Source organism: Mesorhizobium sp. M0184 (assembly GCF_040322215.1).
Lineage (GTDB): Bacteria > Pseudomonadota > Alphaproteobacteria > Rhizobiales > Rhizobiaceae > Mesorhizobium.
The window spans coordinates 1-54,696 of record NZ_JAMYSZ010000035.1 but is presented as its reverse complement, the minus strand read 5'-3'; the positions used below and the strand labels follow the sequence as shown (position 1 = coordinate 54,696).

Sequence of the window (54,696 nt, the reverse complement as noted above, 5' to 3'; positions counted from 1 at the left end):
CTCATAGCGCAAAGCAGCCGTCGCGTAGTCGCGATCACCCTCCCGCCAACTTTCCGCAATATCGGCCTCCAGCAGGCTGACGTCCGACACGTCGTTCCTGACGCCCTTTTTGGCATTGTCGGCAAGTTCCTCGGACAGATAGGACACCATCTCGGGTGTCACCAACCGGCGCAATGCAGCATGGTCCTCGCGCCCGAATGCTTCCTGAACTTCCGTCAGCCGGTGCTGGAACGTGTCCAGATCGGTTTGGGTGAGAGTGATCTCATCGGAAGCATTGTCTTGGTTCGTTCCGCCATATCCTGACCCAATGCCTGGAATGGGGAACGCTGTGGTGTTGCTCGGGTCAGGCCGGGCTGCGGCGCTTCGCCCAAAGGTCCCGGTGCCTCGCGAGGCACCGGCCATAGCGGGTGCCGGGTTTTGCGCCGCCTGCGAGCGGAAAAAGCGGATCGCCAGCATGATCGCGCCGCCGAACAGCAGTACTTGGAGCAAAAGACCCAACATGCCGGCCAAGCCGCCGAACCCATGGCCCAGAAGAACGCCGATCAAACCGCCGAGAAGCAGCCCACGCATCATCGATCCGCCGAGGCCGTTGAAGAAGCCCGGGCGCTGGAATGCCTGCGGCTGACGGGCCGCATTGTTCGTGGCCGCATTGGGCGTCATCGAGCGCTCGACCGGTGCGGCCGGTTGCGGCGCAACTCTGGTCGGCGGGACCGGCTGGAAAGTGCGCATGCCGCGACTGCCGAAGCTGCCGCCACGGCGCGCATCGGCGTGATCCACAGCGACCATGGAAAATGCCAGGAACAACCCCGCAAACAAAACTGCAAACCGTCCCCAACGCGAAATCAGCATAGGCAAGTCCTCAAGTGACACTCTTTCCGCTCATATGGGGTGCGTCGATCGAAATATCAGTGAACCGTCCGGCGAGATATTTTCGGGCGGCATGGGCGGCCGCCCGCCGGTTCACGACGAGAATGTCTGCCCTACCCAAGCGCGATGATCGCTGTTCGACCACGCAGGCTCCCGCACCCGGCCGACCGGAATCGGTCGCGTCAACAGCATCGGTCATGCAAGCCTCTGGTCATCGATGTCCCCGGTGATGATGCCGAGGGTCTCCCGGCGAAGACTCGATTGACATACAGCTTTCCTATGTACTATCAACATATCTGGAAAACCTGCCATACAGGTTTGCCCCTCCTGAACTGGAGATTGCGTGAGCACGGCCGTATCCGCAAAACATTCCGACGCAGCGAGCCTGGTCAGCAATACGATCGGCGAGATCACGCGCCATATCCGCGCGCATGAGCTCGGGCCCGGCGACCAGCTGCCCAGCGAGGCCGCGCTTTCGAGACAATTGAGCGTCTCGCGTACCGTGGTTCGCGAGGCCTTCAGCTCGCTCGCCGCCATGCGGCTTATCGACCTGAGGGCGGGCAGACGGGCTACGGTCGCCGAGCTGGATTATGGCGCCATGTCACTGGTGATCGAGCATGGCGTCCACACCGAGCAGATCACGGTGCAGCAAATCTACGACGTGCGCCGCACGATTGAGACCCGCACCGCCATGCTGGCGGCCTTGCGCAGAACCGCCGACGAAGTGGAAATGATCAGGACGCACGCGCTCGCCATGCGCGAGAATTTCAAACGGCCCGAACAGGTCATGGAGCACGATCTCGCCTTTCACCTCGAAATCGCCAAGGCTGCGAAGAATCCGGTTTTCAGCCTCATCGTCGGCGCGTTCGAGCGCGTATCGCGCCAGACCTGGCCGATCGGCTGGCGGACCCGCCCTTCGGATGCCGAGCAGTTGCAGATGATCCAGATCCATATCGACCTCGCCGAAGCAATCGAGACCGGTGATCCCCAGTCGGCGCGTGACCTGATGGCGAGGCATTTTGACGAGAGCGTCAAGGCCCTGCTGGCGGCCGGCATCGCCTGAGGAGCAGGGGCGCAATGAAGATCACGAAACTGGAAACGCTGCGGCTCAAGGAGCGGCCGAACCTTCTCTGGGTCCTGGTCCACACGGACGAAGGCCTCGTCGGACTCGGCGAGACCTTCTTCATGGCTGAAACCGTCGAGACCTATCTGCACGAATATGTCGCGCCGTGCGTGATCGGGCGCGATCCCTTGCAGATCGACCTGCTTGCTGCCGACCTCGTCGGGTATCTCGGTTTCCGATCGACGGGCGCGGAAGTCAGGGGCAATTCCGCTTTCGACGTCGCGCTTTGGGATCTGTTCGGAAAGGCGACGGGTCAGCCGATCGCACAACTCCTCGGCGGCTTCACTAGGCACGAGATCAGGACCTACAACACCTGTGCCGGAACCGAATACATCAAGAAGGCCACCGGGCAGACGACGGCCAACTACGGGCTCGACAAGGCCGGCGACGCCTATGATGATCTGAACGGCTTCCTTCACCGCGCCGACGAACTGGCGCATTCGTTGTTGGAGGAAGGCATCACGGCCATGAAGATCTGGCCCTTCGACATGGCCGCCGAGAAAACGCGCGGCCAGTATATATCGCAGCCCGACTTGAATTCCGCGCTGGTGCCATTCGAGAAAATCCGCAACGCGGTCGGCGACAAGATGGACATCATGGTTGAATTCCATTCAATGTGGCAGCTGCTGCCGGCCATGCAGATCGCTCGCGAGCTCGCCCCCTACAACACCTTCTGGCACGAAGATCCGATCAGGATGGACAGCCTGTCCAGCCTGAAACGCTATGCCGAGGCTTCGCTGGCGCCGATATCGGCTTCGGAGACGCTCGGTTCCCGGTGGGCTTTCCGTGACCTTCTCGAGACCGGAGCGGCCGGGGTCATTATGCTCGATATCAGCTGGTGCGGCGGGCTCTCGGAGGCGCGCAAGATCGCTGCCATGGCTGAGGCATGGCACCTGCCGGTCGCGCCACACGACTGCACCGGTCCAGTGGTGCTGGGCGCATCGACCCATCTGTCGCTGAATGCGCCGAACGCACTTATCCAGGAGAGTGTCAGGGCCTTTTACAAGACCTGGTACCGCGATCTTGTGACCGCATTGCCGGAGGTGAAGAACGGCATGATCACCGTGCCTCCCGGACCGGGCCTCGGCATGGAACTGAACCCGGAGATCGATCGCGCCTTCACGGCGCTTCGACGGGTGAGCGACGCATCTACTCTCTGAAAATGAACCTGAAGCAGCTTTCTACGGAGGAGGAGAACCATGAAGAAGCTACTTATCTCGGCAGCCTTGGGAGCAGTACTGGCTGGAGGCTCGGCAATCGGCTCACGCGCACAGGAGCCGATGAACATCGTCTTCACGCACCATTCGTCGGCGTCGAACCCGTTCTGGCAGGCGGTTAAGAAGGGGTTTGACGACGCCTGCGCCAAGATCCAGGCCAATTGCCAGATGGTCTTCACCCAGACCGAAGGCTCGATCGAGCAACAATCGGCCAACATGCAGGCGGCACTCGCGGCAAAACCGGACGCGCTGATCACCTCGATCGTCGACAACAATGCCTTCGACCAGATCATCGCCGACGCCCGCGCTGCCGGCGTCACGGTCATCGCGTCCAACGTCGACGACACCGAGGGTGCAGCCGGCAATGCCCGCCAGGCTTTCATCGGACAAGGCTTCATTCCCGCCGGCTACGAACTCGGCAAGAAGATATCCGAGTTCTTCCCCAAGGAAGGCAAGATCAGGGCGCTCGTCGGCGTCTCCGCGCCCGGTCAGAACTGGTCTGAACAGCGCGCTGCCGGCGTCATGAAATTCCTTGAGGAATACAAGGCCGCGAATGCCGGACGCGAAGTGGTCATCGAACGGCTCGACACCGGCACAGATGGCGCCGTCGTCGCCGATCGTGTTGGCGCCTATCTGTCTGCGCACCCGGACACCACGGTGTATTTCGACACCGGCCTTTGGCATGCCTACGTGGCCCAGGTCCTGATCGATCGCGGCATCGAGCCGGGCAAGGTGCTGATGGGCGGCTTCGACATCGTCTCGGAAGTCCTGCAACAGATGGAAGCGGGTTACATCCAGGTCCAGGTCGACCAGCAGCCCTACATGCAGGGCTTCATGCCGGTGATGGAAGCCTATCTCGCCAAGAACGTCGGTCTGCTGCCGGCAGACATCGACACCGGCAAGGGCATCATCGTCAAGGAAGACGTGCCAAAGCTCAAGGAACTGGCCGCACAAGGCGTGCGGTAGGCGCGAAGCCGGCGTCCTCTCCTCGTTCTTTACGCGGAGAGGGCAAGGGCGAGGGCCAGGGAGCAAGGCCTTGGGCGTCGGCTCCGTCCCACCTCCAACGGCATCTCCCTTGTCAAGGGCGGTAGAAGACAGACTGCCGCCATGCCCTTGCCGATGCGACAAGCCAGCGCAAACAATCCCAAGCCGGAGCGAATGATGAAGCGCTTGATGAAGATTTATCTGGAGAAGCCGGAGCTTGCGGCGGTCGTGTTCCTGCTCCTCCTCCTCCTCGTCTTTCAGATTCGCTCGAACGGCGTATTTCTGAACACACAGAACGTGCGTGGAATGCTTGGGCTGCTGCCCGAAATGGGGCTGGTCGCGATCGGCGTGACCCTGCTGATGATATGCGGCGAGTTTGATCTTTCGGTAGGCTCGGTATTTGCTCTGACCCCGATGACCATGGCGGTGATGCTGGCGGCAGGCGTGCCGTTCGCGCCGGCTTTTGCCGCCGGGCTCGCGATCGCCGCCCTGATTGGCTTCTTCAACGGGTTCATAACGATTCGTTTCGCGATACCAAGTTTCATCACCACGCTTGGCATGCTGTTCATCGCGCGTTCGCTGACGGTGGTAATCTCCGGTGGCTTCCCTCCTGTCATCCCAGCCAACGCTCTGCCCAAATGGCTGTTTACGATCTATGTGGGGCCGGGCGACCTCTTTCGCATGTCGTTCTTCTGGTTTCTCGCCGTGGCAATCCTGGTGACGGTGCTCCTGTCGCGCACGAATTTCGGCAACTGGGTGCGCGCCACCGGCGGCTTTCTGCCCGCCGCGCAATCGATGGGCATCCCGACGGCCCGGGTGAAGGTCGCCTGCTTCATGATCTGTTCGGTGCTCGCCGGCTTTGCCGGCACCATTCAGGTGATGCGGCTCGGCGCGCCGCTGCCCTCGATCGGCGAGGGGCTGGAGTTGCAAGCCGTGTCGGCTGCCGTCATCGGTGGCGCCTCGCTGGCTGGCGGCATCGGCACCATCTTCGGCGGCATCATCGGGGCTGCCCTTATCCGCGTCATCGACAACGGACTGGTGCTGAGCCAGGTTGACGCCAACTGGTTCAAGATGGCAATCGGCTTCCTGACTATCTTCGCGGTCGTCGTGAACGCCTGGCTTCGAAAGCGGGGCAGGGCAATGAAGGTGGAGACCTGATCATGGCGGTACCCATCATCGCGATCAAGGGACTCCAGAAATGGTATTCCGGCGTCCACGCCTTGAAGAACGTCACTCTGGACATTTATCCAGACGAGGCGCTGGGCCTCGTCGGCGACAACGGCGCCGGCAAAACGACGCTGATCAACATCTTGTCAGGCATCCAAAAGCCCGATGGCGGCGAGATCAGGATCGACGGTGAACCGGTCCGCTTCTCGAACCCGCGCGACGCCATGGATCGCGGCATCGAGACGATCTACCAGTACAATTCGATGGTCCCGACCATGACCATCGCCCGCAACGTTTTCATCGGACGCGAGCCGGTGAAGGGCTCGGTTTTCGGCATCGGCATCCTGGACCAGAAGCGCATGCGTGACGAAAGCGTCAAGGCGATCGCCGACGTCGATCTGCATCTAAGATCACCCGACGCGCTGGTCGGCGAACTGTCGGGCGGCCAGCGCCAAGGCGTGGCGATCGCCCGGGCCATGCACTTCAAGTCGAAAGTCATGATCCTCGACGAGCCGACCAATCATCTCTCGGTGAAGGAGACGCGAAAGGTGATCGGCTTCGTTCGCGCCCTCAAGGCCCAGAACATCACCAGCGTCTTCATCAGCCACAACATGCATCATGTTTTCGAATGCTGTGACCGGGTCGTGGCCATGGCGCGCGGCGAGATCGTTCTCGACAAGCGGATCGGCGAGACTTCGATCGAGGAAATCCACGAGGTTTTGTGACGCGAAGAAGCGATCACTCGCGAGCCGCTCTGCTGGTAGAGGTCAGTCTGCGCTACGGCTTTTCCGCAAGGATCGCCTCAGCGGTTTTCTCGTCGGTGATCAGCACATCGACGACTCCCAGACGCAACACGGCGCGCAGCACCGGAACCTTGTCGAGGCCGCCGGAGGGCAGGATCACAGTGTCGACGTCGCGCAGGTGTTCGGGGGCGAGGCCGATGACACGGCTGTTTAGCGGGTGATCGACGAGTTGTCCGTCGGCGCCGATCCAGTGGCCGCAAATATCGCCGACGGCTCCGGCTTCGCGCAGCGATCTGAGATCATCGTCTCCTACCAGTCCGATCCGAAAGATGGTGGCGTCCTTGTGCACCGCGCCCACCGAAACGAAAGCGGCGTCAACGTCGCGGGCATGGGTGAAGGCGTCTTCCAGAATGGACTGGCGCATAAGCAGATCGCGCGTGGCCTCCGTATCCGTGAAAACGGGTGCTGCGATGTAGAAGCATTCCGCATCGAAAAGCGCCGCGAGCCGCGAGGCGATTTCATAGATGTTGATCGCCGATCCACGCGTGAGCCCGCCAAGCAGGGAAACGACCGACATCCCTCTGACGGGGCGTACGGTCACTGAGCGCAGACTAAGCTGGAGCGTCCGTCCCCATCCCACGCCCACCGATATCCCGTCACGGATTCTATGCGACAGGGCCTCACCGGCAGCGGCTGCGATCACCTGTGGCACCAGGGCGGGATCGGGCGGTGTCGGAACCACGATTGGGTCGGAAGCGCCATAGGCGTCCCGCAGCCGGTGCTCCAGCTCGATGCAGTTCGCCACCTTGGAATTGATGCGAATCTGAACGATCCCCCGCTGACGGGCATGCGCCAGCATCCGGTTGACGCGAAGGCGGGTCAGGCCAAGAGACTTGGCGATTTGCGCCTGCGTCAGGTCACCGACATAAGCAAGCCAGGCGGCGCGTACGAGCAGCCCTTCCTCGCGATCGGCCGTGACGGAACTCGTTACGGCTTGGCGGCCGTCGCGTTTTTTTCGTGCTGGTTTCTCCATCAGATCATCCTGTCCACTCCGCGGCAGCGGGTCCCGAGCGGGCTCGGCGGAGCCATGTGCTCATCGATATGAGGCATCAATCGAGTTTCCCGGCTCCGCTAGCCTCGATGATAGCGGTCGAAGGACAAGACCAGCGGAGCATCATGGCAAATTGCGTCGATGATGGCTCTCGTCAGCGGTAGGCGATCGTGGGGAAGTACACCCCGGGCCATCATATTCTTCAAAGTCGGACCAAGGTCCAGCGCCAGTTGCGCGCCCTCGACCGTGTCCGAACTCATATGTTCGCGCTTCGCCACGGAATAGGGCAGGCCGCGGCCGAGCAGGCGCCCCATGCGACCGTTACGGCCCGCCTGGCAGGTCACATAAAGATCGCCGGAGCCGGCCAGCCCCAGCACTGTTTCGACCTTTCCACCCAGGGCTTCGACCAGAATCGCCATCTCGGCGAGGGACTGCGAGAAAAGTGACGAGGCTAGGTTGTGCATGAGTGCGCCATTGGGCGCCTTGCCGTCGCGCTCGAGCAGCCCGACGGGAGCTCCAACGGCGAGTGTGTAGAAATTCTTGAAAGCGGCGCAGATCTCGACGCCGACGAGATCGGATGACGATCGCGCATGATAGAAAGGCGCGTGCAGAATGCGGGACGCCGCGGCGACCTGGTCGGGATCATGCCCGGCCACGATCACAGAGGTGTCGCGCTGCGCCGCCAGTTCGCCGGCAATGCACGGTCCGCCGACGGCCATCGCCGGGACCGACAAGCCAGTGCGTTGCTCGATCTCGCGGGCAAGCAGATGTGGCAGGATTTCCACGCCTTCGTCGCTTGCCGCAAGCCCTTTCGTAATCATCAGTATCGGCACGGGCGACTTGATGCTTTCTGCAATGCGGTCGATCGCCCAAGGAATGCCGGCCGACGAAACGCCGAGTACAAGCAGATCGGGTCCATCGTTCATCGCCGCCCCGAATTCGGTCCAGGAACAGGCGGTTACCACATCAGGCAGAGTGATGTTGAGGCGTGGATGATGACTTGTGCTAGCCACCGAGCCGACGATCTCCTCATCGAGATGGGTCCCGACAAGAGTGATGCGGTTACCAGCGTGAGCGGCCGGAAGCGTCATGGCAGAGCCCATGACGCCGGCGCCGAGGATGATGATCCGCGCCATTCAGCTTCTTCCCTTGTCCAGCCGCTCGCCGCTGCCTTGGTCGAACAGGTGGATTCGCTCAGGCGCCGGCTCCAGATGGATCACAGCTCCAGGAGAGAGCTCCATGCGATCATGCAGCACCGAGCAGATCGCGGTGTTGCCCATGCTGGCAAAGATGTGGATTTCGGGGCCAGTCGGCTCGACAACCGTAATCTTCGCCGGAATACCGCGCCCGTCGGCCACTGGTCGAAGATGTTCGGGGCGAATGCCGTAGATCACCTTTTGGCCGGGCCGAACCGCAGCCCCTGGCGGCAGCGGGAGCGATAGCTCGTCGGTCCGCACCACCCAGGCGTCGCGCTCGGAAGCCACCTCGCCATGGAACATGTTCATTGCGGGCGAGCCGATGAAGGAGGCGACGAAGAGGTTTGCCGGCCGATCATAGACATCGAGCGGGCGCCCGATCTGCTCGATATGGCCGTCGCGCATGATGACGATGACATCGGCCATGGTCATGGCCTCGATCTGGTCATGCGTGACATAGACGGTGGTGGTCTTCAGCCGCTGGTGGAGCTCCTTGATTTCGGTGCGCATCTGCACGCGCAGCTTGGCATCGAGATTGGACAGCGGCTCGTCGAACAGGAACACAGTTGGATCCCGCACGATGGCGCGACCCATGGCGACGCGCTGCCGCTGGCCGCCCGAAAGCTGGCGAGGGTACCGTTCCAGATAGGGGGTCAGGTTGAGGATCGATGCCGCCCATCCGACCTTCTGTTTGATTTCTTCGGTTGGGCGTTTCTTCAACTGCATGGAAAAGGCCATGTTGTCGAAGACGGTCATGTGCGCGTAAAGAGCGTAGTTCTGGAAGACCATCGCGATGTTGCGGTCTTTGGGGTGGAGCGTGTTGACGACCCTGTCGCCTATGGCGATCTCACCGGATGTGATGGGCTCGAGACCGGCTATCATGCGCAACAGCGTGGACTTGCCGCAGCCGGACGGCCCCAGCAGAACGACGAACTGGCCATCCTCGATCGAGAGATCGAGTCCATCGATAATAGAGAGGGCGCCATAGTCCTTCTTTATGTTGCTGATGGTGACAGACGCCATAAATTGCTACCCTTCGATTGCCCTTGCCGGTTGGATCCCATTTTCGCCATGCGAGCCATTGGCGATCGGATGCGCTCTCACCGTTCGCTCTCCAGAAACTCTTCCAAGAGTCCTGCATCGCCGGCCAGATTGATGAAGGACCATCGACCGCGGATTTCCCGCGAATAGCGAACGGCATCGTGCCAAAGCGCGCGCGGCAGGCCTAGTTCCGCGCCGGTGACCGGCCCCCCGGCAGCCTTGAGTGCTGCCTCCATGCCGGCGACCGGCATTGCCATGGGCCGAACCTCCTGGCGCAGGGCTGGCCAGATTTCCGCAAGCCTGCGGTTGAAGGTTTCCGCCTGGCTGGCGTCGAGTGCCGTCTTCTTCGTCTCGGCAATGCAAAGTGGTCCAAGCTGCGCGCCATAGCGGGCCAGCATCGCCGCTTCGTCGATGGCGGTCGGCTTCACCCGCGGCGGCTCTTTCATGTCCAGCAGCCGCGCTTGCAGACGCGCCATGACCAGCGAGGCAACCCCCACCTGCTGGCCGTGCGTGGTGCCGGGATGACGCTCTCCCGCGAACATGTCGACCCAATGGGAAATCTGGTGCTCTCCCATGGACCCGGGATGGGAAACGCCGGCAAAGCACACGCCCATCGAGCACAGCGTCAGGACGCGCTGGAGATGTCCGACAGCGGTGACGTCATGCCTGGCAAGGCCAGGCGCATGGGCCAGCATCGGCTCCTCATCGCCCGCCTGCAGCAGGTAAGGCACCTCGGAATAGTAAGTGTCGAACAGCCGATGCGAAGCCCACCAGTCGATCTGGGCGGTGGAGCGGCAGAGGCTGTCACCAAGCCCGGCGGCGCTGAGCCAGGCGGGCGCTGCGGCCGACACGCCAAGGTCCAGGAAGATGCCCCGGGGCGCGTGTGAGGGCAGCGAGATCTTGAGCCCGGAGGCCAAGGTCACTGACGCTGTCGAGGCGCCGTAGCCATTCATCGAGGCTGCCGTGCCGAAGACGGCATAGGGCCGCTCGTCGAGGAAGGTTGCATGCTTGCAGCTGTCGTTGAGGACACCGGATCCGACGGCCACGACCCCGTCGGCGTGACGCGTCTTCTCCCTGACCATCTGGATCATTGCCTCATCGCAGTCGAGGCCGTCAGGCAGCACGATTTCATCGATGTCAGCGATAGCACGCAGCGCCTTCGCGACGCGCCTGCCCATCACCTCGACGGTGTTGATATCCGACACAACAGCGATGCGGCTGCCTAGCTTCAGCGGCGCAACGAGATCCGCCTCGCGGCCTTCCGTCGTCTCGAGCAATTCGATCGTCTGGAACGGCAGGACCGCGGCCGCGCCGGTCTTGGGATCTGTCCAGCGTCCCGCGACAACGTCCTCGATCAACGCGTTCCAGTTGGTCGTTTCAGCCATGATCGGCCTCCATGAAGGCCGCGAGGCGCTGGTTCCAGGCTGAAAGCGTTGGCCAAAGATCGGCATGGATCGCAAGAAGTTCGGCGTAGAGCGCGGCCCGTTTCGTGTCCGGTTCGAAGGTTTTGGCCGGCTCGCTGGCCATTGCGAGCGACGCTTCGGCGATGGTGGAAAACCAGCCCACCCCCTTTGCCGCCGCCATCGCCGCGCCAAGCGAGGAGGCTTCCACCGTCGTCGAACGTTTTACGGGGCGGCCGAGTGCATCCGCCAGAATCTGCATCCACAGGTCGGACTTCGCTCCTCCGCCGATGGCTATGAACTGGTCGATAGTCTGGGCGGCAGCCGCAGCCGCCCGCTGACTTGTCGCGGCCTGATGCAGCGCTATGCCTTCCAGCACGGCGCGATAGATGTCGCCGCGGCGGCTGGAGCCGGAGAGCCCGGCAATCACACCACGGGCCGCACTATCCCAGTGTGGGTCCATGACGCCCTGCCAGTAGGGCAGGAGCATTATGCCGCCTGCGCCGATCGGGCTGGCAGCGGCTTCGGCCTCGAGCGCCTCCAGGGCATCGCTTGCGCCATGCAGATCGACGCCAAGCATTTCGCGCGCCATCCAGTCGACAAGAAAAGTGCCGGCGCGAAGGCACGTCTCATAGATATAGCCATTGTCGGCGACCGCCATTTCGGTGCGGAAGGCCTGGTCGTGGACGTAGTCCGTGCCGAAACTGCCGGAGACGACCGCCGTGCCGAGGTTGATGTAAGCGCATCGCGCCTGCAACACACCAGCGCCCGTGCCGGCGCATTGACCATCGCCGCCGCCGGCGACGATCGGCGTGCCCTCGCGCAGGCCCGTCGAAATGGCCGCTTCCGAAGTCAGTTGGCCCAGAACGGTGCCGGGCCGCGCCAGGTCCGGCATCATGCGCCGGGCGACGCCCGCTGCCTCCAGTATATCGTTCGACCAGTCCATAGCTCGCATATCGAGTATGCCCATCGGGTCCGCGGATGCGGTGGACGTCACCCACCGGCCGCTCAAGCGAAAGACCAGATAGCCGTGGACTTCGGCCATCCGCTCCACCCGGGCAAAAATCTCGGGCTCTTCCTCGCGAAACCAGATCATGCGGTAAAGGCAAGGAATGACGTCCAGCGGCTTGCCGGATATTGCGTGGACGCGTGCCGCGCCGAAGCTCTCGCCGAAGCGCCGTGCTTTGCCACGGGCGCGCTCATCGAGCCAGAGCGTCGCCGGCCCGACCGCTTCGCCTTGCTCGTCGAAAAGGCCGAAGCTCTCGCGTTGGTTGGCAATCGCAAGGGCGGCAATGCGTGCCGGCGAAACTGTTGCCGCGACCACACGAAGCGCCGTGACCGTCGAGGCCCACCATTCGGCCGGATCCTGCTCGAAATAGCCCGAACGCGGGTTGGACATTGCAAGCGGTGCACGACCTTCGGCCACGGCCAGACCATTGCGGTCCCAGGCGATCGCCTTGGTTGCCGAGGTCGAGGAATCAATGCCGATGACGAGATCAGGAACCATTGCCGCCACGTTGCCAACGGGCGAGGGCGGCCGAAGCCGCCTTCGCCCAAATCACCGACTAGCCGCTAAAGACCGGCGTCCTTGACTTTGCCGTCGACAATGCCGGCAATGGCATCGAGACATGCCTTGGCATCGCCGCCATAGTCTTGGCCCGTAAGCAATTTGCCGAGTTCAACCGGAATGTCGTTGTTCGACAAATCCGCCCAGATCGGCATGTCCGGCTCCGATCCCATCTGATTGTCGATCGTGTATTTGATCGCGTCGAAATGGCGTGTCGTTCCGGGCCCGACAACGGCCTTTGCCTTGACCCGAGGATCTGTAAAAGACGAATTGCGCATCGGCGACGCGCCGCCGCCGAGCGTCGATACCCGCGCCATGACATCCTTCGAGCAGACCCACTGCATGAACAGCCATGCCGCTTCCTTGTTCTTGGAATATTGCGACAGCGAAATCGTCGAGCCGCCCTGGTGACCGACGGCCGGGATCTCATTGAAGCCGCAATCGGCGGCGGCGCGACGACCAGGAACCTCCTTGGGCGCGGGCAGGGCCTCGAACAGGCCTTTGACCTTGGAATCGTTGGCGTCGAAGCCGGGGAAATCTTCGCCCCAGGTGATTGCCATGGCGGCCTGACCCTGTGTCAGTGCCTGTCCCTGCCCGTCCCAGGTCCAAGTCGTCGCCGACGGCGGCGAGTTCTTGACCAGCTCCTGATAGAATTTGAGCCCGGCCACGCCGCGTTCGTCATTGCCGACAAACTTCTTGTCTTTGTTGAAGATCGAACCGCCATGGCCCCACAATGCGAAAGTCCAGTCGCATTCCAGCGAATAGTGGCCGGACTTCGCCTGGCACGCGGTGCCGAAGATGCCGTTGCTTTTTTCTGCCTCTGTGAGCGCCTGGACGGCCTTGAGGTAGGCGTCGAGGTCTGTCGGCAGGGCAATGTTGTGTTTGTCGAAAAGATCCTTGCGGTACATCAGGATGAAGATCGGAATATCGAATGGAATTCCGCACTGTTTGCCGTTGTACATGGCGATGCCGTCGACCAGCGGCTTGGAGAAATCGTCCCAGTCGAAGTTGGGCATCGCCAGTTCTTTGTTCTGGTCGTAATACTCGCGCGGATCGACGACATCCTGGGCAAATGTCGCCATCCAGGACTGGTCGAGATAGTAGACGTCGTAGGTGCCAAGCTGGCCCTGTACGTCTTGCGTCGCCTTGGCGAGAACCTGCTCCAGCGGCACGATCTCGACTTCCACCTCAATGCCGGTTGCCTTGGTGAATTCACCCGCGACAAGCTGGTTGGCAACAATCGTTGGCGGCGTCGCTTCCGAAGTGTAGCGGATTTTGGTGCCGGCATATGGTTTGCCGACGTCGGTCAGCCACTTCAGCATGTCGGCGTCCTGGGCGCGGGCTTCTTCAACCCCGAGGCCCAGCATCCCCCGATTGGTGCGGCCACCACCTAGCATGGCCGATCCGAAGGCGGAAAAGCCGACACCGGCGAGCGCCATCTTCCTCATGAAGTCGCGTTTGGTTATCCGGCGCGCCGTAAAGTCATTGCAGGTATCGGCGACGAATGTCTTCTTGTCGTGTTCACTGAAGCTCATGATCGTTCCTCCATTGCGTTTTTGTCGTCGTTCTTCTCGTCTGCGCCTCACTCCTTCAGCGATCCGAGGGTGAGGCCGCGGACCAGATGCCGTTGAACCAGCAGGATAAAGATGAAGCTGGGTATGATCGCGGACGTGCCGAGCGCTGTGATGTAGCCCCACTCGGTCGCGGTCGATGTGACAAAGGTCGAGATCTTCACCGGCACAGTGCGGATCGACGTTGTCAGGAACAATGAGAGCAGGAACTCGGTCCACGAAAAGATGAAACACAGCACGGCCGTCGCAGCGATGCCGCCCTTGACCATGGGAAGGACCACGCGTCGGAACGTCTGCCAGCGCGTCGCGCCGTCAATCAGCGCCGCTTCATCAACCTCGCGCGGAACATCGTCGAAGAACGACTTCAAAAGCAGAACCGCCAGCGGCAGGTTGATCAAACTGTGAACGAGGACGAGGCCCGTATAGGTATCGCGCAAGCCGAGATCTCGGAACATGAAAACGATTGGAATGACGATCGCGATTGGCGGCATGAAGCGCTGCGAGAGAATCCAGAACAGGAAGGACTGCTGGCCGCTGAACTGCATTCGCGACAGGCAATAGGCGGCCAGCGTGGCCAGCAGCAGCGTCAGCGCCGTCGATCCGATGGCTATGATGGCGCTGTCGAGCAACGACTGGCGGGAATCGTAGGAGCTGGCGCCACCCTTGATCACCCCGGCCGCCTCGCCGCCCTGTTCCATGCCGATGTCGACGCGTGAGACGCCAAGCAACGTCACGCGGTAATTGTCCGGCGTCGGCGTGAAACCGGTGTAGACCGGTCCGCTGCGGTCGAAGATCGCCGAATAGGGTTTGATGGACGACAGCGCCCACCACGCGATCGGGAACATGAAGATCGCCACCACTAGGACGGCGAGGACGTCGCGGGCGATCGTTTGGGCGCGCGACGACTCCATCAGAACCTCACCTTGAACAGCCTGACGAAGAGGTTCGACACGACGATCAAGACGACGAGCACGATCAGCGACAGGGTTGCGGCATAGGGGAAGTCTCCGGTGAAGTAGATACGGCCAGCGTAGAACGAAAGCGTCTCGGTGGCCGTGCCTGGCCCGCCGGCGGTGATGATGTAGACGTAGTCGTAGATGCGAAAGAGATCGACGCCGCGGATCAGTACCGCGACCGCTATCACCTTGCGCAGCATCGGCAATGTGAGCCGCAAGAACGTCTGGATGCCGTTTGCACCGTCGATCGCGGCTGCCTCGAAAGGTTCCTTCGGCAGCGCCCTGAGCCCTGCCAGGATGATGAGCACCATGAACGGCGTCCATTGCCATATGTCTGCCAGCAGGATCGCCGCCAATGCGGTTCCGGGCTGCGTCAGGATCGGCTGTGCCGGCGAGATCAGGTCGAGGGCATAGAGGTAGAACGACAGGACGCCGAAAGAGCCGTCCTGCATCAGCAGGAACATCATTCCGGTCACTGCAGGCGGCACTACCAGCGGCAGTGTCATCAGCGCCCGCAGCACGCCGTAACCTTTGCGATCGGTGTCAAGCAGAAGCGCGATGAGGATGCCGAGCGCAAGCTGAACCGCAAGCGCGACGAAGGTGTAGATCAGCGTGGTTTCCAGCGAATGCCACATACGCGCATCCGAGAAGGCGCGCGTCCATTGGTGGAGCCCGGCGAAGTCGAGCTGCCGGGAGACGACATTGCGTTTGTGAAACGACAGCCAGACTGAATAGGCGAGGGGATAGATGCCGAAAACGAGAAGCATCACCGTGATCGGCGCGAGCCAGGGGAAAGGATGCTCGGCCGTCATGAACCGGGGAAGGGCCCATCTGGGCGCTTCGCGGGTCACGGTCACCGTGCTCACGCGCAAATCTCTGCTCGGTCACACAGACGCATCGGCCTTCTCCCTATCGGCCAGATTGTGCCAACTTGAACTTTTGTAAGTTTGTTGTGCCTTTTGTTAAGAACGTGTCGGACGGCCGCCGAATTGTCAAGTCGGTTCCGTCAGCGCTCCAGGGATTTGCTCGTGGTCCCAGAGGATGCCGTGATCGCCGGGTATGGAGTTGTTTTTGGAGGCAGCGCCGCCGGCAAATGCCGTGTACAGCATCAAAAGCGCTCAGGGCCGCCGTCAGCCAGCCTTGGCTGCCCAAGAACTACGCAACGCATCGAGGAGATCGGGAGGACAACCCGGGGGCTTTTGGAACTCCCCTTAATCCGGCAACAAGATCTGAAGCTTTACGTCCGCGGGCCGGGCTTCGACTGCGCGGTCGAAGGCGGTGATGGAATCTTCGAAGGGGAAGGTCGCCGAAATGAGTGGCTTTAGGTCGACCCGGCCCGACCCCATCAGCGCGATTGCCCGCTCATATTGGTGGGCATATCGGAACACAGTCTCGATGCGGACTTCCTTGGTCGAGGCGGTGGCGACATCGAATGCGATCGGCGCCACCGGCAGGCCGACCACCACTACCGCGCCACCGGGCCGCGGCAGATCGAGCAGGGTCTCCCATGCCTTGGACGAGCCCGAGCATTCAAACACCACGTCGGCGCCCCAGCCATCGGTCAGGCGCTTTAGCTCCGCCGCCAGGTTCTTGTCGCGGACGTTGATCGGGATCACGCCTTGATAGCCGCCGGCGATGTCGAGCTTGGGTTGGGCGAGATCTGCAACAACGGCGCGGGCGCAGCCGCCGGCGAGCGCCGCGATCGCCACCATCGTGCCGATCGGCCCTGCGCCAATCACCACCGCCGTGTCGCCCGGCGCGATCTTTGCTTTGGCAGCCGCCTGCATGCCGACAGCGAAGGGCTCCACCATGGCGCCTTCGGCGAAGCTGACATTGTCGGGCAGTTTGAAAGTGTAGTTGGCGGGGTGGACGACATAGGGCGTCAGCACGCCGTGGATCGGCGGCGTTGCCCAGAACCTGACCGCTGGATCGATGTTGTAGAGGCCGAGCCGGCTCGCCCGCGAATTGGGATCGGGGATACCCGGCTCCATGCAGACGCGGTCGCCGACCTTCAGATGCTCGACGCCTTCCCCCGTTTCGACGACGGTGCCGGCGGCTTCATGGCCCAAGACCATCGGCGCTTCGACCACGAACGGGCCGATGCGGCCATGCGTGTAGTAGTGCACGTCGGAGCCGCAGATGCCCACCGTATGGATCTTGATGCGAACTTCGCCCGGGCCGACGGTCTGTGGCAGATCGATGTCACGCAGCTTGAGTTCGTGCTGGCGTTCAAGGACAAGGGCGCGCACGTTCGTCATCGACGTAGTCTCCTCTAAAACTTATTGTAGGGCCTTCGTGACCTTACTTGCACTGGGCGCGTTCATCATAGCCGCTCGTTCACGGCTTCAAAATCCAGCTCGGAAAACAGGGGTGTTGCCTGATTCCGACTATCCGTACCAACTTCCCGGCCAAAGGACTTTGAAGGCCGGCCATGCCGCTGCCGAATGCCCTCGGCGGAATGAAATAGTCGTTCGCCCCGAGACTCCCCACTCCCCAGCCTCCAAGCCAGCAGGCCGGCATCGGTCAGTCATCAACAGGGGTCCAGCAGGTGCGTGATACCCGACGCTACATGCCATGGAACGCTTGCCCAATCCGCTTCTGGTCGATGCGGCCCACCAGGTGAACGCCAGAAGTTCCCGGTTCGCTTCCCGCCCATAATGCTGCCGGCGGCTATGCGCTTCATTAACGTCATTCTCCATTCGAAGCTCAGGCCGGAAGCTGCCGTGCGTAAGACGCCAGGTCATTGCCCGCCGCGGATAAGTTTGCAGCTGGACAATATTGGCCAGCCGGGCGATCCCGGCATTTGGCGTTGCTTCGGCGAGTCAATACTGAGCCTGCGCTTACGCGCCATCCTTCTCGACAAGACCAACGGCTGGACCCGATCGAGTGCAAACGGGTTCAGTTGGTGCTGGTTGTGGCGGTGAACCCGCACTGCTTCTGTTCCATATCGATCTGCTTCGTGATGCGGACGGCGTTCTGTGCGTAGGCCTCCGTCACGGAGCCACTATTCACAGTCTTGTCCTTCAGCGGGCTCACGCCTGCGCAGAGGTGGAAAACATGCGGCTCGGTGGACTTCGCGGCTCCGTTTTCGGGCGCGATCCAGTAGACGACATCCTGACCGGCGGGGTGGCTCGCGTCCCGCGTCGCCGCCGCCACGGCGGCGGTGTCCGTCGCGATCGCCTGCGCCTGAGCGGCGACATCGGGCGAACAGGCGGTGGTGGGCTGCCCCGACCTGATCTGGGCTGCGCATGCGTTCATATCCTGGGTGTACTGTTCGACCGACGGGGGTTTGAAACTGATCCCCATGACCGTCGCGAGCACGGCCAGCGCGGCGCCGACGCCGCCGGCAACCTTCTTGGTCCGCGGATCCATGTTTTTGTCGGTGAGGATCAGGAAAACCAGCGGGAGGAAGGCAATCAGTGTGATGATTGCGCCGAGCTGGTTTTGGAAGAAGAACCTGGCCGCGTCGGATGCACGAGCCGGATCGTGCCTGTTGGCCGCCTTCCATAGCAAGTTGCCGGCGATTGCGAAAATCGCGATGCCGACCAGAAGGCCGATGACCAGCGGCAGGTGTCCCTGGTCGAACTTGTTCTGGCGAAGCAGCATAATTCCGTAGATCTCGCCGCCAATGGCGACGATCCACGAGAGTACGGCGAAAAGGCGAAGACGCGTGGCGGAGGACTTCTGGCCCTGCGTCGCTTGCCAATCCTTGGTAACGTCTGGCTTGTTGTCGGTCATTGACCAGATCCCCTGATATCGACACTTCTGCGGGCGGCGTTAGACCAGAAGGCCAACCCGCCCTGCGCAGCGTCATTGAACGAGCGTCACCTGCCTTAGCGACACGGCGAAAATGTGAGCGCCACGGCAGGCCTCATCTCCATTCATGATTCATATTGCGCATGAGTGAGTCCGTCCATACCCACGCAGGCAGACGCCTATGCGGCGATGGCTTCGTTCTTATTAATCTCTGGCTCGAACTTGACGCTGCCTTCCCTCGCTTCCCGGCGGCGGTCGCGCCATTCCCGACACCAGCCGAAGCGAAGTGACGAGCCATTTTGAACGAGACAGTTCTAACGAGACAAACATTGCGGCAAGATCGACGCGGATAGCGGCTGTGGTGTTGGCTTGCATGCTGACCTCCAGGTGATGTTTGGCGACTTCACTCTGGCAGAGCGCTGGTCGCGATTCAGTCGCCGCATGGACGCCAAGCTTGGCCCCGACCCATCTGCATTGATAATAATGCAGATTTGCATTGTCTTATCGCGATGAACAGGAATGTTTAACATGACAACGTCGACAGTGACGACAAGGGGACAGGTGACGTTCCGCAAGGACGTGCTGCAACATCTGGGCATCAAACCGGGCGAGAAGATCGAGCTTGATCTGCTGCCCGATGGTCGGGCGGAATTGAGGGCTGCACGGGCAAAGGGGTCGTTCCGGGACCTCCACGGGTTCCTCAGAGGCAAGACGAACGGCCGGGTGCTCAGCATCGAGGAGATCAACGAGGCAATGGCGGAAGCGGGCGCTGTGGCCGGGTCCGGCGAGGAATGTGGGTTACGGCCGACACGAATGTGCTGCTGCGCGCCTATGTCGCCGATGATGAGGGGCAGGCGGCCATTGCCGTCGACCTGCTGGCCAAAGCGGACATCGTGGCCGTGAGCTTGAAGGCCTTGTGCGAGTTCGCCTGGGTTCTGGCCCGGCAGTACCATACAGAGCGCGAAACTTTGCCGCGGCGATCCGGGCTTGCTGAACACCGCGAATGGTTGTCGTCAGCCGGGCGGCAGTTGAGGCAGGGCTGTCAGTCCTCGATGCCGGCGGCGATTTCGCGGACGGCGTGATCGCTTTTGACGGCGGCTGGCTTGGCGGGGAGACTTTCGTCTCGTTTGACCGGAAGGCCGTCAAACTGCTCTCGGCGCAGGGACAATCCGTACAGCTTCTTTTCTAGCACTCGCCTTAACGGCGCTTAGCCTAAAACTTCGACTGCACGCACAGCTTGCGGACTTGCGAAAATCTCGCCTCGGGTCACATTTGGACCAAAGGCAACAGGCGAAAAGATGAACAAAATTGACACTTTGATCCACCGAAGAGCTGACGATCGCCGGAAGACCGCGCAAGCCTGTGTATCGCGTATTCTCCGGAACGCCAAAGCCCGCGGCGTCGATATCTCTGTTGTCGGATCCCTCGCGAAAAACCGTTTCCGCGTCCATTCGGACGTAGATCTGCTGGTGCACGGACGCACTGATCCCGCGCGCCGGGCCATGGTAGAGCGCTTGGTGGCAGACCAGCTTCGGGGAACGAACATTCCTTATGACCTGATCTTTGCCTCAGACGTTTCGTCCGAACGAGTGCAGGAATTGCTTAATGACAGCGTTTAAGCATCCGGCATTCGCAAAACTGTCGTCAAAAATCGACCGCGCTGCGAAGGAACTGCAGCAAATCGAGGAATATCTGGCGGCTCATCGGAGTGAGCTGTCACGCGGCGAATGGGGCGCCGTCGCAGCAGTTTCGCTGGGAGTCCACAATGTCTACACCGGCATCGAGGACATCCTGCTCAGCCTCTCCAACGACATAGACGGCCTCGTTCCCCAAGGACCTACGATGCACCAGGACGTGCTCGATCAGATGTCGGCGGAAATTGCAGGCATCCGGCCGGCTGTGCTCGACCCCGAGCTTTATCGGTCCCTGAGTGCGTTAAAGGGATTCCGTGACCTGGTGAGGCATCGGCACGGTTTTGACCTGAAAACAGCCAAGGTGCAGGAAAGCCTCGACAGGGTAAAGGAGGCATTTCCGTCTTTGGTCGAAGCCATTGTTTACTTGGAAAGCACCCTTACTGAGGAAACACGCACGACAGTGATGGCGGCGGCGACGGCTCAGGCGGCGGGCATCTGGTGGTCCCTGAACCAATGGCTCAGTCGTGCGCGCCTGAAGAGGTTCTGCGGGCGTTGACCCCTGAGAACTGTCGGCTGGTGGCGCTGATCCATCGGTATCGACCGCAAAGCATCACGGAACTGTGCAGGTTGGCGGCGCGTCCGCAGCCGAACGTATCCCGCTCCTTGGCGGCCCTTGAGCGGGCGGGAATTGTCTCAATGGCGGGCTCCAGGCCGAAGAGACCCGAACTCGCCGTGCAACGAGTCACGATCGACCTCGCTGAGCTTTAGAATGGCCGATGCGAGGTCGACGATTCGTGGAGACAAATCGCCGGACCATCATCTTTGCTGCGCGATGGGTGACAGGGGCAAAAGTCGATCAGTGGGTTGCGAAACCGCCGCTGACCAGGTTTGGCAAGTACTGGACGTGAAGCCGCATTTGCGCAGGGCTCGGCGTCCCGGAAGCATCGCGGATGCCTGCGCAGTGACTGCGTCCTTGTTATAGCCGGCATCGCCAACAATCGCCCAGCCTGGCCCGTATGGCTTGCTGGCAACGCTGCGCCAGCGAGCGGCCTCTCGCGCCTTGCTGCGCCAAGACCGTCGGCGAAGGCAGGCCATCCCGGCTCCGATCAAGAGCCCCGCGCGCCAGCCGGCCCACCAAGGTTGCCGCGATCACCCTTGATGTCGTAGAGCCTACGGTCGGCGGTTAAAATTGGTGGAGAAGAATATATGCCAGAGCACCCGAAACTCGTCTCGACTGCCAAGTCGCATGGCGGCGCCCAGCATGTTTACTCTCATCTCTCGACGAGCTGCTCGTGCGAAATGACGTTTGCCATTTTCGTGCCTCCGCAGGCACGGGAAAGCCGTTGCCCCGTGGTGTGGTACCTCTCCGGACTCAGCTGCACCCATGCGAATGTAATGGAAAAAGGCGAATACAGACGTATTGCCGCCGAACTTGGCTTGATCGTTGTCTGTCCCGACACCAGCCCGCGTGGTGCCGACATTCCGGATGAAAAGGACAATTGGCAGTTCGGCAGCGGCGCCGGTTTCTACCTCGACGCGACGCAAGAGCCGTATGCCAAGAACTATCGCATGTATTCCTATATCGTCGAGGAGCTGCCAGCCGTGATCAGGCGCGAATTTCCCGCCGATATGGCGCGCCAGTCGATCTTCGGCCATTCGATGGGCGGGCATGGCGCGCTGACGATCGCACTGAACAATCCCGCGCGTTTCAGAAGTTGCTCGGCCTTTGCGCCGATCGTGCAGCCAAGCACAGCCGGCTGGTCGAAGCCGGCTTTCGAAAAATATCTCGGCCTGGATGAGGCCTCGTGGCGGCGCTACGATGCCACTTCGCTCATCGAGGATGGACACCGTTTCCCGGAATTCCTGGTCGATCAGGGAACGTCAGACGGTTTCCTCCAGGAGGGCCTCAGGCCTTGGCTGCTCGAAGACGCCTGCTCCAAGGCAGGCATTCCGTTGAAATTGCGGATGCAGGACGAATACGATCACTCCTATTTTTTCATTTCGACATTCATGCATGACCATATGACGTGGCATGCCGAACGGCTTTCACGAGGGTAGGCCGTAGGAATAGGTCGGCAGTCAGGCGGGCTCCGTGACGACGCCGATGCGCCGGTAGACGAATGGTTCGTCCTTCGAAGGAACCGTCGCAGCGCGCTGGGCCTCGTCGATCAGCATTGCCATGCGCGCATGGATCGGCGATTTCGCGCAAGCCGGGTCCGCCGCGGCGGCATCGCCGGCGATTGCCATCGCCTGGCAGCGACAGCCGCCCCAGTCGATCTCGCGCCGCTCACAGTTGCGGCAGGGCTCCTGCATCCAGTCCGTGCCTCGAAAGGCATTAAATGCCGGGGAATCGGTCCAGATCGCGGCCAGGCTTCGTGATCCAAAACGCTCGAAGCCGAGCGACGGTATGGTCTGTGCGGCATGGCATGGCAGTACGGTGCCGTCTGGCGTCACCATGAAGGCGTCGCGCGCCCAGCCGCCCATGCACGGCTTGGGATAGATGGCGAAATAATCCGGCGTGACGAAATCGATGTTCATGATGCCGGTGAGGCGTTCGCGCGCCGCCGCGACGATCTCCGCCTGGCGGTCGACGGCAACACGCTCGGGCATCAGTTGATCGCGATTGGTCAGCGCCCAGCCGGCGTACTGCACGTTGGCGATCTCGAGACGCTCCGCACCCAGCGAAAGGGCCAGATCGATGAATTCCGGTACCTCCTCGATATTGTGGCGATGGATCGGCGCGTTGATGGTAAGCGGCAAGCCGGCCGCGCGAGCGCGGCGTGCCGTTTCCAGCTTCTTTTCGTGGCTGCCCCTGTGATTGCCGATGCGCTCGGTGGTCGCCGGCCGTGCACCTTGAAAGCTCAGTTGCAGATGGTCGAGCCCGGCTTCGGCAAATGCCTCGATGCGGCCATCCGCAATGCCGACACCGGCGGTGATCAGGTTGGTGTAGACGTCGCGCGCCGAAAGCCCGGCGATCAATTGCTCGAGATCGCGACGCAGCGTCGGTTCACCGCCGGACAGATGCACCTGGAGAACGCCAAGGTCGGCCGCCTGCGAGAACAGGTCGAGCCAGCTCTGCGTGTCGAGTTCGCGATTGGCCTTCAGCAATTCGAGCGGATTGGAACAATAGGGGCATTGCAGCGGGCAGCGATGCGTCAGTTCCGCCAGCATGCCGATCGGGGGGAGAGGGGGCTCGCTCATAGCTTCACCAGCAGCTTGTCCGACCATTCCTGCAGGAAGGCGACGACATCGGCCGCCACAGCCTCCTGTTCGGCATCATAATCTGCGGCAAGGCCGGCAATGATGTGGCCGACCGTGGACCGTCCGTCGCAGCGGCGCAATATGTCGAGGCTGATCTCGTTTGGCCAGAACACCTTTTCGGGCGACAGCACGGCGAACGCCTGGCGCACGGGGTCATACTGTATGCGCACGTGCTTCGGCAGCGATGGAACCGACTGCAGCGACACCATGACTCTTTCGCGCAGTGCCATCATTGGGCTGCCTCCGGACGGAAGGCGCCGGGCGGGATATTGCCCGGCTCGCCATAGGCGTGTTGAAGCGCGTCGAGCATGGCCCAGAGTATATCGCATTTGAACACCAGTGCATCGATCACCTGCTGCTGGCGTTCCGCCGTGTCGGCATGTTCGAGCACATAGGCGAGCGCGAAGTCGGCGTCGCGCGAGGCCTGTTCGGGCCGTCGGGTGAAATAGGCCAGCGTGTCCTCGGTGATATAATCGTATCTGGCCAGCATCGCGGGTACCCGCTCGCCGATGATGAGCGGCGAGAACATCTCGGTCAGCGACGACGCGACCGCCTCCAGCAGGGTCCGGTTCGTGCAAAAGGAGAGGTAAGCGCCAACCGCAAAACGTGTCGCCGGCAGGGCCAGCCTCTCGCTCTTCACCGCGTCGGCATCGAGACCGAGCGAGGTCGCCAGGTGCAACCAGCGCGCAATACCGCCGCTCCAGCCGTCTTCGCCGTCATGATCCTCGATGCGTTTGCGCCAGGCGGCGCGAAACGCCGGATCCTCGGCATGCGCGAGGATCATGGCATCCTTGCGCGGAATGACAGCCTGATAGCAATAGCGGTTCAGCGCCCAGGCCTGCATCTCGGTCCTCGACAGCGCACCGCTGGTCATCCTGTGATGGAAAGGATGGCGGTTGTGATAGCGCTCGGCACCGACCTGCCGCAGCACGGCTTCGAGCTCGCTTGAGGACAGGCCGTTGCTGGCTGCGTCGTGGAAATCACTCAAAATTCCATCTCCATCCCGTCGCGGGCCACTTCCCAGCCAGCCGCTTTGACTGCTGCCTGCTCGGCAGAATTCTCGTCCAGAACAGGATTGGTGTTGTTGATGTGGACGAAGACACGGCGGCCGATCCTCACATCGGCCAAGCCGGCGATCGACCCCGCGTCTCCCGACATTGCCAGATGCCCCATGCGCGCACCGGTCTTTTGGCCCACGCCGGCAGCAATCATCTCGTCGTCGGTGAAGACCGTGCCGTCGAACAGAAGGCATGCGGCATCGGCTAGACGCGTGCGCAGGGTCGCATCGATGCGGGCGCAGCCGGGGATGTAGAAGGCGGAGCCGCGACTGCCGGCACCGGCGATACGGACGCCGATCGTGTCGCCGGCATCGGAGCTGAAATTGGCATCCGGCTGGCCTCTTTCTTCGAGATAGAGGGCTATCTTCCCGGGCACGGGAAAGCTCTCGACAGCCACCCCGGTGTCGTGGCCGTCTGCGTCGCAGATCGACAGTTCTTGCGCCGGCGGCAAGATGCGTCGCGGCACGAGCGCCGGATCGAGGACATTGAAAATCGAATTCGCCTTCAGCGTCGCCAGAACCTGTGTCGTTGCATAGATAGCGAAAGGCTGCCGCTCACGCAGGCTGAGCAGGCCGGCCACATGATCGACATCGGCATTGGTCAGCACCACCGCGCGAATAGGTGTCGAGCGCAGCGGCGCATCGTGCACGGGCTGCAATTCAGGCGTTGCCGCGATCTGCTGGCGAATGTCGGGCGAGGCGTTGAACAGAACCCAGCCGAGTCCATCCGCCGACGCGGCGACACTCGATTGGGTTCGTGAATGCACGCCAGCTACCCCGGTGCGAGCCGCACGGCTCAGACGATAATTGCAGTTCCATTGCGGAAAGCCGCCGCCGGCCGCCGATCCGATGATTCTCAAACGCATGAAAACGCCCGCCCCGCGGCTTCTCTGACCAGCAGCCAATTTGCAGCCGCAAAAAACGGCCCGCCCGCTTTGCGCACCTCAAACTCTTTCACGAAAATCCCATGCGGCAAGGGGATGCGTGCCCCTGTTGCCAGGGACACGCACCTCTGCGGCCTACTTCTTGGGAGTAATTTCAGCAGGCAGATAGCGCGAAATTTCAAAGCCCGCAGCAACCTGACACATGGTCGGTTTTGTCCAGCTCTTCTTCATAACATTTCTCCTCTTCTACCAGCCCGAAGGGGCCGATCCGGTGGTTAGCCAACCATTGCAGGGCACCGAAGCAATGGCTCGTCCATCACGTTCTCAAAATGGACAAATGAACGCAAGGTTTTGAAAGACCGAAAAACAAAACTATCGAAAGTAGCTGTAGTCTTCTCTTCAATTGTTCATCGCGTAGGTTTTTCCTCCTCCTGACCCATCCCGACTATTGCGTGATCGGATTGTCGTGCTCGTCGATCAGCGGCACGTTGTAACCCAGCAGAAGCTTGGTGATCTCCGCCTGGTTTTCCCTGATCACCCGGTTGAGCGTCCGTTTCCATTCCTGGTCGGACGGACGTACGCCCATGGTGATGCGGTAGGACATGCGCGAGCCGGTTTTTTCCTTCAGCAGCGGAACAATGGTGACATCGGCTCCGAGTTCCCTGGCATAGTAACCTGCCATCGGCCCCCACAGGACCGCCGCGTCAATCTCGCCGGCGAACATGTCCCTGATCATGACCTCCCCCATGGAAGGAGTGACGCGCGTATCCACCGCGAGTGGATAGATCTTGGCGGTCCGCAGAAGCTTGTTGGCGGCCATGTTGGCGGTTGGCGGCGTGCTTTCGACGACGCCGATTCTCTTGCCGGAAAGTTTCGGGTCTTCGAGCGTCTCGATGCCTTCCATGCCGTTGCCTTTGGGGTATACGAGCACATAGGCGGAGCGATAGTAGGCGTTGGTGTTCTGCACCAGTTCATCGCCTTGGGCGTAGCCCATGATGATGTCGCATCGATTGGCCCCCAGCGTATTGCGCACAAAGCCGGTGACAGTGGGAAACCACGTGTAAGCGACTGATTTCCGCCCCGTCTTCTTGGCAACCAGTTCAGCCAGCTTGTTTTCGAAGCCTTGGCCGTTCTTGTCGGTAAAGGGCATGTTCGAGGGATCGGCGCAGACGCGCAGAATGTCGGGATCGACCAGTTCGCCCGCAGCGCCAAGCCCGGCATTTTGCGCCAGAACATTCGACGGCAGCAAGGCGAGCGCGCCGAGGATCGGCAGAACGACGCGCAGCTTCGATGCAGTGCAGCCGGTCATATCATCCACCCATGCAGGATGCTTCGGCATCCTTGGCTGCCTGAGCCTTGTTTTCGTGCTTGGGCGGCCTGCCGCGGGGTGCCGCGCCATCGGCGCGCGCGCGCAGATAGACGTAGAGATCGTCCAGGTAACAATAGACGTTCTTGTTGTCGCCAAAGGCAGGCATGACGTTTTCCTTGCCGCCGCCGACATTCTTGCGGCCCTCGGCGACGATCGACAGGAACGTGGCGTAATCCATGGTTTTCAGACTATTGACCAAGGCAGGCGCATAGCTCGAACCTGTTGCGTCCTGTCCGTGACAGACATGGCAATCGGAGTGATACCGACGGTACCCGCTGAACGTGTACCAATCGACGGTTCCGTTTTCGATCTTGTAGGTCGGATTTCCGTCCGCATCTAAATATTTGCCCCCTTCTTGCTTCACCGCCTTGGCTTTTTCCATGCTGTCTTCGGCCCTTGCCAGACTTGAGCTGGCCAGAGGCAGCAGGACCAGAGCGAGAGCGGAAACTGCAATGCGAACGATCATTCAGACTCTTCCTTCATTTGCCAGGGACACTGGCTGCCGTCGTGCTCGGCATTAATCGGTGTTGGGTGGGCGCGCAATCGAGAGCCCGGTTCCCGGCTTCGGGTGACCCGGGCTCTCGTTTTCGAACCTAGTCGTAAGGCTCTTCCCGGTTATTAGTCCGGGAGGCCGAAGACGGTGAGCTGGCCGCCCAGCGTCGTATAGTCGGCAAGTGCCGCGTAACCGCCGACGGCACCCAGACCAGCGGTTCCAACGACCGCGGTCTCGTCGCCCTGCGCACGGCCCTGATCGACGGCGCCATGCCAGGCAGCGGCGTTATCGGGCGAAAGCAGCCCCCCTGCCAGACCGATACCCGCCCATCCACCGACGCCGGACAGAACGGCGACGTACTGCTTGCCGTCATGCTCGTAGGTCGTGATGTTGCCGATGATGCCGGACGGGGTCTTGAACTTGTAGAGTTCCTTGCCGTCCTTATCGACCGCCTTGATGTAGCCTTCGAGGGTACCGTAGAAGACGACGTCGCCATCTGTCGCCAATGCGCCCGACCACACCGAGAACTGCTCGGGCTTCGACCAGACGATCTCACCCTTGGCTGCATCCCAGGCAATGAAGTTGCCCATGTTACCGTCACCGCCAGGCGCCGCATACATCGACACGGTGGCGCCCACATAGGGCTGACCGGCGGTGTAGCTCACTTTGTAAGGCTCATAGTCCATGCAGACATGGTTGGTCGGCACGTAGAACAACCCGGTCTTCGGCGAGTAGGCGGCCGGCTGCTGGTCCTTGGTTCCAAGCGCGGCCGGGCAGATACCGGTCGAGTTGGTGTCTTCGCCGTTCTGCTGGGTCGAATACTTGGCGACGACCTGCGGGCGGCCATACTGGTCGCTCTTGGGATCCATGTTGACTTCCGTCGCCCAGTTCACTGCCGGATCGTATTTCTTGGCGACGAGAAGTTCGCCGGTGGCTCGATCCATTGTGTAGGCAAAGCCGTTGCGGTCGAAATGCACCAGCACGTCGTGCTTGGCGCCGTTGACCTCCATGCCATCGACGAGAATCATCTCGTTGATGCCGTCATAGTCCCACTCATCATGCGGGGTCATTTGGTAGAGCCATTTGGCAACACCGGTATCCGCATCGCGAGCCATGATTGTCATGGACCAGCGATTGTCGCCTGGGCGCTGGACCGGGTTCCACGTCGAGGGATTGCCGGTGCCGTAATAGACCAGGTTCAGCTTGGGATCATAGGAATACCATCCCCATGTCGTGCCGCCGCCCGTCTTCCACTGTTCGCCTTCCCAGGTGTTCGTGCCGGAATCTTTTCCGACAGGCTTGCCGAGATGGGTGGTCTTCTCGGGATCGAGAAGGGTGTCTGCATCAGGACCTTCCGAATAGGCTTTCCAGGCGAGCTTGCCGTCTTTCAGATTGTAGGCGGCCAGCCAGCCGCGAACACCGAATTCAGCACCGGAGACGCCCACGAGCACCTTGTCCTTGATGACTACGGGTGCCGACGTGCCGGATTCGCCCTTTCCGCCGTCGGTCTGGTCTCCGTTCTTGACAGACCAGACGACCTTGCCGGTCTTGGCATCGAGCGCGACGACGGTGGTGTCGGCCTGGTTGAGAATGATCTTGCCGTCGCCATAGGCAACACCGCGATTGACCGTGTCGCAGCACATGATCGGAATGACGTTCGTGTCCTGCTTGGGCTCGTATTTCCACAGGATCTTGCCGTCATTCTTGAGGTCCAGAGCATAGACGTTGTTTGGGAAAGGCGTGTGGACATACATCACGTCGCCGATGACCAGCGGCCCGCCTTCGTGACCGCGCAGCACGCCGGTGGAAAAGCTCCATTTGACCTGCAGGTTCTTCACATTGTCGGCAGTGATCTGGTTGAGTTTGGAATAGCGGGTGTTGGCGTAGTCACCCGTCTGCATCGCCCAGTTCTTCGCATCCGATGCGAGTTTTGCAAGGTCTTCATTGGCCGAAGCCGTATAGGCAGCGCCGAGCGATAAAAACGCCGCGGTCGTCAGAATGTAAGTAGTTTTCGCAAGTACACGCATCCAAAATCCTCCCGGGTTCGCAGTGAAGAATCGACCGTCAAGCCCCACAAGGGCTTGCCCAAGCAATTCATGTTGGGAAGTTATTTTCCGGCAGCTGTCACGACCTACCCCGAAGCAGAGGGCACCGTTACCGCCCGCCCCCCTTGGTCTTCGAAAGACTGCCGCCGCTCCCTGATGACGGTGGCGCTCTTGAAGCCGGAAACAGGAAAAAGCTATGTCATCGTAAAAGGCCAGGCAAGCAAAAACCTGCAATGGGTCGCTGCGCTGCAATATCGATTATGGTGCGATGCAATATTTAGAAACAATTAAAATAAGCACCGTGTGAAAAACTAATAAGAGGATGACCGCCAGCCGCGATATATATAGCAACCATATTGTTCCTGTATTATCGAGGTGATACACATTTGACTTTATTTCGATATATTCTGCGGGGCACCTCCGAGTAAGTATGCGTGCGTCTCGCTGGTTGCCGATAGTGAGCGAAGCATGAAATGAACGCGTGAAGGAGGGTGCGCAGCGGGTCATGAAGCTGGCTCTTGTCGGTCGATAGGGCATTCCTCCTTTGGTCCTATACGCAGGCCATGGGAGCTTGACTGGCTTTGCGGCACGTCGCCAATTGGAGCGATGATCCCGTCTGGATGCATGGTGTCCAGGCCAACTGGAGGTTCCTCATGATAAGGTCTGTTGGATCTCTCACCTTGCCGGTGGCCTTTGCGACCACGCTGGCCTTTGCGAACTCGGCCAACGCCGCGGGAGACTACCCGACGGCAACGATTGCCGACTACGTGCTCGGCTGCATGCAAACAAATGGCCAGACACGTCAGGCGCTTGAAAGCTGTTCCTGCTCGATCGATGTTATCGCCTCGATCCTTCCTTACGATCACTATGAGCGGGCGGAGACCTTCAAAAGTATGTCGTTGACGACAGGGGAGGCGGCAGGGTTGTTTCGCGAAAGCGCGCCAGCGAAGGCGGCGCGCACGGAACTGAAACGCGCGCAGGCTGAAGCCGACGTACGTTGCTTTTAGTCAGGCGGAACAGGCACGCGTGGCCGTGCGCCTCACAGTCTCGCTGTTTTTATTGGCCATTGGCTGCGAAATACCTTGCAATCCGCATTCGAGCCGTAAGGCGATCAGGCCACACCCGGAAATTTTTGCTGGAATGACCGCAAAAGGTCGCTCATCACCTGTGGATTGCGATGTTGTCGCGGCAATCTTACGTCGAACATGCCGAGCACGTGGGCTGGGCGCTGCGCAAGCACGATGATGCGGTCCGACAGCATCAGTGCCTCGCGCAGATTGTGCGTTACCATCAAGGCGGTCGTAGGCCGCGCTGACCAGACGGTCAAAAGCAATTGCCGAAGCCGCTCGGCGGTCTGTTCGTCGAGGGAGGCAAAGGGTTCGTCCAGGAAAAGTACCGCCGGTTCGGTGGCGAAGGCCCTGGCAAGCGCTGCCCTGCGCGCAAGGCCGAGCGAAAGCTCCGCCGGATAGAGCGAGCGCATGCCGGCGAGGCCGAGAGTGTCAAACAGCTCGTCGAGACTCTTCGCTCTTAGGCTTTTCGGCAGCGCCAGCCTGACATTCTGCTCCACCGTCCGCCATGGCAGCAAAGTAGGCTCCTGGAACACGGCGGCGATGCGGTTCGAGCCGCCTTGCGGCAGTTGGAAAGAGCCGGAAAAGTCTTTGTCCAGTCCAAGCAGGATGCGCAACGTCGTGGTCTTGCCGCAGCCCGACGGCCCAAACAGGCAAGCGAATTCGCCCGGCCGGACCTCGAAGGACAGACCCTGAAGCGCCGTGATCGACACACCTTGCGCGGACCTGAAGGTCTTTTCGGCGATGTCGACCCTAAGCGGGACGGCGGCGCCAACGGGTTGCATGTCGTTCAATGGGCTGCACCAGGAGAAGTTCGATGACAAGCATCACCGCCACGAAAGCCAGCGTGTAGGCAAGAATAGCGGCGACGTCGAAGAGCTGGAAATAGAGATAGATCTGGAAACCGACGCCATTGGAGCGGCCGAGCAGTTCGACCACCAGGACGATCTTCCATATGAGGGCGATGCCGGACCGCGAGGCCGCCGCAAAATAGGGCTGCAGTTGCGGCAGCAGGACATGGCGGATGCGCTCGAGTGGGGCGAAGCGGTAGACGGCGGCCATTTCGGCATAACGCGGATCAAACGCCCTGGCGCCTTCGCGCATCGTCACCACGACATTCGGGATCTTGTTCACGGCAACTGCGCCAATCGCCGCCGCCTCGTTGAGGCCGAACCAGATATAGGCGAGCACGATGACCACCAGCGCGGGAATGTTGAGAAACAGGACCACCCACGGACTGAAGAACCGGTCCGCACCGCGGTAGCTGCCGAGGATGACGCCGATGACCGAGCCGATAATCATTGCGACGACGTACGCCGCAGCAACTCGTCCGAGCGTGGCGCCAAGATGATAAAAAAGGTCACCGCTCGCCGCTTCCCTGAGCAGTACCTGCCAGACCTTCCCTGGTGGGGGGAAAGCACGGCTTTGCCACAGATGAGCCGCGAGGCCCCACAGCAGGCAAAGTCCAATCAGGGAAACCGTTACCGTCAGCGCTGGCGTCAGCGGCGTCGCAAAGCCGGATCGACCCGACTTGTCTTCCGTTGCGGTCATTTCGCGAGTTCCGGCCAGAACGTGCCGGGCGCCATCTCGGGCGCCCTGCCAACCAGCTTCTCGCCGCCTATCGCGGCCAGCACGTGATAGAGTTTGCCCGCATCGACCGCTTCTTCGGCGACCGGCCGTCTTGGGATGCCCTGGCGATAGCGGTCGCGCAGTTTTTCCAGCTCCTTGCCTTCTGCGCGAATGAGTGGCGCCATGCGCAGCCATTCATCATCGGATTTGGCTAGCAAGTCCTTGGCCTGCTTGGATGCCTTGACGAAGCCCCGGGCGGCATCCGGATTGTCGTTCGCCCATTGGTCGTGGAAGACGTAGCCGAGTGCCGACACGGGGCCCGAGGCACCAAGCGCTTTCGTCGCGTCATCCGCACCGATCAACCGACGAAAGCCATTGGCCTCGAGCCGGGCGCAGAAATGCCAGAAATTGAGCACGGCATCGAGTTCGCCTTGCATTGCCTTTTCAGAAATCAGCGGCGGCGCGCCAAAGACGACGTCACAGGCTGTCGGCAGGTCGAGGCCGTGATCGCGTCTGGCCAGCGCCTGGACCAGTAGCCAGCTCTTGTCGAGCGGGCCGCCGGCGACACCGATTTTCTTTTCCTTGAGGTCGGCGAGCGTCCGGATCGGCGATTCCTCCTTCACCATGATTGCCCCCACGGCGGTCGAATAAGGGGCCAATGTAAGGTCGCCGCCCTCGGAGCGCTGGCGCGAGACCCACAGCCAGTCGGTCACGATCATGTCGATCGCGCCGGCCAGCAGCGCGACGTTGGTCGCATCCTCCCCGGCGAAGTAGACAATCTCCAGATCGATCCTGTTGGCCTCGTCGAGCTTGTGGCGTTTCAGCGTATCGAGTTCCCAACTCACGGTCCCGAACTTCAGGACACCAATTCGGACCTTAGCGGCCGCAAAGACGGCAACCGGCCTTGAGGCGAGGATGGCCGCCAGAGCCGCCAAGCGCAGCGTCGTACGCCGCGAAATCATCATGGCGTCTCCTCTTCAGGGCCGTCGACGAACCAGGAATGTCGATCAAATCGCTCGTTCCTTGCTCGGAACGGCACATTTCCAGCGCACGACCTTGAGACTCGGATGTTCCTGAGACCATTTTGCGATCTCGGCGGGCGCCAGGAACATGCATTGGAACAGAGAGCCGCGGCTCTCGAAATAGAGATGTTCATCTCGGCAATTGCCCGGATTGGCGCTAAGGCACACCGTTAATATGAGATCGACCATGTCCATTTGGCACTTATCATCGCCTGCGCGGCGAACTCTCCAGAGTTCGTGCTTTGGAGTTGCGCGGATTCCTGAAGGTGCCCAAACAGCAAACCGGTTGGAGTGAGGCTACGCGTTCGGCCAACATGCGTCAATGATGTGGACCGCGTGTCGCTACACACTTCCCGTCGCGCAGTCGGGAAACGAAACAGGACCTTTGTACGATTGACTTCCCTCATCGGCAGTCTAGCTTTTCGAGGTGTGCAGGTCCTGCCAGTCCGGGGAGGAAGGACGAATGGTTCGCTCTCCCGCTTTAAAACGAATGCCGGCGATCAAGGCATCGACACGCGTAAAGTGTCCCGGGCACTCACACCATCAATGAGGAAATGCCATGCGCGCAGTCGCTTTTTTCGCCGCCGTGTCCGTCGCCACCTTTGTCACTACCCAGTCTCAGGCACAGGATGCCGCGGCGGGTGAGAAGGTCTTCGCCAAATGCAAGGTCTGCCACGTCGCAGACAAGGACCAGAACAAGGTCGGCCCGTCCTTGAACGGCGTCATCGGCCGAACGGCCGGGACGCATCCGGGGTTCAGCTATTCCAAGGCCATGACCGAGGCCGGCAAGTCCGGCGTCAAATGGGACGAAGCCACGCTGACGACCTACCTTCGCGATCCCAGGGCGATGGTCAAAGGAACCAAGATGGCGTTTGTCGGCCTCAAGAAAGACGAGGACATCGCCAACGTCATTGCTTATCTGAAACAATTCTCAAAATAACGCGGTACTGCCGGCCGTTGGACTGCGCTCGGCCGGCGTTGGCTAGGCTTTGCGCATGGGGTCACGCAGCGTCTTGCAGCCTCTGCATCGCGGACGGCAGATCGAACAGGCTGTCGCAAACGAGGTCGGCGCCAAGCTCTTCAACGGGAATTTGGCTGTATCCGCCACGCAGCAGAATGACTGCCATGCCGGCGGCGCGGGCGGCGGCCACGTCGGCGCTGCTGTCTCCGACCATCAGCGTGTCACGAGGTTCGACCTGAAGCAGGTCGAGCGCCAGCAACAGCGCGTCTGGCGCCGGTTTCAATGATGTCACCGCGTCTCCGCCGACGATCGCGCCGAGATATTCCGTCAGCCGAAAATGCAGCAGGATTTCGCGCGCCGCCAGCTGCGGCTTGTTGGTCACCACGGCCATGGCTATTCCGCTCAAATGCAAGTGCGTGAGAACCTCCCTGACGCCAGGCATCAGCCTCGTGCGGCCGGTCAGATGCCTGCGATAGATCGGCGCCATGACGCGGTTGGCCTCATCGAGCGCGCTGCCGAGGAGCGGCGTGCCGGAAGCCGCGAAGGCGCGTTCGACCAGTTTCCTGATGCCGCCGCCGATCATGGCCTTGACCTGATCCAGCCGCAGCGGCGGCAGATCGTGGCCGGCCAGCAATTCGTTGACGGCGGCCGCTATATCAGGCGCCGAATCGACCAGTGTGCCGTCGAGGTCGAACAGGATCGCCTTGGGCGAGCGAAACGGCCTGCCTGCGCCGACGTTCATGCAGCATCCTTCCACTTGATCGAACAACCGATCGAAGCGATCTGGTCAAGCGGTCCGTCGCCGGTTCGGGCAACCTGCTTCATCGCCTCGAACAGGTCGCGCCTCAGCCTGGGCGATTCGGCGTCGCGTCGCGACGCGTCCAGCCGGCCGCGGTATTGCAGCGTCAACTCACTGTTGAGCCCGAAGAAATCCGGGGTGCAAACGGCTCCGTAGGCACGCGCCACCGTCTGGTGCTCGTCATGGAGATAGGGGAAAGTGAGGCCGTTCGTCCTGGCAAAGAGCTTCATGTTGTCGAAGGAATCATCTGGATAGGCGTCGCTATCATTGGAGTTGATCGCGACAAAGCCGATGCCTTCGGCCTTGAGGTCATTGGCGTCGCGCACCATGCGTGAAATCACCGCCTTCACATAGGGGCAGTGGTTGCAGATGAAGGCCACCACCAGCCCGTTCGGGCCGGCGTGGCTTAAGATCGAATGCGATGTGCCGTCGACGCCTGGCAAAACGGCGTCGATGGCTCGCCAGCCGAAATCGCAGACAGGTGGGATTGCCGCCAAGTTTTCCTCCGATGAAATGTTTGCCCTCCGATGAAACGGTTTACGCCGCTTTCCGGATCGCCCCGTCGGCCGCCTGCCTGATGGCGCCGATATTGGCGCGATAGGCCGCCTCGGTGCCGCCCTTAAAGATGGCCGAGCCGGCGACCAGCACATTGGCGCCGGCCGCGGTGACCAGCGGAGCGGTTTCGGGCGTGACGCCGCCGTCGATCTCTATGTCGATCGGACGATTGCCGACCAGCGCCTTGACCCGCCTGACCTTGTCGACGACCGCCGCAATGAAGGCCTGGCCGCCGAAGCCCGGATTGACCGTCATCAGAAGCACCAGATCGAGCCGGTCAAGTACATATTCGATGACGCTTTCCGGCGTTGACGGGTTCAGCGACACGCCGGCCTTCTTGCCGAGATTTCTGATTGCCTGCAGCGAACGGTCGAGATGCGGTCCGGCCTCGGCATGCACCGTGATGATGTCGCAGCCGGCATCGGCGAAGGCGCCGAGATAGGCGTCGGCCGGTGCGATCATCAGGTGGCAGTCGAAGACCTTGTCCGTTCGATTGCGGATCGCCTTGACCACCGGCGGACCGAAGGTGATGTTTGGCACGAAATGGCCATCCATCACGTCGAGATGGATCCAGTCGGCACCCGCCCGGACGACCGCTTCGACCTCGTCGCCGAGCCGCGAGAAGTCCGCGGAAAGCACCGAGGGCGCGATGATTGTCTTGCTATCCATGGTCGTCGGCTCCCATTCTGTCGTCCGTTTCCGGTCGCTGCACACCAATCGCCGTCATCTTGTCAGCGCGCCTTCGTCTCCGGTTCGCCTTCGAGCTTACCTTCCGCGAACACGCGGCTGCCGCGAATATCGGATTCCTCGATGGTGATAAGATCGATTTTCGTCAACGCTCGGTCGCGCGATGCGAAAAGCCGGCCGGCCTGGCGAAGCCGCGCCCGGTCGAGGCTATTGCGAACGGAGCGGGCGTTGGAGAAATGCGGCAGCCGCATGCGGATCGGGAGATACTCTTCGAGCGCCTTGGCCGCCGCTTCGCTGAGACGGTAATTCTGTTCCGCCAGCATGATCTCGGCGATTGATTTGAGTTCGCTGACGCCGTAGTCCGGAAAATCGAGGTGATGGGCGATGCGCGAGCGCATGCCAGGATTGCTGTCGAAGAAGCGGTCCATCTTGTCCTTGTAGCCGGCAAGAATCACAACCAGATCGTCCCGGTTGTTTTCCATGCATTGCAGCAGGATTTCGATCGATTCCTGGCCGTAGTCGCGTTCGTTCTCGGGCTTGTAGAGATAGTAGGCCTCGTCGATGAAAAGCACCCCGCCCATGGCGCGCTTGATCACTTCGCGGGTTTTGGGCGCGGTGTGGCCCACATACTGGCCGACGAGATCGTCGCGCGTGACCGCGACCATGTGCCCTTCGCGGACATAGCCGAGACGATGCAGGATTTCGGCCATTCTGAGCGCCACGGTGGTCTTTCCGGTACCGGGATTCCCCGTAAAGTTCATGTGCAGCGTCGGCGCGCCCGAGGTCAGCCCGAACTTGCGGCGAAGCCGGTCGACCAGAAGCAGCGCCGCGATCTCGCGGATGCGGGTCTTGATGGGCTTCAGGCCGACGAGTTCGCGGTCGAGCTTGTCCATCACCTCGTCGATGTTGGACGCCTCGAACTCGGCCTGTAGATCAACCGATTCGCCCTGCGCGGCAGCGCTCTTAGCTATCGCGTCCAGCATGGTTCGCCTAGCTCCGTTCGCCTTCGGGCCTGTCGGTCGCATAAGGCACGATCGAATAGCCCTGACTGCGGCCGTCACGCTCTTGGCGCAGCAGCCGGAACCCGGGTTCATTGGGTGGCCGGTTGACGATGAATGACATGCGCGGTGCTTCCCAGCCCTTGGTCGAATCGAAGGCGGTGACCCGGACATACATGTTGGGCATAGCTCTCCGGCAATTGTTGACTTCAAGCAGGATGCCCGCCGGGTCCCTCAGGTCGAACATCGGGTTGCCGTACATTTCCCAATAGGTGTTTCGCGGATGTGGATCGTCCGTGTACTCGACGCTGACCGCCCAGTGGTTTTTCAGTGCGTATTTGATCTGTGCCGAAATCTGCTCATCGGTTAGCTCGGGCAGGAACGAAAACTGTCCCTGCGTGACCTTGTTTCCGGGATTGGTCATCATGGCGACGGTTCCTTTCGTCTAGAAGCTCGGCGTTGCGGTTGGCACGAAGTCGGCCGTGTCGGTCGATTCGTAGTTGAAGGTGACGTCCTTCCACGTCTCCAGGGCCGCCTTGAGCGGCGTGCACCATCTGGCCGCCTGTTCGAGGATTTCGGTCCCTTCGCGCAGATAGTCGCGGCCCTCGTTGCGGGCGAGGATCATCGCCTCCAACGCGACGCGATTGGCCGTCGCGCCGGCCTGGATGCCGTCCGGATGGCCGATCGTGCCGCCGCCGAACTGCAGGATGACGTCCTCGCCGAGATAATGGATCAACTGGTGCATCTGGCCGGCATGGATGCCGCCGGAGGCGACGGGCATCACCTTGTTGAGCGAGGCCCAGTCCTGATCGAAGAACAGCCCGGTTTCGAGGTTCTGCGGCGTGCGCTCCTCGCGCAGCGTGTCATAAAACCCCTTGATCATAAGCGGGTCGCCTTCCAGCTTGCCGACCACCGTGCCGGCATGGATGTGATCGACGCCGGCCATCCGCATCCATTTGCAGATGACGCGAAAATTCATGCCGTGGTTCTTCTGGCGCGAATAGGTCGAGTTGCCGGCCCGGTGGAGGTGCAGGATCATGTCGTTGCGGCGTGCCCACTTGGCCATCGACTGGATCGCCGTGTAGCCAATGACGAGGTCGATCATGACGATGCAGGAGCCAAGCTGTTTTGCAAATTCGGCGCGCTCGTACATGTCCTCCATCGTGCCGGCGGTGACGTTGAGATAATGGCCCTTGACTTCGCCGGTGGCGGCCGACGCCTTGTTCACAGCCTCCATGCAGTAGAGGAAGCGGTCGCGCCAATGCATGAAGGGCTGTGAGTTGATGTTCTCGTCATCCTTGACGAAGTCGAGGCCACCCTTCAGCGCCTCGTAGACGACGCGGCCGTAGTTGCGGCCTGACAGGCCAAGCTTCGGCTTCGTCGTCGCGCCGAGCAGCGGCCGGCCGAACTTGTCGAGCCGCTCGCGTTCCACCACGATGCCGGTCGCCGGGCCCTGGAAGGTCTTGAGGTAAGCCACGGGGATACACATGTCCTCGAGCCGCAGGGCCTTGACGGCCTTGAAGCCGAACACGTTGCCGATGATCGATGCAGTCAGGTTGGCGATGGAGCCGGGCTCGAACAGGTCGAGGTCGTAGGCGATATAGGCGAAGTACTGTTGCTCGATCCTGGTGCCTGGACCTGTGTTCGGCACCGGCTCGGATTTGAATGCCTTGGCGCGGTAGAGCTCGCAGGCGGTCAGCCTGTCGGTCCACACCACGGTCCATGTCGCGGTAGAGGATTCACCGGCGATGGCGGCGGCCGCCTCCTCGTGGTCGACGCCGGGCTGCGGCGTGATCCGAAACATGGCGATCAGGTCGGTCTCCTTGGGCCGGTAGTCCGGCTCCCAGTAGCCCATCTTCTTGTAGGGGATGACGCCCGACCTGTAGCGTTCCTTGCCTTCCTTGAGCGTGCCTGCTGAGGGCATGTCGATCTTGTTCATGGCAGGTCTCCTGTTTGCCGCTCAGGCGGCTTTCGCGGTTGCGATATGGGGGTCGAGCTTTCCTGCGGCGTAACGTTTCGCCATCTCATCCATGGCGATCACCCTGATCTTCGACGCGTGGCCTGCGGTGCCGAAGCGTTCGAAGCGATCGCGGCAAAGGTCGCGCAGCGCGTCCATGGCGGGTTTCAGGAATTTACGCGGATCGAATTCGCGCGGGTCCTCCGTCGCAACGCGGCGGAACTGCCCGGCCATGGCCATTCGGCAATCGGTGTCGATGTTGACCTTGCGCACGCCGTAGCGGATGCCGCGCTCGATTTCCTCGACCGGGACGCCAAAGGTCTGGGGCATCTCGCCGCCATAGTTGTTGATGATATCCTGCAGTTCCTGCGGCACGGAGGAAGACCCGTGCATGACCAGATGCGTGTTGGGTAGCTTTTCGTGAATCGCCTCGATCACCTGCATGGCCAGGATGCCGCCGTCGGGCTTGCGGCTGAATTTATAGGCGCCGTGGGAGGTACCGCAGGCGATCGCCAGTGCGTCGACCCGGGTGGCGGTGACGAAGTCGACCGCCTGATCGGGATCGGTCAAAAGCTGGTCATGGGAAAGCGCACCTTCGGCGCCGTGCCCGTCCTCGGCCTCGCCCTGGCCGGTCTCCAGCGAGCCGAGCACGCCGAGCTCGCCTTCGACCGAAGCGCCGACCCAATGCGCCATGCGTGCGACACGTTCGGTGATGGCGACGTTGTAATCGTAGCTCGCCGGTGTCTTGGCATCCGCCATCAGCGATCCGTCCATCATCACCGAGGTGAAGCCGTGGCGGATCGCCGACAGGCAGGTGGCTTCGTTGTTGCCGTGATCCTGATGGATGCAGAGCGGAATGGCCGGATGGATTTCGGTCAACGCCTCCATCATTTTGGCCAGCATGATGTCATTGGCATAGGAACGGGCGCCGCGTGAGGCCTGGATGATAACCGGCGCATCGCAGGCCCTGGCGGCCTCCATGATGGCGAGGCCCTGTTCCATGTTGTTGATGTTGAATGCCGGCACCCCGTAGCCGTGGTCGGCGGCATGGTCGAGAAGCTGGCGAAGGGTGATGCGGGCCATTGTCGGTTTCTCCTAGATGATGAGCTTCAGCGCCGCTGCCGCGACGGCTTCGGGCGTGATGTCGAAATGCCGGTAGAGATCCGGGGCAGGGGCGCTGGCGCCGAAACCGGCCATGCCGACGAAAGTGCCGGTGTCGCCGATCCAGCGGTCCCAGCCGAGCCGAGCTGCGGCTTCGATGGCAATGCGGGGCGCCGAGCCGAGGACTGCCTTGCGGGTGCCGGCGTCCTGCTCCTCGAAAAGCTCCCAGCACGGCATCGAGACAACCGCGGCGGCGACGCCGTGCCCGGTCTCCAGCCGTTCGGCGGCGGCAACCGCGATCTCGACCTCCGAGCCGGTGGCGATCAGCGTCACCGCGCGCTGCCCGACTGGCTCGCGCAGGATGTAGGCGCCTCGGCTCGACCGGTTCTCGTCGCTGTGTGGCTCGTCGCTAGGTGCTTGGCGCAGCATCGGCAGGTTCTGGCGCGAGAGCACCAGCACGCTCGGCCGCTTCTCGCTTCTCAGCGCCAGTTCCCAGCACTCCGCCGTTTCGATGATGTCGGCCGGGCGGAAGACGTTGAGGTTTGGCGTCGCCCGCAGCATCGCCAGGTGCTCGACCGGCTGGTGGGTCGGGCCGTCCTCGCCGAGACCGATGGAATCATGCGTCATCACATAGATGACGCGCTGGCCCATGAGCGCCGAGAGCCGCATCGCGCCGCGCGCATAGTCGGCGAAGCACAGGAACGTGCCGCCATAAGGCACGAAGCCGCCATGCAGTGCGATGCCGTTCATGGCTGCGGCCATGCCGTGCTCGCGGATTCCATAGTGGATGTAGCGGCCTGCGTAGTCGCCCGGCGCGATGCGGTTCATACCCTTGGTGATCGTCAGGTTCGAATGCGTCAGATCGGCGGAGCCGCCGACGGTCAGTTCGGTTGCGCCATTGATCGCAGCGAGTGCCATTTCCGAGGCTTTTCGCGTTGCAACCTTGGTCGCCTTCCCGACATGCTCCTTGCGGAAAGCGTCGAGTGCTTCGAAGACCGCGTCGGGCAGGGCGCCGGCGACCGCGCTCTCGAAGGCCTGCCGCCGTGGTGAGGCGGCAAGCCGATTCTCCCAGGCGCGGCGTGCCGCTTGACCGCGGCCGGCAATCTCGCGCCAGGCGAAAAGGATATCGTCCGGCACCTCGAACGGCGCGAAGGCCCAGCCGATGTTTTCGCGCGTCGCGGCGATCTCCGCATCGCCCAGCGGCGCGCCATGCGTCTTTTCCGAACCCCCCAGATTTGGGGCGCCCTTGCCGATCACCGTGCGGCAGGCGATCAGAGACGGCTGGTCCGATTGCTGCGCCGCTTCGATTGCCGCCGCAACGGCTTCCGTGTCGTGGCCGTTCACCGACTGGACATGCCATCCAGCGGCTTTGAACCGCTCCGGCTGGTCCATCGATGTCGACAGAGACGTGGGCCCGTCGATCGAGATCGCATTGTCGTCCCAAAAGACGATCAGCCGGGAGAGCTTCAGGTGACCGGCAAGATCGATCGCCTCGTGGCTGATGCCTTCCTGCAGGCAGCCGTCGCCGGCGATTGCGTAGGTGAAATGGTCGACGAGATCGGCGCCGTGGCGGGCCGCCAGCATGCGCTCCGCCAGCGCCATGCCGACAGCAGTTGAAATGCCTTGTCCAAGCGGGCCGGTCGTCGTCTCGATGCCAAGCGCATGGCCATATTCCGGATGTCCGGCGGTGCGGCTGCCCAGCTGGCGAAACCGCTGCAATTCTTCGATAGGCATGTCTTCAAAGCCTAGCAGGTAATGCAGCGCATACTGCAGCATCGAGCCGTGCCCGGCCGACAGCACGAAGCGGTCACGATCGGGCCAGTTGGGGGCCGACGGATCGATGTTGATGAAGCGGCTGAACAGCACCGTCGCGACATCGGCCATGCCCATCGGCATGCCCGGATGACCGGAATTGGCCTTTTGGACGCTGTCCATCGCCAGTGCGCGAATGGCGTTGGCCATGTCGCGCTCCGAGACGGCGGCGACGGGCTTCAGTGCTGCTGCCTGGCTGTTCATGGCGTCCTCCTCACGACACACGGTTCTTGCGTTCGATCAATTGCAGGATGAGCGGCGTCAGGATCAGCTGCATGGCAAGGTCGAGCTTGTTGCCGGGCACCACTATGGAATTCGGCCGCGACATGAACGAGTCGTGGATCATCGAAAGCAGGTAGGGGAAATCGATGCCGCGGGGATTGGCGAAGCGGATAACCAGCATCGATTCGTCGGGCGTCGGAATCCAGCGCGCGATGAATGGATTGGACGTGTCGACGATCGGCACGCGCTGGAAGTTGATGGCGGTCTGCGAAAACTGCGGGACGATGTAGCGGACGTAGTCCGGCATGCGGCGCAGGATGACGTCCATCACCGCCTCGGTGGAATAGCCGCGCGTTGCGCGGTCGCGATGGATCTTCTGGATCCATTCGAGATTTATGACCGGCACCACGCCGATCTTGAGATCCGCGTGCCTGGCCAGGTTGATCTTGTCGGTGACGACGCAGCCATGCAGGCCCTCGTAGAAGAGCAGGTCGCTCGGCGGAAATTCGCGCCATTCGGTGAAATGTCCCGGCGGCGTGCCGTACTGCTTCTCCTCATCCTCATCATGGATGTAGGTGCGGGTCTTTCCGGTTCCCCGTCGGCCATATTCCTCGAATACCTCTTCGAGGATTGCCAGTTCATTGGCCTCGGCGTGGAAGTGGGTGAAGTTCGGATTGCCCGCCTTTTCCTCCTCGGCCACCTTCGCCTTCATCGTGGCGCGGTCGTAGCGATGGAAAGCATCGCCTTCGATGAAGGCGGCCCCGATGTTCTCACGCCGGAAGATCAATTCGAAGATGCGCTTGACAGAGGTGGTGCCTGCGCCCGACGACCCGGTGATGGTAATGATGGGGTGCTTTGCCGACATGGTCTTCAGGCCCTGAAAAGGCCGCGGCGGCTGAACAGCGGCGCGCGCTCGCCGATGGCGCTCGGCTCGGTGTGGTAGCGGGTGATGCGCGCGACTTCCCGCGCCGATCCGAAAACCATGGGCACGCGCTGGTGCAGGCTCTCGGGTTCGATTTCGAGGATGCGGGTCATCGTATCGGTGGCGGCACCGCCCGCCTGTTCGACGAGATAGGCGATCGGGTTTGCCTCATAGACGAGGCGAAGTCGCCCCTGCCTGTAGCCCTTGCGCTTGTCGCCTGGATACAGGAATACGCCGCCTCGCATCAATATGCGGTAGCAGTCCGCAACCAGAGAGGCGATCCAGCGCATGTTGAAGTCCTTCTCGCGTGGGCCTTCGGTGCCTTCAAGGCAGTCGTCGATGTAGAGCCGCACCGCCTCGTCCCAATGCCGGTAGTTGGCGGCGTTGATGGCGAACTCCTGGGTTCGCTGCGGGATGATCCGGCTCTCGTAGGCCTGGACGAAGGTGCCGAGCCTGGTCGAGAGAACGAAGACATGGGTGCCGCTGCCGAGCGACAGAACCAGCGCCAGCTGCGGGCCGTAGATGAAGAAACCGGCGCCCAGCTGGTTCACCCCTGCCTGCAAAAACGAGGCGGCCGGATTCCCATCCGGCGCGCCAGTTGCAGGGAGAAGCGAGAAGACCGTTCCGATCGACACGTTGGTGTCGATGTTGGAAGAGCCGTCGAGCGGGTCGATGGCGATGGCAAGAGGCGCTTGCCTGTCGAGCAGCACCGGCTGCTCCAGTTCCTCGGAAGCGTAGAGCGCGACCGGAGCGTGGCGCATGGCGTCGAGAAAGATATCATCGGCGAAGACATCGAGATCCTTCTGGATGTCGCCGTCAGCATTGGCGCCGCGGGTTCCCGCAAAGGCCGTGCCGAGCACCCCTTGATTGATGGTGTTGCGGATCGTGGTGGCCGCCTGCGTCAGCTGACGGATGGTCGCTACGACGGCGGAGCGCAGTTCGTCCGGCTCGCCAAGATAGGAGTTCAGAAAAGCGTCGAGTGTTGCCGCTGGCATCGTAACCTCCCCATCCAGCCGCCTCTCCTCGGGTCGGCCGGATTGGGAAAGGAGAACAAACGACGCTGGATAAGTAAAATTCAATAACTTTACTCAGGCAGTAAAAAAATTTTAGTATGCCGTATGAGAAACCTCACGCTCAAGCAGTTCAAGACCGTTCAGGCAATCATCAGCCACGGAAAAATCGTCAGCGCCGCCAAGGTGTTAGGGCTGTCTCCTCCAGCGGTGACGATCCAGTTGCGGCAAGTGGAGGAGGAGTTCCAACTGGCCTTGTTCGACCGGACGTCGGACGGCATGCGTCCCACTGCCGCAGGTCTGGCCTTCGTCGAGACGGCACAGGCCATCGAGGAGCGGCTTCGTCTGCTCGAAGACAAGATGGATGCGATCAAGGGCGTGCGCGCCGGCAGCTTGCGGCTCGGCGTCGTTTCCACGGCCAAATATTTCGCGCCGCGGCTGATGGCCGCCTTCATGAAGGAACATCCCGATATTGACATGCGGCTTGCCATCGGCAACCGCGCCGAGACGATCGACAATCTGAAGAACCACGACATCGATATCGCGCTGATGGGACGCCCGGCCAAGGAAGTCCCGGTGCGTGCTTCGGTCTTCGGCGATCACCCGCTGGTCATCATCGCACCGCCCGACCACCCGCTGGCGTCGGCACGCGACATTTCCAAGGAGCGGATCGCCGAGGAGCATTTCCTCATTCGCGAGCCGGGTTCCGGAACGCGCATCTCACTGGAAATATTCCTGAGCGACGTGCCCGGCCGCATCGACGATCTCGGCGTCGAGATGGACTCGAACGAGACCATCAAGCAGGCGGTGATGGCCGGGCTCGGCATCGCGTTCATCTCTGCCCACACCATCGCTGCCGAAACCGAAGCCGGCCGGCTGGTTATCCTCGACGTTGTCGGCATGCCGATCCGCCGGCAATGGTTTTCGGTGATGCGCAGCGATCACGCGATCTCGCCGGCGATGGCGACCTTCCACGATTTTCTGATGCGCAAGGGCGCGATGTACCTGCCACTGTTCGGCAAGCTCTATCCGCACGAGGAGCCGAACACCAAACGTCGCGCGAGTTAGGGCGCGCGGTCCAGGCAAACGCCTCAGACAAACGATGGTGTGTATCAGCGGCTGATCGGCTGTGACCTCCTGACCGATGTTCACGAGCCGAGGCATCGCTGGTGGCACGCATTTGCGGAGCCGAGGCGACCGCCCTCCAAGCGCTGGCACGGGGTAGCGCCCCCGCGTTCACGGAACGGGTGGGCTTTGACTGAGCGTCTGCTAGCCTACAATTGGTTCGGCGACAGCTTCTTCGAGGCCAGCTGCCGCTTGGGCGGCAAGACCGCGGGCCGCTGCTTGTGAATCGTAAAATTCCTCAAGTGCATAGACTCTGCCCCACCGCAGGGTGAACACGTGGAGACCACGGTTGACGTACGACGCGTCGCCATTGAGCAGTGTTGCGGTGCCGTCCCACTGAACAAACACGGTGGTATGCCACGGCCAGCCCTTCACCCAGATGTGGTTGACCGTGAGATGGAGATTGGGCAGGACGCGGCCGAGGCGCTCAAACCAGCGGCGCATGGTTTCTTTGTCGTGGCGCTCACCACCAAGCGCGTGGGCGCCGGAAACGCGGTGATGGACATGCAGCGCGAGTGCCTTCACCGCCTCATCCCAGCGATGGTTGTTGACGTGGTCGAAGCTCTCTCGGATCGATTTCTCGACAAAATAACTGTATAGCATTTGACCTCTCCCCAAACTTATTCGATGGCGTGATCGAGGCACCGTGTGGCGAGCCGAGCGGACGCGAGAGTCCACGGCCAGCAGCACGCCGGCTGCGATCTGAACTTCGGCTCAGCGTATTGTCGCGTCGGCTCGCAGATGCATGTCAGTCTCGGTCGACACCGTCACCTCATCCCCGGACCTTGAGAACGCGTAGAGCGCGTCCTGGTGGCCCGGCATGGAAAATGCCACGGAGTCGTCGTCGGCGAGGCCCATGACGACGCGCAGCGGATCGCCCCCGGTCTTCGGCGCGAAGGTGGCGGTGACCTCCAGGAGGCCGCCGTCGACCGGGACGTAGTAGACAACCATGTCAAGGTGTCCCTCGTGCAGGCTGCCGCCCTCGATCGGGCGTCCGATGGTGGCTTTCTCGGCAAAAGCCGGGGTCGCAAGAAACAGCGCGGCCAGGAGCGATGCGCTCAGGCTTTTGCGGATCATTTCGCATCTCCTTTTTAGATTGCGTTCGAACTCTATATAGGCTATAGATTACGAACGCAATCTAAAAAAGAGGTCAACAATGCGCGTAAGTCGTACTCAGGCAGCGGAAAACCGAGAAACCGTCATCAACGTGGCAAGCCGCCTTTTTCGGGAGCGCGGCTTTGATGGTATCGGCCTTAAGGATCTGATGAAGGGTGCCGGACTGACCCAAGGCGCGTTTTACAAGCAGTTCGCATCCAAGGACGACCTGGCGGCGCAGGCGTCCAGGCGGGCGATGGAGAGCGCCACCCGTCGATGGTCGGCCGCGACTGCGGCAAACCCTGATGATCCGCTTGGCGCGGTGATCGCGTTCTACCTCAGTATGGACCATCGCGGAGAAAAGATGGACGGCTGCCCGATCGTGGCGCTCGGCTCGGATGCCGCCAGACAGGGCAAGGACGTGAAAGCGCCGTTCGAAGCCGGGATCAAGGAGCATCTCGAGATCCTCGGCCGTTTCATTGCTGAGACCAGTGGCGGGGAGTTCGATGGCAGGGCCATGGCCATTCTCTCGACGATGGTCGGTGCGCTGATGTTATCGCGCGTCATTAACGATCCTGACCTCGCGCAGGCCTTTCTGGATGCGGCGGCCAATCAAGTTCGTGAATCAGCCGGCACTTGAACGGCGTCGCGGCGCCTGCGGCGCGCCCAAACTGACAGGAAAATAGATGCGACGGATTGTGGTTACGGGCATGGGAGCGGTTACGCCCCTTGCTGCCGATGTTGAAACGTCCTGGTCGCGTCTCCTGGCCGGCCGCTCGGGCATCCGGAGGCTCGCGGATGATGTGGTGTGCGACCTGCCGGCGAAGGTCGGCGGGGTGGTGCCCTCCACAGAAGAAGATCCGGACGCTGGTTTCGATCCGGAAGCCATCCTTCCGCCGAAGGATCAGCGCAAGGTAGACCGGTTCATTCTCTTTGCGCTGGCCGCGGCACAAGAGGCGCTCGCCCAAGCAAGATGGGCCCCCGTCTCGGAAGCGGATCGCTTGCGCACGGCCACGATCATCGCCTCGGGCGTCGGCGGGTTCCCGGCCATAACCGAGGCGGTGCGCACGGTCGACCGGCGCGGCGTCCGCCGTCTATCACCTTTTACGGTGCCGTCCTTCCTGGTGAACCTCGCGGCAGGCCACGTCTCGATCCGCTATGGCTTCAAAGGTCCGCTCGGTGCACCCGTGACGGCGTGCGCGGCCGGCATTCAGGCGATCGGCGATGCGGCTCGCCTAATCCGCGCCAACGAGGCCGATATTGCCGTGTGCGGCGGGACGGAAGCATGCATGAATCTTGTCAGCCTCGGTGGGTTTGCCGCGGCACGCTCGCTTTCGACGTCCTTTAATCACCGTCCTGATGAGGCCTCCCGACCGTTCGACAAGTCGCGGGACGGCTTCGTCATGGGCGAAGGAGCCGGCATGCTGGTCATCGAGGAATTGAGCCATGCGCTGGCGCGCGGCGCAAGACCGCTGGCCGAGCTTGTCGGCTACGGCACGACGGCGGATGCTCATCACGTCACCTCCGGTCCCGAGGACGGCGACGGTGCGCGCCGGGCCATGGAGATCGCAATCGCCCAAGCAGGGATTTCGCCCCGCGAGGTTCGTCATCTCAATGCCCATGCGACCTCCACGCCGGTGGGCGACCTGGGTGAGATCGAAGCGATCAAGAGCGTGTTCGGGCGCGATTTCGCGATAGCTGTCAGTGCAACGAAATCGGCGACCGGACACCTGCTCGGAGCCGCCGGCGGGCTCGGAGCAATCTTCGCAATCCTGGCGCTCAGGGATCAGATCGCACCGCCGACCCTCAATCTGAGCGCTCCCGATCCGGCCGGCGACGGGATCGACTTCGTCGCAAACCGGGCCCGGCCGATGGCGATGGGCTATGCAATCGCCAACGGCTTCGGCTTCGGAGGCGTTAATGCCAGCGCGCTGTTCCGGCGCTGGACGGATGATCTGGCCGGCGCGAGTACCGGAGGCGCTCATGATTGACGCCTTTCGCTGCGACCTGTCGTGCTTCTCCCACGCCAATCCGAAACGAAGAAAGAAGTGACCTCCATGAACAAGACCAATCTAGGCGTCGCCCTGGTGACGGGGGCATCCAGCGGTATCGGGCACACAACGGCCAAAGCCCTGCAGAACGCGGGCTTTCGCGTGTTCGGAACCAGCCGTCGCGCGGTCGTCGACCGATCCGATGGCGTTACCATGCTGGCCTGTGACGTGACCGATGACACGTCCGTGGCGAAACTTGTCCAGGACGTGCTGGCAGAGACCGGGCGCATCGACCTGCTTGTCAATAATGCCGGCGTTGGCCTGCTTGGTGGCGCGGAGGAGTCCTCGATGGCCCAGGCCAAGTCGTTGTTTGACGTGAACGTCTTTGGCGTTATGCGAGTAACCAAAGCGGTGTTGCCGACAATGCGCCGCCAAGGCAAGGGCAGAATCGTCAATTTGAGCTCGGTGCAGGGGTTCATTCCAGCTCCCTATTTCGCGCTTTATTCGTCGACCAAGCATGCCGTTGAGGGCTATTCCGAATCGCTCGACCACGAACTGCGTACTTTCGGAATTCGGGTCGTGTTGGTGGAGCCCGCCTATACCCGCACCTCATTTGAAGAAAATCTCGCCAGGCCGGATCAGTTGCTTGACATCTATGACTCTGCGCGCGCCGGCATGAATGCAGCTGTGCGGAAAGCGATGGAAAAAGGCGATGCGCCGGAAGTGGTGGCCAGGACCGTTTTGGTGGCTGCGACCGATCCCGCTCCGAAGAGGCGCTATGCGGCTGGAAAAATGGCGCGCCAGGTCAGTTTCCTGCGCCGTTTCGTCCCCGCATCCGCTTTCGACAAGAGCCTGCGAAAGCAGAACGGACTGCCGGTCTGAGGTCGACAACAATGATATTCCTGTTTCGGTCGAGCCCATGCGAGAGCGCGTTCCAGGAGTCACATTTTTTGGCACTGGCACAGCCGGACGCGCATCTTCGATGCGCGCGCGTCCGCGACCGAGCCCTGCGGTCGTTGGCGTTAGATTAGCGCCATGTTATATTGCGGCGCGAAAGAGCGGGGGCCACGTTCCTTTCACACCCGTAAGTGATCCGTATGTGCGATCCCTGCAGACTGGTCGGTATCACGGAAACTCCCGGGCGTGGGGTTCGGGAATCGAAGGGGACAAGGGGTAATGCTCTACACGCTCGTTATGATGGTCTGCCTGACGGATGTGCCGCAGACCTGTGAACAACGCGAACAGATGGTGGATGGCCTGGCGATGAATCCCGGGACCGCCTTCATGCAGGCGCAATCGCTGGTAGCCCAGTGGATCGAGACGCATCCCGGTTATTTCGTTCAGCGCTGGCGCGTGCTGCCCGGCCGTGGATCGTGATATCCGCCGCGAAGATCGAATGAGGTTCTATTTCTTCGCGGCGAGCGTTTCCGAGACGGCCTTGGACAATTGATAAAGCCGCTGCTCGATTATCGTCGGCACTTCACAGACGTAGGTCAGTGATTGGACGCGTTCATTGAAAATTCGCGTTGCGAATTTCAGCTGTTCGGTTCGCCGATCGATCTCTTCGGGATCTGCATCCGGCTTTGCCCGCAATGCATCGACATCGGACGCTTCCTTGCGCAACGCGGCGGCCATTTCGAGCTGCTTGTGGGCGTAGCGGGAAATGCCGGAGATCACCTGCGAGCGCTCGGCGTCCAGGTGGTCGAACATGCCTTGCACCATCATCGCCATTTTGGGTGCAAGTTGCTCGGCCGGCAAGGAGGCCGCGAAATCCCTGATCTTCTTTTGAGCTTCCGCAATCGGCATCCGGCGAGCTGCCACTTCCTCGATCAGGGCGGAGATGGTGGGGTCCTTCGACCAGTCCTTCGCGGCTGAAGGAAGGTCCGGTCCGCTCCAGATCTGGCCGAGCGAGAGTTGCGGCACCTTGCGCTGCATGCAGGGCCAGTCTGGATCGGGGTTGGCTGCCATGGCGTTGACGCCCGGCGCGAGCATGGCGACCAGAGCCAGACCGCGAACATGGATCATTCGCGCCATCAGGCATTTCCTCCCGTGTCCTGTTTGCGGGTCATCAGGCCGCGCGAAGGGTCGTAGGCGATGATGGCGGCGGCAAGGAACAGCAGCGTGCAGCCGGCAACGACGCCCAGCGACAGCCAGTCAACCTGGCCGTAGAAGGCGAAGCGGATCAGTTCGACGGCGTAAGTAAATGGATTGGCGAGGCAGATTTTGTAGAGCAGGGGGCTAGCCTCCTGGATACGCCACAAGGGATAGAGTGCCGGAGAAGCGAAATAGCCGGGAAAGATGACGAAGTTCATGATGCCAGCGAAGTTTTCGAGCTGCTTGATCATTGAGGACAGAAGCATGCCGAGCGCGCACAGCATCATGCCTGACAGGAACAGCGCCGGCAGCACGGTGAGATAGCCAAGCGGCGGCGCCTTGACGCCCCAGAACCAGGCAATGATCAGGAACGCGTAAACCTGCGCGATCGACACGGCGACACCGGCGAGCATCTTCGAGATCAGTAAAAACCAACGCGGGAAGGGGCTGACCAGCAGGGTGCGCATGTTGCCCATTTCGCGATCATAGACCATCGACAGCGAAGACTGCATGCCCGAAAACAGCAGAATCATGCCGCACAGGCCCGGCGTGATGTAGACCTCGTAGAGCACGTAGGTCTTGTAGGGCGGGATGATCGATACGCCGAGCACCTGCCGGAATCCGGCGGCAAAAATGAACAGCCAGACGAGCGGCCGAACCAGCGAGGATATAAAGCGCTCGCGCTGATGCAGGAAGCGCAGGCACTCCCGCACGACGATCCCTTTGAGGCAAACGAGGTAGTGGTGGAGCCCAAACTGTTCGAACTTCACAGGCGTGAGGGCTGCGACTTTTGCGGGCATTGCGGGAGCGCTCATGGCGACATCTCCGCGATGCCGCTTGTTTCGATGCGGTTGAGCCTGGAAAAGGCGTCGCGGATCGAACTGGCACCGCTCGTCGCAACGACATCGGCCACCTTACCCTTGGCAACCAGGTCGCCCTGCCGCAGCACGACGACATGGTCGCCGTCTTCGACCTCATCGATCAGATGCGTCGCCCACAGCACACCGATGCCCTCGGTTTCGACGAGTTTGCGGATGGTGGCCAAAATGCCCGCACGCGACTGGATGTCGAGACCGACCGTCGCCTCGTCGAGCAGCAGCAGGGAAGGGCGGTGGAGCAGCGCCCGCGCGATCTCGATGCGCCGCATTTGGCCGCCGGAAAGACTGCGTGCCTTGTCATGCTGACGGCCCTGCATGTTGACTGTATCGAGCAGCGCGGCAATGCGCTGCCGGGCTTGGTGTCCGCCAATGCCATGCAGCGAGGCGTGGTAGGAGAGGTTCTGGTGGACGCTGAGGTCGAGGTCGAGCGTGCGTGCCTGGAATACGATGCCGACACGCCTGAGCGCTTCGCCCGAAGCGCGGCTGACGTCATGGCCGAAGATGCGGATCGATCCGCGGCGGGTGCCGTAAAGATGGCTGATCAGTGAGAACAAAGTTGTCTTGCCGGCGCCGTTGAGGCCGAGCAGAACGGTGAAAGTTCCCGGCGCGATTGAGAATGAGACGTCCTGGAGCGCTCGCTTCGGACCATAGGAATGGCTGATACTGGCAACATCGAGCGCTGCCACCTCCTCTCCAGCTCCCCTTGTCCTCACATGCTGCATGCCGCTGGCTCCTTCGGGGCGCGCTGGTTATCTAGTGCACTTGCAACATCCCCGCGGCAAATATTCATCACGTCGGCCTCCCTGATCATCGCTGCGGTCTAATGGGGCGATATGGCCACGCCCCAAGGCTGCTGGCCCACCGTAACCGATTGAACCGGCTCGTCCGTCGCCGTGTCGATGAAGGTGATGTCGTTGGAATTGCCGTTGGTGGTGATCAGCGTCTTCTGATCGGGGGTGAAGTCGAGATGCCAGACGCGCTGGCCGACCAGGATGTATTTTTCCACCTCGTAGGTTTCGGTGTTGATGACGGCGACGTGGTTCGCCGGGCCGAGCGCGACATAGGCTTTCTTGCCGTCGGCGCTGATTGCGATGCCGACCGGCTGGATGGTTTCGGGCCGCAATCCCGCAATCGCGAACTGGATCTTCTTCACCACCTCGCGTTTGAGACTGTCGATGACGCTGACGGTACCGCCGATTTCGGCACTGACCCAGATCTGTGATCCGTCGGGCTTGAATTGCGCAAAGCGCGGACGCGTGTCGACCAGGACGTTGTCGGTCACCTCATGGCTGTCGGTGTCGATGAAATGCGCCATGCTGGTGGTTTCGGAGGTGTTGACCATGGTTTTGCCATCGGGACTGACGGCCATGCCTTCAGGCTCCACCCCAACAGGAATCTCGGTCATGACCTGCTTGCTCTCGACGTTGATCGCGGTGACGAGATTGTCGTCCTCGTTGGCGACGTAGAGCGTCTTGCCGTCGGGCGAAAGCACGAACAGTTCGGGATCGGGGCCTGATGGCAGCGTGCCAACGATCTGCAGCGTCGCGGTATCGATGATTTCGATCGTATCGTCATCGCTGGCGCACAAATAGATGAACTTGCCGTCATGCGAGATGGTGATACCGCGCGGCCTCTGGCCGACTTCGACGGTCTTCACCACTTGCATCGTCGCCGTGTCGACGACCGTTATCGTATTGTCTTTCTCGTTGGAGACATAAACGGTGTAAGCCCACGCCGGATTGGCCATGAAGCCGAGAATGGCGAGTGCGCAAGCTCGTCTCTGCACGAAAATTCCTCCCGATTGGTTCTACTTAAGGACGCATTTCGTTTCCGGCTGATCGACGCCGAGCGTATCGAGCTCGGAGATCTGGTGGAGATAACCCTCCTGTGGCGATGTCGAGACCACGGACTTGGTGTCGCCGAGCAGGATTGGCTGGCGAAGCTGATGGTTCCACTTGCGGAAGGTCAGCTTCTGTCCTTTGAAGGCGGCGACCGAGAAATCGTCCGAGCGGATGTAGTCGCTGATCTTCTTCGGATCGTCGCCATTGGTCCGTGTGCTGGCTTCGCCCACCGCCCGCACCGCCGTCCAGGCCGACATATCCTTGGACAGCATTCGCCGGCCGGTCGTCCTCAGGAAACGGCTTTGCATTTGAATGCCACCCCATTGCTCGCTCGCGGGATGCCAGGACGATGCGACAAGACCGGCCGTGCCAGCGACCAGCCGCGGTGTCCAGGTGCGGTAGGGCACATAGGTTCCGAACACCTCGCTCTCATCGGCGACAAGCACCACGTCATGCTCCGGCAGATCCTGCGTGAACACGGAAATCTGCTGCTGTATCTGCGTGGCGCCGGTGTCGGTGCGGCGCGCCGTGCCAGTGTCTTTGAACTCCTTCTCGGCGACGATCTGACCGCCGAAGCGAGCCGCCGCGCGGCGCAACGCGGCCGCATAGAGATGATCCCGCTCATGCGAACCATAGAGCAGCACCCAATTCGGCCATTTCTTTATCACGAGATACTGCGCCAGCGCGTCAGCCAGCATGCTTCGTGTCGGCGCCACATGGAAAATGTTTATGCGGCAGTCTTCCTCGCGCAGGCTGTCGTCTGTGGCACCGACATTGAAGACCAGAACGCCCTTGTCGCGGGCGATGTCGGCGATCGACAGCAATTGCCTGGCCGAGAGGTCAGCGACAACATAGCGGTCACCTTTGGCAATCAGATCGTTGAACGCCTGAACCGCGTCGGCGTCCGGCTTGACCTCGGCTATGTCGAGGCTGAATTTCTGGCTGACGAACTTTCCTGTCGTGTTGTTGTCGCCGATCGCCACATTGGCGCCGGCGACACCTTCGTCGCGTGGCGGCAGGTCCAGCAGGGAAAGCGCCAGTTGCGGCGCGTAGGCCCGCAAATAACCTATTCTGATTTCGGTTATCTTTCTTTCCGGCCTGTCGGCTGCGACCGGTTGCTTGCCCGTCACTTCCTGGGCCATCACGCCTGTAACGTTGGCGGTCTGGAAAAAAAAGCACAAAAAGGCCGCGAGAGTGCCTGGCACCGCGCTCGTCATCGATAAAACTGCCCATTCTTGCACTAAAGTCCGATTGTTCCCGGACCAGCGCGAATTCAAGGTGCCCACAATGAGCTTAGCGGACGCCACAAGATTTATCAAAGCCCTGCAAGTGGACTTACGTGTCTGCTTTAGTCCTATGCCTTTTCGAGGATACGGCGATGAATGAGCGTGTTGCGGTCTCATCCGCAGCAATGGCGGAATGAGAAACTCTATGGGTCGTCATGGGAGGATTGCCTGATGAAAACGCGCGCCGCTGTCGCCGTCGCCGCCGGAAAGCCGCTGCAGATCATGGAGGTCGACCTTGAAGGTCCCCGTGATGGCGAGGTGCTGGTCGAGATCAAGGCAACCGGCATCTGCCACACCGACGAGTTCACGCTGTCGGGCGCCG

General features: G+C 61.5%; 60 protein-coding genes and 1 pseudogene (1 of these 61 only partly in view). 21 read left to right on the top strand and 40 right to left on the bottom strand.

The genetic code is table 11. The features are described 5' to 3' along the window. Positions 1-846, bottom strand: the 5' portion of a protein-coding gene (locus NKJ23_RS29240) for a Tim44 domain-containing protein (RefSeq protein WP_352684054.1). The gene continues 144 nt to the left of window position 1, outside the view; 846 of the gene's 990 nt are visible here — the first part of the coding sequence; its start codon is at positions 844-846; the stop codon falls past the left edge of the window. A 364-nt stretch (positions 847-1,210) separates the two neighbouring features. Between NKJ23_RS29240 and NKJ23_RS29235 the strand changes: the two genes are divergently transcribed. From NKJ23_RS29235 to NKJ23_RS29215, 5 genes are all read left to right on the top strand, one after another. Further along, a complete protein-coding gene (locus tag NKJ23_RS29235; RefSeq protein ID WP_352684044.1) occupies positions 1,211-1,930 on the top strand; it encodes a FadR/GntR family transcriptional regulator in 720 nt (239 codons plus the stop codon). A gap of 14 nt (positions 1,931-1,944) precedes the next feature. Next, entirely contained in the window at positions 1,945-3,150 is a 1,206-nt protein-coding gene (locus NKJ23_RS29230) for a mandelate racemase/muconate lactonizing enzyme family protein (protein ID WP_352684043.1), read from the top strand. Between the two features lie 39 nt (positions 3,151-3,189). Continuing rightward, on the top strand, positions 3,190-4,173 hold the full coding sequence (locus NKJ23_RS29225; protein ID WP_352684041.1) for a sugar ABC transporter substrate-binding protein: 984 nt from the start codon (positions 3,190-3,192) through the stop codon (positions 4,171-4,173). Positions 4,174-4,368: 195 nt separating this feature from the next. Further along, positions 4,369-5,349 (top strand): ABC transporter permease, encoded by a 981-nt coding sequence (locus NKJ23_RS29220; RefSeq protein ID WP_352684039.1) that lies wholly within the window; start codon positions 4,369-4,371, stop codon positions 5,347-5,349. A 2-nt stretch (positions 5,350-5,351) separates the two neighbouring features. Then, the gene (locus NKJ23_RS29215) at positions 5,352-6,083 is read left to right on the top strand and encodes an ATP-binding cassette domain-containing protein (RefSeq protein WP_352684037.1); all 732 of its coding nucleotides are present in this window, start codon (positions 5,352-5,354) and stop codon (positions 6,081-6,083) included. Between the two features lie 52 nt (positions 6,084-6,135). Here NKJ23_RS29215 and NKJ23_RS29210 read toward each other — a convergent pair whose 3' ends face one another. The 10 genes from NKJ23_RS29210 to NKJ23_RS29165 all read right to left on the bottom strand — a co-directional run bounded on the left by NKJ23_RS29210 (position 6,136) and on the right by NKJ23_RS29165 (position 18,621). After that, positions 6,136-7,134, bottom strand: a complete 999-nt coding sequence (locus tag NKJ23_RS29210; protein ID WP_352684035.1) for a sugar-binding transcriptional regulator — start codon at positions 7,132-7,134, stop codon at positions 6,136-6,138. Positions 7,135-7,232: 98 nt separating this feature from the next. After that, the gene (locus NKJ23_RS29205) at positions 7,233-8,288 is read right to left on the bottom strand and encodes a hypothetical protein (RefSeq protein WP_352684033.1); all 1,056 of its coding nucleotides are present in this window, start codon (positions 8,286-8,288) and stop codon (positions 7,233-7,235) included. Further along, positions 8,289-9,371, bottom strand: a complete 1,083-nt coding sequence (locus NKJ23_RS29200; protein WP_352684031.1) for an ABC transporter ATP-binding protein — start codon at positions 9,369-9,371, stop codon at positions 8,289-8,291. A 77-nt stretch (positions 9,372-9,448) separates the two neighbouring features. After that, a complete protein-coding gene (locus NKJ23_RS29195) occupies positions 9,449-10,774 on the bottom strand; it encodes an iron-containing alcohol dehydrogenase (RefSeq protein ID WP_352684029.1) in 1,326 nt (441 codons plus the stop codon). Beyond that, entirely contained in the window at positions 10,767-12,296 is a 1,530-nt protein-coding gene (locus NKJ23_RS29190; protein ID WP_352684027.1) for a xylulokinase, read from the bottom strand. Before NKJ23_RS29190 ends, NKJ23_RS29195 begins: the two co-directional genes overlap by 8 nt. 65 nt (positions 12,297-12,361) lie before the next feature. Next, the gene (locus NKJ23_RS29185) at positions 12,362-13,891 is read right to left on the bottom strand and encodes an ABC transporter substrate-binding protein (protein WP_352684025.1); all 1,530 of its coding nucleotides are present in this window, start codon (positions 13,889-13,891) and stop codon (positions 12,362-12,364) included. Between the two features lie 47 nt (positions 13,892-13,938). Beyond that, a complete protein-coding gene (locus NKJ23_RS29180) occupies positions 13,939-14,838 on the bottom strand; it encodes a carbohydrate ABC transporter permease (RefSeq protein WP_352684023.1) in 900 nt (299 codons plus the stop codon). Beyond that, complete coding sequence (locus tag NKJ23_RS29175) at positions 14,838-15,749, bottom strand: carbohydrate ABC transporter permease (RefSeq protein ID WP_352684021.1); 912 nt, start codon at positions 15,747-15,749, stop codon at positions 14,838-14,840. Before NKJ23_RS29175 ends, NKJ23_RS29180 begins: the two co-directional genes overlap by 1 nt. A 345-nt stretch (positions 15,750-16,094) precedes the next feature. Next, entirely contained in the window at positions 16,095-17,141 is a 1,047-nt protein-coding gene (locus tag NKJ23_RS29170) for an NAD(P)-dependent alcohol dehydrogenase (RefSeq protein WP_352684019.1), read from the bottom strand. 640 nt (positions 17,142-17,781) lie between these two features. Beyond that, positions 17,782-18,621: a succinate dehydrogenase/fumarate reductase transmembrane subunit gene (locus NKJ23_RS29165; RefSeq protein WP_352684017.1), complete on the bottom strand. Its 840-nt coding sequence runs from the start codon at positions 18,619-18,621 to the stop codon at positions 17,782-17,784. 546 nt (positions 18,622-19,167) lie between these two features. Here NKJ23_RS29165 and NKJ23_RS34760 point away from each other — a divergent pair. The 7 genes from NKJ23_RS34760 (at position 19,168) to fghA (ending at position 22,331) form a co-directional block, all read left to right on the top strand. Further along, positions 19,168-19,542: an AbrB/MazE/SpoVT family DNA-binding domain-containing protein gene (locus tag NKJ23_RS34760; RefSeq protein ID WP_502902590.1), complete on the top strand. Its 375-nt coding sequence runs from the start codon at positions 19,168-19,170 to the stop codon at positions 19,540-19,542. Then, complete coding sequence (locus NKJ23_RS29155) at positions 19,431-19,721, top strand: PIN domain-containing protein (RefSeq protein ID WP_502902588.1); 291 nt, start codon at positions 19,431-19,433, stop codon at positions 19,719-19,721. Before NKJ23_RS34760 ends, NKJ23_RS29155 begins: the two co-directional genes overlap by 112 nt. Continuing rightward, the gene (locus NKJ23_RS34755; RefSeq protein ID WP_502902589.1) at positions 19,643-19,828 is read left to right on the top strand and encodes a PIN domain-containing protein; all 186 of its coding nucleotides are present in this window, start codon (positions 19,643-19,645) and stop codon (positions 19,826-19,828) included. Before NKJ23_RS29155 ends, NKJ23_RS34755 begins: the two co-directional genes overlap by 79 nt. Positions 19,829-19,937: 109 nt before the next feature. Next, entirely contained in the window at positions 19,938-20,258 is a 321-nt protein-coding gene (locus NKJ23_RS29150; RefSeq protein WP_352684015.1) for a nucleotidyltransferase domain-containing protein, read from the top strand. Further along, positions 20,245-20,829, top strand: a complete 585-nt coding sequence (locus NKJ23_RS29145) for a ribonuclease toxin HepT-like protein (RefSeq protein ID WP_352684013.1) — start codon at positions 20,245-20,247, stop codon at positions 20,827-20,829. Before NKJ23_RS29150 ends, NKJ23_RS29145 begins: the two co-directional genes overlap by 14 nt. After that, positions 20,787-21,041, top strand: coding sequence for an HVO_A0114 family putative DNA-binding protein (locus NKJ23_RS29140; RefSeq protein ID WP_352684011.1), 255 nt, complete (start codon positions 20,787-20,789; stop codon positions 21,039-21,041). Before NKJ23_RS29145 ends, NKJ23_RS29140 begins: the two co-directional genes overlap by 43 nt. 438 nt (positions 21,042-21,479) lie before the next feature. Beyond that, a complete protein-coding gene (gene fghA / locus NKJ23_RS29135; protein WP_352684009.1) occupies positions 21,480-22,331 on the top strand; it encodes an S-formylglutathione hydrolase in 852 nt (283 codons plus the stop codon). A 21-nt stretch (positions 22,332-22,352) separates the two neighbouring features. Here fghA and pqqE read toward each other — a convergent pair whose 3' ends face one another. The 8 genes from pqqE to NKJ23_RS29095 all read right to left on the bottom strand — a co-directional run bounded on the left by pqqE (position 22,353) and on the right by NKJ23_RS29095 (position 29,238). Then, positions 22,353-23,474 carry a pyrroloquinoline quinone biosynthesis protein PqqE gene (pqqE, locus tag NKJ23_RS29130; RefSeq protein ID WP_352684007.1) on the bottom strand — a complete coding sequence of 374 codons (1,122 nt, stop codon included), beginning with the start codon at positions 23,472-23,474 and terminating at the stop codon, positions 22,353-22,355. After that, on the bottom strand, positions 23,471-23,767 hold the full coding sequence (pqqD, locus tag NKJ23_RS29125) for a pyrroloquinoline quinone biosynthesis peptide chaperone PqqD (RefSeq protein ID WP_352684005.1): 297 nt from the start codon (positions 23,765-23,767) through the stop codon (positions 23,471-23,473). The genes pqqE and pqqD overlap by 4 nt, the downstream gene beginning before the upstream one ends. Then, complete coding sequence (gene pqqC / locus NKJ23_RS29120; RefSeq protein WP_352684004.1) at positions 23,764-24,522, bottom strand: pyrroloquinoline-quinone synthase PqqC; 759 nt, start codon at positions 24,520-24,522, stop codon at positions 23,764-23,766. Before pqqC ends, pqqD begins: the two co-directional genes overlap by 4 nt. Next, a complete protein-coding gene (gene pqqB / locus NKJ23_RS29115; RefSeq protein ID WP_352684002.1) occupies positions 24,519-25,457 on the bottom strand; it encodes a pyrroloquinoline quinone biosynthesis protein PqqB in 939 nt (312 codons plus the stop codon). The genes pqqC and pqqB overlap by 4 nt, the downstream gene beginning before the upstream one ends. A 153-nt stretch (positions 25,458-25,610) precedes the next feature. After that, positions 25,611-25,706, bottom strand: coding sequence for a pyrroloquinoline quinone precursor peptide PqqA (locus tag NKJ23_RS29110; protein ID WP_101918690.1), 96 nt, complete (start codon positions 25,704-25,706; stop codon positions 25,611-25,613). 214 nt (positions 25,707-25,920) lie between these two features. Further along, positions 25,921-26,784 carry a substrate-binding domain-containing protein gene (locus tag NKJ23_RS29105; protein WP_352646200.1) on the bottom strand — a complete coding sequence of 288 codons (864 nt, stop codon included), beginning with the start codon at positions 26,782-26,784 and terminating at the stop codon, positions 25,921-25,923. Position 26,785: 1 nt separating this feature from the next. Then, a complete protein-coding gene (locus NKJ23_RS29100; RefSeq protein WP_352622911.1) occupies positions 26,786-27,310 on the bottom strand; it encodes a c-type cytochrome, methanol metabolism-related in 525 nt (174 codons plus the stop codon). Between the two features lie 152 nt (positions 27,311-27,462). Beyond that, positions 27,463-29,238, bottom strand: coding sequence for a methanol/ethanol family PQQ-dependent dehydrogenase (locus tag NKJ23_RS29095; protein WP_502894471.1), 1,776 nt, complete (start codon positions 29,236-29,238; stop codon positions 27,463-27,465). A 195-nt stretch (positions 29,239-29,433) separates the two neighbouring features. Between NKJ23_RS29095 and NKJ23_RS29090 the strand changes: the two genes are divergently transcribed. Both NKJ23_RS29090 and NKJ23_RS29085 read left to right on the top strand, forming a co-directional pair. Further along, complete coding sequence (locus NKJ23_RS29090) at positions 29,434-29,673, top strand: hypothetical protein (protein WP_352683999.1); 240 nt, start codon at positions 29,434-29,436, stop codon at positions 29,671-29,673. 362 nt (positions 29,674-30,035) lie between these two features. Further along, positions 30,036-30,389: a hypothetical protein gene (locus NKJ23_RS29085; RefSeq protein WP_352665692.1), complete on the top strand. Its 354-nt coding sequence runs from the start codon at positions 30,036-30,038 to the stop codon at positions 30,387-30,389. A 104-nt stretch (positions 30,390-30,493) separates the two neighbouring features. Here the strand turns inward: NKJ23_RS29085 and NKJ23_RS29080 are convergent, their stop codons facing one another. Genes NKJ23_RS29080 through NKJ23_RS29065 form a run of 4 tightly spaced genes read right to left on the bottom strand, consistent with a single transcriptional unit; the run spans position 30,494 to position 33,235 of the window. Beyond that, complete coding sequence (locus NKJ23_RS29080; protein ID WP_352622942.1) at positions 30,494-31,234, bottom strand: ABC transporter ATP-binding protein; 741 nt, start codon at positions 31,232-31,234, stop codon at positions 30,494-30,496. Then, positions 31,203-32,000 carry an ABC transporter permease gene (locus tag NKJ23_RS29075; protein ID WP_352455605.1) on the bottom strand — a complete coding sequence of 266 codons (798 nt, stop codon included), beginning with the start codon at positions 31,998-32,000 and terminating at the stop codon, positions 31,203-31,205. The genes NKJ23_RS29080 and NKJ23_RS29075 overlap by 32 nt, the downstream gene beginning before the upstream one ends. Then, positions 31,997-32,983, bottom strand: a complete 987-nt coding sequence (locus NKJ23_RS29070) for an ABC transporter substrate-binding protein (protein ID WP_352683995.1) — start codon at positions 32,981-32,983, stop codon at positions 31,997-31,999. The genes NKJ23_RS29075 and NKJ23_RS29070 overlap by 4 nt, the downstream gene beginning before the upstream one ends. A 42-nt stretch (positions 32,984-33,025) precedes the next feature. After that, the gene (locus NKJ23_RS29065) at positions 33,026-33,235 is read right to left on the bottom strand and encodes a hypothetical protein (protein ID WP_023678830.1); all 210 of its coding nucleotides are present in this window, start codon (positions 33,233-33,235) and stop codon (positions 33,026-33,028) included. Between the two features lie 364 nt (positions 33,236-33,599). Between NKJ23_RS29065 and NKJ23_RS29060 the strand changes: the two genes are divergently transcribed. Then, on the top strand, positions 33,600-33,980 hold the full coding sequence (locus NKJ23_RS29060; protein WP_352503280.1) for a c-type cytochrome: 381 nt from the start codon (positions 33,600-33,602) through the stop codon (positions 33,978-33,980). A gap of 61 nt (positions 33,981-34,041) precedes the next feature. Here NKJ23_RS29060 and gph read toward each other — a convergent pair whose 3' ends face one another. The 10 genes from gph to NKJ23_RS29010 all read right to left on the bottom strand — a co-directional run bounded on the left by gph (position 34,042) and on the right by NKJ23_RS29010 (position 44,049). Beyond that, positions 34,042-34,743 (bottom strand): phosphoglycolate phosphatase, encoded by a 702-nt coding sequence (gene gph, locus NKJ23_RS29055; RefSeq protein ID WP_352683993.1) that lies wholly within the window; start codon positions 34,741-34,743, stop codon positions 34,042-34,044. Continuing rightward, positions 34,740-35,297: a thioredoxin family protein gene (locus tag NKJ23_RS29050; RefSeq protein ID WP_352617338.1), complete on the bottom strand. Its 558-nt coding sequence runs from the start codon at positions 35,295-35,297 to the stop codon at positions 34,740-34,742. The genes gph and NKJ23_RS29050 overlap by 4 nt, the downstream gene beginning before the upstream one ends. Before the next feature lie 40 nt (positions 35,298-35,337). After that, positions 35,338-36,024, bottom strand: coding sequence for a ribulose-phosphate 3-epimerase (rpe, locus tag NKJ23_RS29045; RefSeq protein ID WP_352683991.1), 687 nt, complete (start codon positions 36,022-36,024; stop codon positions 35,338-35,340). Between the two features lie 62 nt (positions 36,025-36,086). Further along, a complete protein-coding gene (gene cbbX / locus NKJ23_RS29040; protein WP_352474619.1) occupies positions 36,087-37,025 on the bottom strand; it encodes a CbbX protein in 939 nt (312 codons plus the stop codon). 7 nt (positions 37,026-37,032) lie between these two features. Continuing rightward, entirely contained in the window at positions 37,033-37,467 is a 435-nt protein-coding gene (locus NKJ23_RS29035) for a ribulose bisphosphate carboxylase small subunit (protein ID WP_352541881.1), read from the bottom strand. A gap of 18 nt (positions 37,468-37,485) precedes the next feature. Beyond that, positions 37,486-38,979 (bottom strand): ribulose-bisphosphate carboxylase large subunit, encoded by a 1,494-nt coding sequence (locus NKJ23_RS29030; RefSeq protein ID WP_502902587.1) that lies wholly within the window; start codon positions 38,977-38,979, stop codon positions 37,486-37,488. A 21-nt stretch (positions 38,980-39,000) separates the two neighbouring features. Continuing rightward, complete coding sequence (fba, locus tag NKJ23_RS29025) at positions 39,001-40,080, bottom strand: class II fructose-bisphosphate aldolase (protein WP_352683988.1); 1,080 nt, start codon at positions 40,078-40,080, stop codon at positions 39,001-39,003. Between the two features lie 12 nt (positions 40,081-40,092). Beyond that, positions 40,093-42,114, bottom strand: a complete 2,022-nt coding sequence (gene tkt, locus NKJ23_RS29020; RefSeq protein WP_352683986.1) for a transketolase — start codon at positions 42,112-42,114, stop codon at positions 40,093-40,095. A gap of 10 nt (positions 42,115-42,124) precedes the next feature. Then, positions 42,125-42,997 carry a phosphoribulokinase gene (locus tag NKJ23_RS29015; protein ID WP_023678839.1) on the bottom strand — a complete coding sequence of 291 codons (873 nt, stop codon included), beginning with the start codon at positions 42,995-42,997 and terminating at the stop codon, positions 42,125-42,127. A gap of 5 nt (positions 42,998-43,002) precedes the next feature. Beyond that, positions 43,003-44,049, bottom strand: coding sequence for a class 1 fructose-bisphosphatase (locus NKJ23_RS29010; protein ID WP_352683984.1), 1,047 nt, complete (start codon positions 44,047-44,049; stop codon positions 43,003-43,005). 123 nt (positions 44,050-44,172) lie between these two features. On the opposite strand from NKJ23_RS29010, the gene NKJ23_RS29005 reads away from it, so the two are divergent. After that, positions 44,173-45,132, top strand: coding sequence for a LysR family transcriptional regulator (locus tag NKJ23_RS29005; RefSeq protein WP_352683981.1), 960 nt, complete (start codon positions 44,173-44,175; stop codon positions 45,130-45,132). 201 nt (positions 45,133-45,333) lie between these two features. On the opposite strand, the gene NKJ23_RS29000 is transcribed toward NKJ23_RS29005, so the two are convergent. Then, positions 45,334-45,792 (bottom strand): nuclear transport factor 2 family protein, encoded by a 459-nt coding sequence (locus NKJ23_RS29000; protein WP_352683979.1) that lies wholly within the window; start codon positions 45,790-45,792, stop codon positions 45,334-45,336. A 111-nt stretch (positions 45,793-45,903) separates the two neighbouring features. Continuing rightward, on the bottom strand, positions 45,904-46,266 hold the full coding sequence (locus tag NKJ23_RS28995; RefSeq protein WP_352683977.1) for a hypothetical protein: 363 nt from the start codon (positions 46,264-46,266) through the stop codon (positions 45,904-45,906). 79 nt (positions 46,267-46,345) lie between these two features. Here NKJ23_RS28995 and NKJ23_RS28990 point away from each other — a divergent pair, with 79 nt between their 5' ends. The 4 genes from NKJ23_RS28990 to NKJ23_RS28975 all read left to right on the top strand — a co-directional run bounded on the left by NKJ23_RS28990 (position 46,346) and on the right by NKJ23_RS28975 (position 49,652). Further along, positions 46,346-46,924 (top strand): TetR/AcrR family transcriptional regulator, encoded by a 579-nt coding sequence (locus NKJ23_RS28990; protein ID WP_352578013.1) that lies wholly within the window; start codon positions 46,346-46,348, stop codon positions 46,922-46,924. Between the two features lie 46 nt (positions 46,925-46,970). Beyond that, on the top strand, positions 46,971-48,275 hold the full coding sequence (gene fabF, locus NKJ23_RS28985; RefSeq protein WP_352683975.1) for a beta-ketoacyl-ACP synthase II: 1,305 nt from the start codon (positions 46,971-46,973) through the stop codon (positions 48,273-48,275). Between the two features lie 66 nt (positions 48,276-48,341). Beyond that, a complete protein-coding gene (locus NKJ23_RS28980) occupies positions 48,342-49,157 on the top strand; it encodes an oxidoreductase (protein ID WP_352646173.1) in 816 nt (271 codons plus the stop codon). A 294-nt stretch (positions 49,158-49,451) separates the two neighbouring features. After that, positions 49,452-49,652 carry a hypothetical protein gene (locus NKJ23_RS28975; RefSeq protein WP_023678847.1) on the top strand — a complete coding sequence of 67 codons (201 nt, stop codon included), beginning with the start codon at positions 49,452-49,454 and terminating at the stop codon, positions 49,650-49,652. Positions 49,653-49,679: 27 nt separating this feature from the next. Here NKJ23_RS28975 and NKJ23_RS28970 read toward each other — a convergent pair whose 3' ends face one another. The 5 genes from NKJ23_RS28970 to NKJ23_RS28950 form a co-directional block, all read right to left on the bottom strand. After that, a complete protein-coding gene (locus NKJ23_RS28970) occupies positions 49,680-50,309 on the bottom strand; it encodes a hypothetical protein (RefSeq protein ID WP_352458842.1) in 630 nt (209 codons plus the stop codon). Further along, on the bottom strand, positions 50,309-51,169 hold the full coding sequence (locus NKJ23_RS28965; RefSeq protein ID WP_352684050.1) for a lanthanide ABC transporter permease protein PedC: 861 nt from the start codon (positions 51,167-51,169) through the stop codon (positions 50,309-50,311). Before NKJ23_RS28965 ends, NKJ23_RS28970 begins: the two co-directional genes overlap by 1 nt. 11 nt (positions 51,170-51,180) lie before the next feature. Next, positions 51,181-51,969 carry a lanthanide ABC transporter ATP-binding protein PedB/LutE gene (locus tag NKJ23_RS28960; protein ID WP_352683972.1) on the bottom strand — a complete coding sequence of 263 codons (789 nt, stop codon included), beginning with the start codon at positions 51,967-51,969 and terminating at the stop codon, positions 51,181-51,183. 98 nt (positions 51,970-52,067) lie between these two features. Next, complete coding sequence (locus NKJ23_RS28955; RefSeq protein WP_352541893.1) at positions 52,068-53,033, bottom strand: YVTN family beta-propeller repeat protein; 966 nt, start codon at positions 53,031-53,033, stop codon at positions 52,068-52,070. Positions 53,034-53,054: 21 nt separating this feature from the next. Then, positions 53,055-54,230: a lanthanide ABC transporter ABC transporter substrate-binding protein PedA1 gene (locus NKJ23_RS28950; RefSeq protein WP_352684048.1), complete on the bottom strand. Its 1,176-nt coding sequence runs from the start codon at positions 54,228-54,230 to the stop codon at positions 53,055-53,057. A gap of 315 nt (positions 54,231-54,545) precedes the next feature. On the opposite strand from NKJ23_RS28950, the pseudogene NKJ23_RS28945 reads away from it, so the two are divergent. After that, positions 54,546-54,696 (top strand): annotated as a pseudogene (locus NKJ23_RS28945) (S-(hydroxymethyl)glutathione dehydrogenase); the annotation flags it as partial.

Coding starts and splice junctions, on each gene's coding strand:
- gph (WP_352683993.1), bottom strand. CDS start 34,743: ATGAACGTCGGCGCAGGCAGGCCGTTTCGCTCGCCCAAGGCGATCCTG.
- NKJ23_RS29210 (WP_352684035.1), bottom strand. CDS start 7,134: ATGGAGAAACCAGCACGAAAAAAACGCGACGGCCGCCAAGCCGTAACG.
- NKJ23_RS29085 (WP_352665692.1), top strand. CDS start 30,036: ATGATAAGGTCTGTTGGATCTCTCACCTTGCCGGTGGCCTTTGCGACC.
- NKJ23_RS29205 (WP_352684033.1), bottom strand. CDS start 8,288: ATGGCGCGGATCATCATCCTCGGCGCCGGCGTCATGGGCTCTGCCATG.
- NKJ23_RS29140 (WP_352684011.1), top strand. CDS start 20,787: ATGGCTCAGTCGTGCGCGCCTGAAGAGGTTCTGCGGGCGTTGACCCCT.
- NKJ23_RS29195 (WP_352684029.1), bottom strand. CDS start 10,774: ATGGCTGAAACGACCAACTGGAACGCGTTGATCGAGGACGTTGTCGCG.
- NKJ23_RS28990 (WP_352578013.1), top strand. CDS start 46,346: ATGCGCGTAAGTCGTACTCAGGCAGCGGAAAACCGAGAAACCGTCATC.
- NKJ23_RS29090 (WP_352683999.1), top strand. CDS start 29,434: ATGTTGGGAAGTTATTTTCCGGCAGCTGTCACGACCTACCCCGAAGCA.
- NKJ23_RS29230 (WP_352684043.1), top strand. CDS start 1,945: ATGAAGATCACGAAACTGGAAACGCTGCGGCTCAAGGAGCGGCCGAAC.
- NKJ23_RS29105 (WP_352646200.1), bottom strand. CDS start 26,784: ATGACCGGCTGCACTGCATCGAAGCTGCGCGTCGTTCTGCCGATCCTC.
- NKJ23_RS29150 (WP_352684015.1), top strand. CDS start 19,938: ATGAACAAAATTGACACTTTGATCCACCGAAGAGCTGACGATCGCCGG.
- NKJ23_RS29080 (WP_352622942.1), bottom strand. CDS start 31,234: ATGCAACCCGTTGGCGCCGCCGTCCCGCTTAGGGTCGACATCGCCGAA.
- NKJ23_RS29110 (WP_101918690.1), bottom strand. CDS start 25,706: ATGAAGAAGAGCTGGACAAAACCGACCATGTGTCAGGTTGCTGCGGGC.
- NKJ23_RS29165 (WP_352684017.1), bottom strand. CDS start 18,621: ATGACCGACAACAAGCCAGACGTTACCAAGGATTGGCAAGCGACGCAG.
- cbbX (WP_352474619.1), bottom strand. CDS start 37,025: ATGCTGGACGCGATAGCTAAGAGCGCTGCCGCGCAGGGCGAATCGGTT.
- pqqD (WP_352684005.1), bottom strand. CDS start 23,767: ATGATGGCACTGCGCGAAAGAGTCATGGTGTCGCTGCAGTCGGTTCCA.
- NKJ23_RS29225 (WP_352684041.1), top strand. CDS start 3,190: ATGAAGAAGCTACTTATCTCGGCAGCCTTGGGAGCAGTACTGGCTGGA.
- NKJ23_RS29215 (WP_352684037.1), top strand. CDS start 5,352: ATGGCGGTACCCATCATCGCGATCAAGGGACTCCAGAAATGGTATTCC.
- NKJ23_RS29070 (WP_352683995.1), bottom strand. CDS start 32,983: ATGATGATTTCGCGGCGTACGACGCTGCGCTTGGCGGCTCTGGCGGCC.
- NKJ23_RS28965 (WP_352684050.1), bottom strand. CDS start 51,169: ATGCCCGCAAAAGTCGCAGCCCTCACGCCTGTGAAGTTCGAACAGTTT.
- NKJ23_RS28980 (WP_352646173.1), top strand. CDS start 48,342: ATGAACAAGACCAATCTAGGCGTCGCCCTGGTGACGGGGGCATCCAGC.
- NKJ23_RS29200 (WP_352684031.1), bottom strand. CDS start 9,371: ATGGCGTCTGTCACCATCAGCAACATAAAGAAGGACTATGGCGCCCTC.
- NKJ23_RS34760 (WP_502902590.1), top strand. CDS start 19,168: ATGACAACGTCGACAGTGACGACAAGGGGACAGGTGACGTTCCGCAAG.
- NKJ23_RS28995 (WP_352683977.1), bottom strand. CDS start 46,266: ATGATCCGCAAAAGCCTGAGCGCATCGCTCCTGGCCGCGCTGTTTCTT.
- rpe (WP_352683991.1), bottom strand. CDS start 36,024: ATGGATAGCAAGACAATCATCGCGCCCTCGGTGCTTTCCGCGGACTTC.
- NKJ23_RS29065 (WP_023678830.1), bottom strand. CDS start 33,235: ATGGACATGGTCGATCTCATATTAACGGTGTGCCTTAGCGCCAATCCG.
- NKJ23_RS29035 (WP_352541881.1), bottom strand. CDS start 37,467: ATGATGACCAATCCCGGAAACAAGGTCACGCAGGGACAGTTTTCGTTC.
- NKJ23_RS29075 (WP_352455605.1), bottom strand. CDS start 32,000: ATGACCGCAACGGAAGACAAGTCGGGTCGATCCGGCTTTGCGACGCCG.
- NKJ23_RS29185 (WP_352684025.1), bottom strand. CDS start 13,891: ATGAGCTTCAGTGAACACGACAAGAAGACATTCGTCGCCGATACCTGC.
- NKJ23_RS34755 (WP_502902589.1), top strand. CDS start 19,643: ATGGTTGTCGTCAGCCGGGCGGCAGTTGAGGCAGGGCTGTCAGTCCTC.
- NKJ23_RS29005 (WP_352683981.1), top strand. CDS start 44,173: ATGAGAAACCTCACGCTCAAGCAGTTCAAGACCGTTCAGGCAATCATC.
- NKJ23_RS29190 (WP_352684027.1), bottom strand. CDS start 12,296: ATGGTTCCTGATCTCGTCATCGGCATTGATTCCTCGACCTCGGCAACC.
- NKJ23_RS29000 (WP_352683979.1), bottom strand. CDS start 45,792: ATGCTATACAGTTATTTTGTCGAGAAATCGATCCGAGAGAGCTTCGAC.
- NKJ23_RS28950 (WP_352684048.1), bottom strand. CDS start 54,230: ATGGCCCAGGAAGTGACGGGCAAGCAACCGGTCGCAGCCGACAGGCCG.
- NKJ23_RS29170 (WP_352684019.1), bottom strand. CDS start 17,141: ATGACGAACGTGCGCGCCCTTGTCCTTGAACGCCAGCACGAACTCAAG.
- pqqE (WP_352684007.1), bottom strand. CDS start 23,474: ATGAGCGAGCCCCCTCTCCCCCCGATCGGCATGCTGGCGGAACTGACG.
- pqqB (WP_352684002.1), bottom strand. CDS start 25,457: ATGCGTTTGAGAATCATCGGATCGGCGGCCGGCGGCGGCTTTCCGCAA.
- NKJ23_RS28975 (WP_023678847.1), top strand. CDS start 49,452: ATGCTCTACACGCTCGTTATGATGGTCTGCCTGACGGATGTGCCGCAG.
- NKJ23_RS29030 (WP_502902587.1), bottom strand. CDS start 38,979: ATGAACAAGATCGACATGCCCTCAGCAGGCACGCTCAAGGAAGGCAAG.
- fabF (WP_352683975.1), top strand. CDS start 46,971: ATGCGACGGATTGTGGTTACGGGCATGGGAGCGGTTACGCCCCTTGCT.
- fghA (WP_352684009.1), top strand. CDS start 21,480: ATGCCAGAGCACCCGAAACTCGTCTCGACTGCCAAGTCGCATGGCGGC.
- NKJ23_RS29145 (WP_352684013.1), top strand. CDS start 20,245: ATGACAGCGTTTAAGCATCCGGCATTCGCAAAACTGTCGTCAAAAATC.
- NKJ23_RS29180 (WP_352684023.1), bottom strand. CDS start 14,838: ATGGAGTCGTCGCGCGCCCAAACGATCGCCCGCGACGTCCTCGCCGTC.
- NKJ23_RS28970 (WP_352458842.1), bottom strand. CDS start 50,309: ATGGCGCGAATGATCCATGTTCGCGGTCTGGCTCTGGTCGCCATGCTC.
- NKJ23_RS28960 (WP_352683972.1), bottom strand. CDS start 51,969: ATGCAGCATGTGAGGACAAGGGGAGCTGGAGAGGAGGTGGCAGCGCTC.
- tkt (WP_352683986.1), bottom strand. CDS start 42,114: ATGAACAGCCAGGCAGCAGCACTGAAGCCCGTCGCCGCCGTCTCGGAG.
- NKJ23_RS29100 (WP_352622911.1), bottom strand. CDS start 27,310: ATGATCGTTCGCATTGCAGTTTCCGCTCTCGCTCTGGTCCTGCTGCCT.
- NKJ23_RS29155 (WP_502902588.1), top strand. CDS start 19,431: ATGTGGGTTACGGCCGACACGAATGTGCTGCTGCGCGCCTATGTCGCC.
- NKJ23_RS29220 (WP_352684039.1), top strand. CDS start 4,369: ATGAAGCGCTTGATGAAGATTTATCTGGAGAAGCCGGAGCTTGCGGCG.
- NKJ23_RS29015 (WP_023678839.1), bottom strand. CDS start 42,997: ATGTCGGCAAAGCACCCCATCATTACCATCACCGGGTCGTCGGGCGCA.
- NKJ23_RS29010 (WP_352683984.1), bottom strand. CDS start 44,049: ATGCCAGCGGCAACACTCGACGCTTTTCTGAACTCCTATCTTGGCGAG.
- NKJ23_RS29095 (WP_502894471.1), bottom strand. CDS start 29,238: ATGCAGACGGGTGACTACGCCAACACCCGCTATTCCAAACTCAACCAG.
- fba (WP_352683988.1), bottom strand. CDS start 40,080: ATGGCCCGCATCACCCTTCGCCAGCTTCTCGACCATGCCGCCGACCAC.
- NKJ23_RS29060 (WP_352503280.1), top strand. CDS start 33,600: ATGCGCGCAGTCGCTTTTTTCGCCGCCGTGTCCGTCGCCACCTTTGTC.